Consider the following 56,419-nt stretch of genomic DNA (forward strand, 5'->3'; position numbering starts at 1 on the left):
GCTCAACGCCAGCGGCAAGACCATCGGCGTCATCAGCCACGTCGAGGCGATGAAGGAGCGGATCCCGGTGCAGATCAAGGTCAGGAAGATCAACGGCCTGGGCTACAGCAAGCTCGACGGCAAATTTGCTGTGTCGTGAATATGCCGGGTGGCGCTACGCTTACCCGGCCTACGAAACATGCACTCGTCTGGGAAATTACTCCTCCAGCGGCCAGAGCCACGCCGCGCCGCGCACGCCGCTGGAGTCGCCGTGCACCGCCTTGCGGATCGGCGTTTCACACTCGCCGCCAAACACCCAGTTCTTGATCAGCTGCGGCACGGTTTTATAGAGCCTGTCGACGTTGCTCATGCCGCCGCCGAGAACGATAACGTCTGGATCGAGGATATTCACCACGTGCGCCAGCGACTTTGCCAGCCGCAGTTCGTAACGGCTCAGCGCCAGCTCGGCAACGGCATCCTGCTCGTCCACCAGGCGAATAATTTCGTTGCCCTTCAGCGGCTGACCGCTCAGGCGGTGAAAATCTCTGGCAAAACCGGTCCCGGAGATAAAGGTCTCAATGCACCCCTGCTTGCCGCAGTAGCACGGCACCTCTTCCCGGTAGCGCAGCTCGTCTTCGTCCATCCACGGCAGCGGATTGTGTCCCCACTCTCCCGCCGTGCCGTTACCGCCGGAGTGAGCGTGACCATTAAAGGCGATACCCGCTCCGCAGCCGGTGCCGATAATTACCGCAAAAACGGTCTGCGCCCCGGCGGCCGCGCCGTCGATAGCCTCTGAAACCGCCAGGCAGTTGGCGTCGTTAGCCAGACGCACTTCCCGGCCCAGCCGGTTGCTCAGGTCTTTATCAAACGGCTGGCCGTTCAGCCAGGTAGAGTTGGCATTTTTCACTACCCCCGTGTAGGGGGAGAGAGAGCCAGGGATCCCCATTCCTACCGTGCCCCGCTGGCCGGTCTCTTTCTCTGCCATGTCGACCAGCGTGGCGATAGTCTCGATGGTCTGCTGATAGTCGTCGCGCGGGGTAGGCAGACGGTGGCGGAATAGCTGTTCCCCGCTGTCGCCGAGCGCAATAACTTCTGTTTTCGTGCCGCCCAAATCAATACCTATACGCACAGCGATCTCCTTATTTTTAGCAATATCAAGAGAGTAGAACCCCACCGGGGGATTAGCAATGCAAGCGGCAAGACAATTCGCTATCATGCCCGCTGATTTAACGACAAGGCTGTGGAAAATATCATGCTGTGGTTCAAAAATTTAATGGTTTACCGTCTCAGCCGCGATATTGCGCTGCGTGCAGAGGAGATGGAAAAACAGTTATCCGCGCTCTCATTTACCCCTTGCGGTAGCCAGGATATGGCAAAAACCGGTTGGGTTCCGCCGATGGGTTCACACAGTGATGCTTTGACCCACACCAACAACGGCCAAATCATCATTTGCGCCCGTAAAGAAGAGAAGATCCTGCCATCATCGGTCGTCAAACAGACGCTGGAAGCCAAAATTGCCAAGCTGGAGGCCGATCAGGGCCGCAAGCTGAAGAAGACCGAAAAAGATTCCCTGAAGGATGAGGTGCTCCACTCTCTGCTGCCGCGCGCTTTTAGCCGCTTCAGCCAGACCATGATGTGGATCGATACCGTTAATGGCCTGATCATGGTCGACTGCGCCAGCGCCAAAAAAGCGGAAGATACATTAGCCCTGCTGCGTAAGAGCCTCGGTTCGCTGCCGGTCGTGCCGCTCACGCTGGAGAATCCTATCGAACTGACCCTGACCGAGTGGGTGCGCAGCGGCAGCGCGGCGCAGGGCTTCCAGATCCAGGACGAGGCGGAGCTGAAAGCGATCCTCGAAGATGGCGGCGTGATCCGCTGTAAAAAGCAGGATCTGGTGAGCGATGAGATTGCGGTGCACATTGAAGCAGGCAAGCTTGTGACCAAGCTGGCGCTCGACTGGCAGCAGCGTATTCAGTTTGTGATGTGCGACGACGGCTCGATCAAGCGGCTGAAGTTTGCCGACGAGCTGCGCGACCAGAATGAAGATATCGACCGGGATGATTTCGCCCAGCGTTTTGACGCGGACTTTATCCTGATGACCGGCGAGCTGGCAGCGCTGGTGCAGAGTCTGGTAGAAGGCCTTGGTGGCGAAGCGCAGCGCTAAGACGGCACGCACTGTCCCCTCAGTGTAGGGGACAGATGCAGGGGACAGGCAGAACGCGTTACAGGTAGCGGCAGAGGTAGGCGCTGGCTTCGGCCACCTGCAGATGAAATTCGCTGTGGCCCGGCACATTGAACACCTCGCCGGCGGAGTACGTTTTCCACTCGGTATCGCCGGGTAGCAGGACGTTCAGCGCCCCACTCACCACGGTCATCTCTTCCGGCTGGGCCGTACCAAACGTGTACTCACCCTCGGCCATCACGCCTACGCTGGCGCGGCCAGTGCTGCTGCTGGTAAAACCAATGGATTTCACTTTACCTGAAAAGTATTCATTACTTTGAAGCATGGGTGGCCCTTATAAATAAGTGTATGGAAAATCACTATAGGGGCCAGCCTTTGTCTCTGTCACGCAAAATTTCCGTCACGAAAAATGGCTATAGCAGCAGCTCAGACGCCAGACGGGCCACCAGCACGTTAGAGAGTAGCACCGGCACATCCAGCGCTTTTTGCAGCAGGTCACGGTGTTTCTGGTGATAGCCGAGGCAGTCCAGCATCAGTACGTCAGCGCCTTTTGCCAGTAGGGCTTTTCCGGCGGCAATCAGCTCGTTCTCGTGGCCGTGCAGGGGGCTAGCAACCTCGTAGTAGGGAGCCTTTTCTAACAGCTGCCACTTCTCCATCTGGCCTTCGATAAGTCCGGCCAAAGGCACAATAACGCCGACCTGGTGCCCATCGACAATAGAGGAGACCAGCGGGGGGATGATCCTGTCAGGCTCCAGCAAAATAGCGTGACGGGCTGAAAGGGAGAGCGTGGTAAAGCGCTCGGTGCTCATGAGTAAAATGACGTCGTAGTTTTGTTTATCAATCACGCCGATGACGGCCTGCAAATCACGCTCTACCTTCTTGCGCGAAACCTGCGCCACTTCACCATTGTTTAGCAGCGCATGAACTGGCCTCTCCCCCGGCTCGATGGCGTAATCCTCATACACATCCTGAGGATCCATCTTCCCCAGCAAACTAATTTGGGTAATCTGCTGCGCGTCGATGTGCTCGGTCAGGAGCGGCATCACGGCATCGACAGGCACCACACCCACGGTGAGGATAGCCAGGGTTGCACTCATCTTTGTTCCGCCTTTCTTAACATCGTTTTCAGTTCTTATAATTGTGCTGCTGATTTATGCTCTCATAACAATTCTGTAACGTTCAACCTCCCGCCTCTTCAGTGCTGTCTGAATTTTTGAAGCGGGAGAGAATAAACTACGTTTTATCAGGATCCTCATAGCGCCGTTTAGCATCCAGCGCCTCCTGCTCGGTCTCGTGCTCGCTAATCAGCGAATCGGGTTCGGGATGATCAGCACGCAGTTGATACCAGGTTACCGTCTCCTGCTGGCCTCCTTTCTCAACGGTAACAATACGGGCTTCACGCGGGTAAGGCGGTCTTGTAGGCATAGCGCTTCCTTTTTTATTGGTAAAGCTATGAGTATAGCCAAAGGCCGCAATCTGCAATTAGCTCGCTCGCGCTAGCAGCAGCGCCGCCTGAATATCGGCCACGACCTTCTCCGGCGACTGCGCGGCATTCACAATATGGTGCGCCGCCTCGCGATAGAGCGCATCGCGCTGGGCCAGCACCTCGCTAACCTCCTCGCTGATTGGCTTGCCGGTAAGCGTCGGGCGCTGCGCCTCTTCAGGGAATGCTTCCAGCCGCTCTGCCAGTACCGCTACCGGAGCGCAGAGATAGATAACGACACCCGTCTCGCGCATAAAGCGGCGGTTAACCTCGCTGAGAATAATCCCGCCACCGGTAGCGATCACCGTCGCAGGTGCCGAGACGGCCTGCAACGTCGCTGTTTCACGGGCGCGAAAACCGGGCCAGCCCTCTTTTTCAACGATCGCCGCGATGGTCATCTGCGCCTGCTCCTGCAGCGCATGGTCGGTGTCGATAAGCTGACAGTCTCGCACGCGAGCTAGCTCAACACCGATGGTGGATTTTCCACAACCGCGAGCGCCAATTAAAAAGATGGGTAACGTCATGACCTGGTGTTCTCCCTTGAACCGCGATCGGCGGAACACGAATAGTTGAAGCGCCATACTATTACACTAGTACGAAAAAGTCGTAAATAAAACGTTACGAATTTATGATGACACTGCGATGAATGGCCTGTTTCAGAGTGTAAAGATAAAATGGCATCTGTCGCGCCACCTTACTTTAAAGGGCGTCCCGTTGACAAGTCCTGCCGTGCCCGCGCCAGCAGCCATTTGTCCAGCTCGGCAGCAAAATGCTGACGGTCACGCTGGGAGAGGCTGTCCGGCCCACCGGTCTGCACCCCGCTGGCGCGCATCGTATCCATAAAATCGCGCATCGTCAGCTTTTCGCGAATGGTGGCTTCGCTATAGCGCTCTCCGCGTGGGTTAAGCGCCGCCGCCCCCTTCCCTAATACTTCTGCCGCGAGCGGAATATCGGCGGTGATCACCAGATCGCCGGGACTACAGAGGCGCACAATTTCATTATCCGCCACGTCAAAGCCCGCCGGCACCCGCAGGGAGCGGATGAATTTTGAAGGGGGTACGCGCAGAGTCTGGTTCGCCACCAGCGTCAGCGGCGTCTGCGTACGCTCAGCCGCACGAAACAGGATCTCTTTAATTACATTTGGACACGCATCCGCATCCACCCAAATTGCCATAGCTGCTCCTGAATAGTTTATGGTCACTATGATAAGCTATAACTCCCCCATTAATCACACATTCAGGGAAAAGACGATGGAGAAGAAGATCGGGTTTATCGGCTGCGGCAATATGGGTAAGGCCATTCTGGGCGGGATGATTGCCAGCGGCCAGGTGCAGCCAGAGCAGGTTTGGGTCTATACCCCGACGCCGGAGAAGGTCGCTGCCCTTAGCAACCAGTATGGCATCAACCCGGCGCAGAGCGCGCAGGAGGTGGCACAGATCGCCGATATCGTCTTCGGTGCGGTAAAGCCCAACGTGATGATTAAGACCCTAAGCGAGATCACCTCCAGCCTGAATAAAGAGACCCTGGTGGTGTCGATTGCCGCGGGCGTTACCCTCGATCAGCTGGCGCGCGCCCTCGGCCACGATCGTAAAATCGTACGCACTATGCCTAATACCCCGGCGCTAGTGAATGCAGGCATGACCTCCGTCACCGCGAACGCGCTGGTAACCCCGGAAGACGTGGCCGACGTGCTGGCCATTTTCCGCAGCTTTGGCGAAGCGGAAGTGGTGGCCGAATCGATGATCCACCCGGTAGTGGGCGTCAGCGGCTCCGCCCCGGCCTATGTGTTCATGTTTATCGAGGCGATGGCCGACGCTGCCGTGCTGGGCGGGATGCCGCGCGCGCAGGCCTACAAGTTTGCCGCTCAGGCGGTGATGGGATCGGCAAAGATGGTGCTGGAGACCGGCAAGCATCCTGGCGAGCTGAAGGATATGGTCTGCTCACCGGGCGGCACCACTATTGAAGCGGTGCGGGTGCTGGAAGAGCGCGGATTCCGCGCCGCGGTGATTGAGGCCATGACCAAGTGCATGGAGAAATCCGAGGCGTTAAGCAAGCTTTGACGGGTGCGGTTGTAGGCCCGGTAAGCGTAGCGCCACCGGGTATGGCTCTGCTGACGCTGCAACGCCGGGCGGCACTGCGTTTGCCCGGCCTACGTTAGGCACGGTGCGGTTTGAAGGCGTCGCCCTCAGGCCGCCACCTCCGTGCGGCCACGGCCGCCTTTTTTCGCTTTATAGAGCGCCATATCGGCGGCCTTGAGCCAGGCGCGATAGTTCTCCATGCCGGGAGTGAGCGGCGCAAGGCCGATGCTGATCTGCAGCGTCAGGTGCGGAGCGCAGGGTAGCCGGATCTCCGCCAGGGTATCGTGGACCCGGCTCATCGCCGCAAGCGCGCTGTCGACTGGCGTACCGCTCATGATCACCGCAAACTCGTCACCGCCGAAGCGCCCGATGATATCGCTTCCGCGCAGGGTGAGCTGTAGATGGCGGCTAATGGCGATAATCGCCTCATCGCCCACGTCATGGCCGTAGGTATCGTTGATGGTCTTAAAGTAGTCGACATCGATTAGCAGCAGCGTCGCCATCCGCTGGTTGCGACGGCAGCTCTCAAACTCGTTACGTAACAAAATCTCCCAGTGCCGCCGATTATAGACGCCGGTCATGCCGTCGCGGGTACTCATGATCCGCAGGCGCTGCTTCTGTCTGGCGAGCCGGGTGAACGTACGAAAGCTCACCCAGGCAAACAGCGGCGGATAGAGCAGGATAAACGGCAGGCAGAGCCACCACTCCAGCGGCGCGCTGGTAAATGTTATCGCCGTGCCGGTAAGCTGAAGCATCACCAGGCTAGCGCCCAGCAGCAGGACGATGCCGATGCCGAACAGCCGCGGCCCGCCCATGCCCATCAGCATCAGGCTGACCATCATCACCAGCACCGCCGACGGCATGATGTTCATTCCTATCACGCCGATCCAGATCCCCGCCAGGATCGCATCAACCTTGAGATTATTGATTTCGGCGGCGTGGGGATCGCTTGAGCGGCTCGCCAGCTGCCAGGCAAGATGCGGCCAGACAAAAGACCAGCTTAAGAGGAATAGCCACCAGCCTCCGGCTACGGGCTGAGTGGTCATTGCACCACCTAAGGGAAAAAAGAGGCAGCCAAGGCCAAAAATACGCGGCAATCGGAGTCGCCGGGCAAAAAGCTGGCCAGACAGGAAGTGCTCGTCCTGACTGGGGGTCTCGACCCATTCCTTGTTAACAGCGGTTTTAGAATAAAGATTGTTATCATTCATCATTATTGGGAATATTCTGAAACATTTCCCAAAATTATAGAGAGGCGCGGCGGGGAGAAAGTATGATATTTCGGGTGAGAGGAAGATCACACTCACCCGATAGGGCTAAGCTTACCGGGAGCGAGGATGGTGCAGGAGCTTATTAAGGTACTGCTGCAACAGCTCGGTGTCCTGACGCGGTACCTGCGAGTCCGGACCAGCCGCCTCCAGCGCACCTTCGATACTTTGAATCAATGCCAGCTGCTCCGGCTGGGCCATATGACGCAGCAGAGCGGTAACCACAATCTCCAGCGCTTCAACCTGCGCCACAAGCTCTTTAGACTCTTCTTCCTTTTCCGCCAGCTTAACCAGCAGCTCTGCAATCAGGTTTTTCATCGCGTACCATCCTCATACACAACTCTTTAAGATTTTCAGCCAAATTTAGCATGGCACATTACACAAAAGTAACATTTTAACTACTATTTTTGCGTTGCGCCTACGGCAGTGCGGCGAGTCTGCCTGAGTACGATGGCCAGCTGCCAGATATTGATCAGCACGACTACGGCAGTAGCAATAAATACCCAGCGGAAGCCAGCCATTGCAGAGATGCTCGCCCCCATCAACGGCCCGGCGACGTTGCCCATATACATAAACGACTGGTTATAGCCAAAGATGCGGCCGGTGACCTGATCGCTGGAGTATTTCAGCAGCAGCGTCTGCACCGCAGGCAGCATCGCCCCGTCAGCAAAGCCTAACAGGAAGCGTAAGATACCGAGCTGGAGCGGCGTGGTCACGAACGACATGGCAAAAAAGAGCGCTACCGCGCAGCTTAGCGTCGCCATCAGGATCCGCGCCGTGCCGATCCGATCGCCGAGCTTGCCGAGGCGCGGGGCCGATATCAGCGCCGAGACGCCCGGCACGGCGGCGATCATGCCGCTGAGAAAGGCAATATTGCTACTGTCAGGAGACAGCGACTGGACAAACAGCGCCAGAATCGGCCCTACCGAGCCGTTACAGAGCTGGATCACCATCGTGGTCACAAACAGGCTTAAAATGAGTTTGGGATAGGGCAGGCTGGCAAATACTGCTTTGCCGGTCAGGCGCTGCGCCTTGCTGACTTTAGGCCGCACGCCCTCTTTAATCAGAAACAGGGTCACCAGAAAGCTTACCATCAGCAGGGTGGCAGTGATAAAAAACACCGCCCGCAAGCCGACGTGATCGGCGAGAAAGCCCCCCAGCAGCGGGCCGCCGATGACGCCGCTGATCTGCGCCGTAGAGAGCGTGCTCAGCGCCCAGCCGCTGCGCTCGCGCGGAACCTGAGAAGCCACCAGCGCCATTGCGTTGGGAATATAGCCGGAGGTTAACCCCATGATGGCCCGCAGAAACAGCAGCTGCCAGACGTTAGTGGCAAAGGCCTGCAGGAGAATGGCGATCGCCATCCCCAGCGAGGCGCGGAGCAGCATCAGCTTGCGCCCCTTGCGGTCGGCAAGGCTTCCCCACATCGGCGAGACGATGGCCGATACTAGAAATGTCACGCTAAAGGTTAGCCCGGACCAGATCGACAGCGCCTCGTGCGAGGTCACGCCCATCTCGGCAATATAGAGCGGCAAGAACGGCAAAATCTGGCTGATCGCAAGACCGGTAAAGAAGCAGCCAAACCATACCGAAATAAGATTAACCTTCCAGGATTCCATAAGCATCTGCAATTATTCAGGTTTTAACAGCAGGTTCCAGCATAGCATAACTGTACATTATGCTTAGCGGCACTTAACGGCATAATCCATACCCACGCATTCCGAGGTGAAAGTGGTTGGCGTGAGCGGCGTTATACTCCGGGCCTAAGCCGTTGCCATAGTAGCCGCAGCTGGCGCTGAGCATCGCCCGTAGCCAGGGTTGGGTTTTGTCATGCTTCCAGCCGCGCATAACCGTCACCTGCTGCCCATTCGCCAGGCGGAAGCCGCTGATATCCAGCGCGTCGGCAGTGGCGTGCTCGCTCAGCCGGGCGTTGGCGCGATGGTAAATGTTGCGGCAGGCGTAGCTGCCAAGGTGATCGATACGCACCAGCTCGCTGGACATATAGCGTTCGGCCAGCGGCCGGGCCTGCTGCTGCACGAATAGCGCTGAGCTGAGCGCCAGCGGACAGGAGGCGAGAAAGCTGCTGCTGAGCTTAACCGGGCCGAAATCCCGTACCCGGACGGTATGGGTCAGCGGACAGCTACCTGTACTGTCGGCGACGGGCTGAGAAGCAATGAGCTTCTTTTGATTAGCCTCCACCAGCAGGGCGTCACACTGCTCAGGGGTAAGCCGCTTAAGCTTAAACTGGGTAATGCGGCCCGGCGGATCGTCGAGGCGCAGCGGTACAAACGGATTATAGTACGAGGGCAAATGACGATAGCCCACCACCCCAGCCCCCACGATAAGCATAAAAACGATGGCTCCAGTGCCTCTCACGCGCTCCCCCTTTTATCACCTAAAAACATTATGGCAGAAGCGCGCGAATCAGGCGTTTTGCCGTGGTAAGGTATCTTTTTTCCGGATAATAAGAGTGGATGTGGTGATGGCAAAAATGCGGGTAGGGATCGTTTTTGGTGGCAAATCAGCGGAGCATGAAGTCTCGCTTCAGTCGGCAAAAAATATCGTCGACGCAATTGATAAGAGCCGTTTCGAGGTAGTGCTGCTGGGGATTGATAAGCAGGGTCAATGGCACGTCAACGACGAGGCTAACTATTTACAGAACGCCAGCGATCCGGCCCGTATCGCGCTGAATCCCTCCGCTATCAGCGTGGCGCATATTCCGGGCAGAGAGACGGCGCAGCTTATCAATGCCGAAAGCGGCGCGGCCCTGCCAGCGGTGGACGTGATCTTCCCTATCGTTCACGGCACGCTGGGTGAAGATGGCTCCCTGCAGGGAATGCTGCGGATGGCGAATCTGCCGTTTGTGGGATCCGGCGTGCTCGGCTCGGCGGCCTGCATGGATAAAGACGTCACCAAGCGCCTGCTGCGCGATGCCGGGCTGAAGATTGCCCCCTTTATCACCCTCACCCGCGCTAACCGTCAGCGATACGCTTTTGCCGACGTGCAGGCACAGCTGGGGCTGCCGCTGTTTGTCAAGCCGGCTAACCAGGGCTCGTCGGTGGGCGTTAGCAAAGTCACCAGCGAGGCGCAGTACCATGCCGCCGTCGACCTCGCTTTTACGTTCGACCATAAGGTTGTGGTGGAGACCGGCATTAAGGGGCGGGAGATCGAGTGTGCCGTGCTGGGGAACGATAATCCCCAGGCCAGCACCTGCGGTGAGATCGTGCTTAACAGCGAGTTCTACGCCTACGACACCAAGTATATTGATGACAACGGCGCCAGGGTGGTGATCCCGGCGGCGATCGATCCGGCGGTGAATGAGGCCATTCGCCAGACCGCCATCGCTGCCTACGAGACGCTGGGGTGTGCCGGCATGGCGCGGGTTGATGTCTTCCTGACCGAGGATAACGATATTATTATCAATGAGATCAACACGCTGCCCGGCTTTACCAATATCAGCATGTATCCCAAGCTGTGGCAGGCCAGCGGCCTGGGCTATACCGATCTGATCAGCCGCCTGATCGATCTGGCATTAGCGCGCCATCAGGCCGATAGCGCCCTGAAAAGTACGATGGCTTAATCCTGCGACTCCGCCGCTGTCTCCTCCTCGGGACGGCGGCGAATAATCAACCCTGCCAGCCAGAAACCGATCGCCCAGGTGACCAGGCCGACCGCGTAGCTTTGCCAGCCCTTCGCCTCAAACCCCAGCAGCCCAACCACGCCGTTAAGAATAAAGATCAGCCCGATAGCAAAGGCGTAGTAGTGCCAGTCACGGCGAATTTTGGCAGGCAGTTTCATAGCAGCTCCGGTAGAGAAAAACAGCATCGGTGCATATTACCGATGGCAAGCCCATGACGCATGCGGAAAATCCGAAATCGTTAATAAAACGCAACAAAAGTCATGATTTTGTGACTGAAGATGTAAAACCATAAACCGGGCAAATAATAATGCGTAAATTGTCACCAATCTGATATTGACAATGCTTCTGACCTGTCAAAATCAACCTGAATTACTGGTGCATTGCCAGCTCAATAACGCGTATCGGAGGTCACTATGGCAGAATTTATGATGTCGAAGCCCTTTGCCAACGAGAAGAGACGAGACGCCTCCACGCCGGGCAATATCGCCTATGCGGTCTTCGTACTGCTCTGCTTCTGGGCAGGTGCGCAGCTGCTGAACGCGCTGATCCACGCCCCGGGTGTGTTTGAGAATCTGATGCAGATGCAGGAGAGCAATCGACCCCGCATCGATATGGGACTCGGCGTGGGTACGATTTTTGGTCTGGTTCCGTTTCTTGTTGGCAGCGCCGTGCTCGGCGTAATCGCCCTGCTGCTGCGCTGGCGTCACTACTAGCGTGACGCCGTACTAATTTGTTGCCATACAGCGCGCCCGACGGTCATCCACGCGCTTCGCAAACCAGGCGGTTGTCAGGTTGCGGGTGATCTTCGGGCTCTCAAGCTGAATCCCCGGCAACAGCGCTCTCGGTAGCGTCTTCCCGCTCTTCTTCTCCGCCAGACGATAGACCCCTTTGTAGAGTTCGGTCTGCTCAAATTGCTGGCGATCCCCCTGCTCCAGCTGGTCACGGATCTCGGCGTCGCTGAGGCCCAGCTTCGATCCCAGCTTGCGCACTGCCCGTTCGGTACTGCCCGCTTCACGGCTGCCGTAGAGGATCACATCCCCGTCCAGCGCCAGCTTCACGCCGCTTGCCTTGCTAACCGCGCTCTGGAAAGCGGCATTGCGGCTGGCGTACCAGCCGGCGTTAAAGTCGGCGAAGCGGTAGAGCGGCTCGCTATAGCTGGCCGGGTAGTTAAGCAGGTGATACGTCCCGAACCAGAGACCGCCGCGCCGGGAGAAGACCTCCTGACGCACGGTTCCCGCCATCTTCCACGGATAGCCCCGGGTATGCTGCTCGGCAAAGGCGATGCTGACCTGCATCGGCCCGCCGGTGTGCACCGGATTAAGTGAGCCAAATAGCGTCTGCCCCAACGGAACGATATTAATCAGGTCGTCGAAGATCGCGCTAAGCTGCTTCTCGGTCTTTACGCTATCGAGCCGTTCGGCGTAGCTTTTGCCGTTGGGCGAAGGCACCTTCAGCGCGGTGCGCACGACAAAAGCGGGAATATGCAGCCGCCCGGCGCGCTTTTCGATCTCTTGCCAGGCGATTTTGTTTAACCCCGGTACGGCAGGATCGGCCTGATAGTTCGACTCCTGCTGCGCTACCGCCAGCACCGAGCAGACGTTCTCCCGCGTCGGCGCGAGGGACTGACTCTTAAAGGTCGTGGCAAGATCCTCTGCCCAGGCGTCACGATCCTTTACGCTGGCGGGGATCTTTTGCCGCACCAGCTTCGCCACGTCTACCGCCTTCTCGCCCTCTTTGAGCGGCGGCGGTTGCGAGGTGCTACAGCCGACAAGGATCGCTCCCGCCAGCAGGGTTAAACTGCGTGATGCTTGCATAGCCGCTCCGGTCATTAGCTGAGTGAGGTTGATGCCTGTACCACATCCTCACCGTCAAGTTCACGCTCAAAAGTACGTAAACGCTTATAGATAGACATCAGTTCCACCAGCGTGGTCCAGGAGTTGATCAGGTACTGGAACGAGCCGCGCACCTGGTCGAAAACGTTGGTGATCTGGGTCATCAGGCCGAGCGTAATCGTACCGGCAACCATCGATGGAAACAGCAGGAACAGGCCGAAAACGTTGTCGATTTGCAGATAGAAAATGCGCGCAATATTGAAGTACATGTAGTGGAAGTAGAGGCGGAAGTAGTTCCGCCGCACCGCGCTAAACAGCTCGCGCACGGTAGGCGGCGAGGCGCGCTCAGGATCGTCCTCGCCATACACCAGCTCTTTACGGTAGGCCGCCTCCACGCGCTGGTTTTTAAATTCCAGCCCCGGCAGCTTGATCCCCACCACCGCCAGCAGGCCGGTACCCACCAACGACCAGAGGATAGCGGCGATCACCAGTCCATAGGGAACGTGGCCGACAATCGGCAGCTCCGGCACGTGCGGCGACAGGGCCACGAGGATCGGCAGAAACGCGATCAGCTTCATTATCGCGTTAAGCAGGCTGACGCCCATATCCTCCAGCGTTGAGGAGAAACGCATGGTGTCCTCCTGCACACGCTGAGCTGCGCCCTCAATATGACGCAGGCGGTGCCAGTTGGCCATGTAGTATTCGTTCATCGCCGTACGCCAGCGGAAAACGTAGTGGCTGACAAAGAAGTTATTCAGCACCGCCACCAGCACCGCGATCATCGCAATGCCAAGGAACACGCCTGTTTCGCGGTAGAACTGGCCGATAGTTACCTTATGCGGCGCGCTGAGGGCCTGCTGGATGAGATCGTAAAACGGTGCATACCAGGCGTTGATCGCCACGCTCACCTCAACCATAAACCAGGTGACAAAGATAATCAGCGCGGTGCCGAGAATCGACCAGCGCTGCCAGCGGTGCGGTGCCCAGGTAAACCAGAACAGAGCAAAGGCGCCAACGCACAGGGCGTAGTAAGCGTAAAAGATCAGGTAGCTGCCGGACCAGAAGCGCGATGCGCCTATCGGGATCGCTTTAGAGGCCCCTGAGATACGCGTTAACCAATCCCCACCGCCCGCCTGCCAGAAGATGACGGCTAACAGCGACCACAGGATCGCCGAGAGTAAAAACGGCCCCGGCTTGGGAAAAAAAGATTTAAACATGAAACTCTCCTGCGACGGCTCACTCTTATTGTGTTGTTAATTTGCTATGCGTATGAAAATACCGAAGCCAGTGAGATTACCACAAGCGCTCAGTGTCAAAAGAAGACATTGTGTTGCAAGAAAAAAGTGTCTGTTTACCCAGCGTTACGCTTGACTGCAAAATAAAGCGCTTTTTCGGGCTTTGCATCGCGCCGGTAAGTAGTATAAATACGCAATATCTCTTTAACTCTTTTGATGGATGCTGTCGTTGAAACGTTGCCTGCTTTTGTCCACTCTGTTGTGCGCCCTGACCTTTTCATCAGCGAATGCGGCACAGACCTCCCCCGATCCTGAATTTGCGTCCGATATTGTCGATCGCTACGCCAACCATATCTTCTATGGCAGCGGCGCGACCGGCATGGCGATGGTGGCGATCGACGGCAATCAGCGCGTGTTTCGCAGCTTCGGTGAAACGCGTCCGGGCAACAACGTGCGCCCGCAGCTCGACTCGCTGATCCGCATTGCCTCCATCTCTAAGCTGATGACCAGCGAGATGCTGGTGAAGCTGCTCGACCAGGGCGTGGTCAAGCTCAACGATCCGCTCAGCAAGTATGCCCCTCCCGGCGCACGGGTGCCGAGCTGGCAAGGGACGCCAATTACCCTGGTAAACCTGGCAACCCATACCAGCGCCCTGCCTCGCGAGCAGCCCGGCGGCGCGGCGCACCGCTCGGTCTTTACCTGGCCAACCCGCGAACAGCGCTGGAACTGGCTCTCTACCGCGACGCTGAAAACGGCCCCCGGCTCGCAGGCCTCCTATTCAAATCTCGCTTTCGACCTGCTGGCCGATGCGTTAGCCAACGCCGCCGGTAAGCCCTACCCGCAGCTGTTTGACGAGCAGATCGCGCGTCCGCTGGGGATGAAGGACACTACCTTTACCCCCTCGCCGGATCAGTGCCGACGCCTGATGGTGGCGGAGAAAGGGGCCAGCCCCTGCGATAACACCCTGGCGGCAGTTGGCAGCGGCGGCGTCTACTCCACGCCGGGAGATATGATGCGCTGGATGCAGCAGTTCCTCTCCTCGGACTTCTACGCCCGCAGCAACCAGGCCGACCGGATGCAGACCCTTATCTACCAGCGCAGCCAGCTGACACGCGTGGTAGGCATGGACGTGCCGGGTAAAGCCGACGCGCTGGGGCTAGGCTGGGTCTATATGTCGCCGAAAGAGGGCCGGCCGGGGATCATTCAAAAAACCGGCGGCGGCGGCGGATTTATTACCTATATGGCGATGATCCCGAAGAGCAACGTCGGCGTTTTCGTGGTGGTGACCCGCTCTCCTCTGACCCGCTTTAAAAATATGAGCGATGGGGTTAACGACCTCGTCAGCGAGCTGAGCGGCAACCAACCGCAGATCGTCCCGGCCTCCTGATCCTCTCCCTGCTCCGGGGTGATTAACGCCTGTTTTGGCGAAACACCCCGGAGTTGATTGGGTTATAATACTCCTCTGATTCACCAACCTCAGGCATACCATGACCGATTTAATTACCCGCCCGCGCCGCCTGCGCAAGTCTCCCGCACTGCGCGCCATGTTTGAAGAGACAACGCTGAGCCTCAATGACTTTGTGTTGCCTATCTTTGTTGAAGAAGAGCTGGACGACTATAAAGCCATCGAGGCCATGCCAGGCGTGGTGCGCATTCCGGAGAAGTATCTCGCTCGCGAGATTGAGCGCTTCGCCAACGCGGGCATTCGCTCGGTCATGACGTTTGGTATTTCGCACCACACCGACGCCACCGGCAGCGATGCCTGGAAAGAGGATGGCCTGGTAGCGCGCATGTCGCGGATCTGTAAAGACGCGGTGCCGGAGATGGTGGTCATGTCCGACACCTGTTTCTGCGAGTACACCTCTCACGGCCACTGCGGCGTGCTGTGCGATCACGGTGTCGATAACGATGCAACCCTGCTCAATCTGGGCAAGCAGGCAGTGGTTGCCGCTGCCGCCGGGGCCGATTTCATCGCTCCGTCCGCCGCAATGGACGGCCAGGTGCAGGCGATCCGCCAGGCGCTGGACGCTGCGGGCTTTACCGACACGGCGATCATGTCCTACTCCACCAAGTTCGCCTCCTCCTTCTACGGCCCGTTCCGTGAAGCGGCCGGGACGGCGCTGAAGGGCGATCGTAAAACCTACCAGATGAACCCGATGAACCGCCGGGAAGCGATCCGCGAGTCGCTGCTCGACGAAGCGCAGGGCGCAGACTGCCTGATGGTTAAACCCGCTGGCGCGTACCTCGACATCCTGCGTGATATCCGCGAGCGTACCGAGCTGCCTCTCGGCGCGTATCAGGTCAGCGGTGAGTATGCGATGATCAAGTTTGCTGCTCAGGCCGGGGCTATCGACGAGGACAAAGTGATCCTCGAAAGCCTGGGTGCGATCAAACGCGCCGGTGCGGATCTGATCTTCAGCTACTTCGCGCTGGATCTGGCCGAACGGAAAATCCTGCGTTAAACCGCCGTGCCCGGTGGCGCTCTGCGTGCCGGGCATGTAAAATATTTATACCTCGCAATCAAATATTAAAGGGCGCTACGAGGCAGTTTTCCTTTCGGTCCATGCGTCAGTATATTGAACATTCCCGTCTACATATTTCCATGTGATTTTGTCATATAATATAGAGACTGCTTCCATATGGTTTAATTGTGAGTTCCCCGATAACTTGGTATTTGGTACGCCCGGATTTACGCCCGTGATTTTGACTCCTTCCATTAAAATCATAAAATAACAGACTTCTTGACCGGCATCATTAATATGATAAAAGCGTATTTCAGCACTTTTTAATGTCTGTCCAGTGGAAACTGCTCTATATAAATATGGACTAGAACTATCAAATTCCTTTTCAAACATTATTGGTGAATGTGAACGTGTACCAGTAACTCTGCCATTAGCATTATCCACCGGAAGATTAATACCGTGACTGAATCCAATTAGCTCTATACTGCCCTCACGGTCTTTCACATCAACGGATCCTTTTATGTCTGCACCACCATCATCCTTAAGCCATAGATACGGGGGGATTGGCATTTAATAACTCCTTATAAACTTGATCAAGTTGATAACTAAAATATAAATTATGCCGGTAATAAAAATAACAGTTATGAATGATATATAAAAATAGACGTCATATATTGTTTCTGCATTCACGTCTGCATAAATGTAACTTGAAATTTTCTCAGCAAAATCATAGTTAATCCAAATCTCCGGATTACCTAAAGAGCGGGCAACAGCGATTGAAAGTAATATAAAAAAAACCGTTTTCAATAACCTTCGCATCCAGATTTTAAGTTTAAGAGCAACCGTTGCTGATTCCATCTGCCAGCACCTTAATAAATCCACGAGCTTTCAGCATCTTCATACAGGGAACTTGAATAGGCTGAGTTCGTATTAATGCATTTCTTATTAAAGCGTAATCAGAGTTATGAGCAATAGTTATACAACCCTCTGAAAGATGCCCGGGATGGAGTCTAAAAAGGCCACGATGGACATTGTTTATCCATGTGCCATCATCAATACCCCAGTCGTCTTTATAGAGTGCAAACCACTCATCGCGCCCAAACGTCGCACCGTACCAGGCCCGGTTCCATGTATCTTGCACATCTGCTTTTAATCCTGAAAAAAAACCGCCGGAACCACGCTCCACGATCCAGTATTTGCCAGTAGGTAATGGGCCATTCTTGAGGACGCTACTACAAGCACCTCTATTACGATAAATTCCATTCCCTGAAAAAGCTAAAAATGTACCGACACCGTAGAGAGTAAAAGGTGCATAATCGGCATTGGTTAACACTAACTTTCCGTAAAGCGCCATAGTATCCTTATTATATGCAATGTTATCTTTAGCTATCCTATAATCAAATGGCGGTTAAAAAAGGGACAATAAGTGCTAATCCATAAGAAAAGTTAACCGTTTTAAAAAGCGCTGCCTCTCTAAAGTTCACCTCTCTGTCACATAAACGCCATCTCGTCCTTCTACTGTCTGCCTAAGACGGATGGAGGAGCCACCATGTTTAGTCTCGACAGCGTTCTTGATGACCTCTGGCCACAGGCCAAACCCGCCCCCTGGCAACGCAATCTGCTTAAGCGTCTGCTCTACGAAGAGGAATTTCAGCAGTTCGCCGCCCGCCATCGCCACCTGAAGGGGCTGGATATGGTCGAGCAGATCCTTGAGCATCTTCACATCCGCAGCACCCTCTCTGCCCACGACCTTGAGCAGATCCCCGAGCATGGCCCCCTCATCATTGTCGCCAACCATCCTACCGGTACCCTTGATGGCCTCGCCCTGCTTCATGCCGTTTCCCGTGTGCGGCGAGATGTCAAAGTCGTCACCAACCGGATGCTGAGCCATCTTGAGCCGCTCAGCTCGCTGTTTATTCCCGTGGATAACCTGGGCGGACGCACGCGCAAATCCTCGCTGCTGCAGATGGAAACGCAGCTGCAGCAGGGCGGCGTGCTGATCTTCTTTCCCGCGGGCGAGGTGTCGCGTCTGACCTACCACGGCGTTCGCGACAGCGCATGGCATAGCGGCTTTGTGAAGCTGGCAGCGAAGTTTCGTACCCCGTTGCTGCCGGTATTTATCCGCGCCCATAATAGTCCGCTCTTCTACGTCAGCACGCTGATCTCTTCTACCCTGCCGATGCTGCTCCTGATGCAGCAGATGTTTCGCCGCCAGGACAGCAGCCTGCCCATCACCCTCGGCCAGCGTATCCCCTGGGAGAGCCTGCATAACCCACACGCCAACGTTCGCGACACGGCGGAACGGTGTCGCCAGCACGTAATCCGTCTGGGAAAAGGTCTGCCGGGACTGTTTAAAACCGAGTGCGCCATCGCCCGACCGGAGCCGCGGCTACTCCTGAAACGCGCCCTGGCGCAGGCGGAGTGTCTGGGCCAGACATCAGACGGTAAAACTATCTACCTCTGGCAGCGCAACGGCCAGGAGGATGTCCCGGTGCTGCGCGAGCTAGGCCGCCTGCGAGAGATCGCCTTTCGCGCCGTGGGCGAAGGTAGCGGCCAGCGGCGTGATATCGACCGCTATGATGATGACTATCTACACCTGATCCTGTGGGATGAGGCCGATCTGGAGATTGTCGGCGCGTATCGCTTTATGCCCACGGCACAGCAGAAAGTGGGCGGGCTGTATAGCTACAGCCTGTTCCACTATGGCGATAAAATGGATGATATTTTGCAGCAGGGTATCGAGCTGGGGCGCAGCTTTATTCAGCCGCGCTACTGGGGACGTCGCGGACTGGACTATCTCTGGCTAGGGATTGGGGCCTACCTGGCACGCTATCCTCAGTATCGCTATCTCTTCGGCCCGGTGTCGATCTCCGGCGGCCTGCCCCCGACGGCGCGGGATCTGCTGGTGGCCTTCTACCGCCTCTGGTTCCCGCCGGTGCATCCGCTGGCGACCTCTCGCCGCCCCTGGCCTGCCTCGCTCCCGGAGGTGCTGGCCCAGTTTACCGGCGAGGATTACACGGAGGACCTGACCCGCCTGAAGTCGCTGCTCGGCAACCTGGGCTGCGGTATTCCCCCGCTCTACAAGCAGTATTCGGAACTGTGTACGCCGGGCGGCGTCCAGTTTATCGACTTTGGTAGCGATCCGGACTTCAACCACTGCGTGGACGGCCTGGTGCTGGTGGATCTTACCCATCTGAAAAGCCAGCGCTATGCGCGCTACATCGGCACGCATCTGACAGGTGTTTAATGCCCGGCGGCGCTACGCTTGCACGGGCCTACAACCCGCACCGTACTCAACGTAGCCGTTTTTTTCACCACGCCGGGGCAGGCTGCACCACTGCCCCGCGCATAGCGGTGCACTGTTTCTAACGCGCTTTTTTCATACCATTGAAATAGCTGGGGTTAATTTTCTGGCATTGCCTTTGCAGGCTCCCGTTTAACTGTGTAACGGCGAGGCAGCAAATGATGACGACACCTACAACCACACTGAAAAGAACGCTCGGCAGCTTCCGTCTCTGGGGGATTGCCGTTGGGCTGGTGATCTCCGGCGAGTATTTTGGCTGGAGCTACGGCTGGTCGCAGGCGGGAACGATGGGCTTTCTCGTCGTTGCCCTGGCCATTGCGGCAATGTACTGCGCGTTTATCTTTAGCTTTACTGAACTAACGACCGCCATTCCTCACGCGGGCGGCCCCTTTGCCTATGCCTATCGCGCCTTCGGGCCGACCGGCGGGTTTATTGCCGGGTTTGCCACCCTGATCGAGTTTGTCTTTGCCCCACCAGCGATTGCGATGGCCATCGGGGCCTACCTGAACGTGCAGTTTCCGGCGCTGGATGCTAAATGGATCGCCTGCGCCGCGTACGTCATCTTTATGACCCTGAACATACTCGGCGTTGGCATTGCGGCTACCTTCGAGCTGATCGTCACCCTGCTGGCAATCTTCGAACTGCTGGTATTTATGGGCGTCGTCGCGCCGGGCTTCTCCTGGAGCAACTTCACCGCCCACGGCTGGGCAGGGGCAGAGAGCTTTAGCGGCCTCGCCCTCTCCGGCATGTTTGCCGCCATTCCCTTCGCTATCTGGTTTTTCCTTGCCATTGAAGGGGCCTCTATGGCGGCAGAGGAGGCAAAGGATCCCCAGCGCACCATTCCACGCGCGCTGGGCGGCGGCATTGTGACCCTTACCGTGCTGGCGGTTGGGGTAATGATCTTTGCCGGCGGCGTTGGCGACTGGCGTAACCTCGCCAATATCAACGATCCGCTGCCGCAGGCGATGAAGGTTATCGTCGGTAACAACAGCGGCTGGCTGCATATGCTGGTCTGGCTGGGGCTGTTTGGCCTGGTGGCCTCGTTCCACGGTATCATTATGGGCTACTCACGGCAGATCTACTCTTTGGCGCGGGCGGGCTATCTGCCAGCCAGCCTGGCGACGTTGAACCGTAAAACCCGGACGCCGCACCTGGCGATTCTGGCAGGGGGCGTGGTGGGCATTGCGGCTATCTTCTCGGACTCGGTAATTACCATCAGCGGTATGCCGCTCACCGCCTGCATCGTGACGATGTCGGTGTTCGGCGCTATTGTTATGTATATCACCTCGATGGCCGCGCTGTTCAAGCTGCGTCGCAGCGAGCCGAACCTTATTCGCCCCTTTAAAGCGCCGCTGTTCCCCTATGCGCCGGCGTTTGCGCTGGGTATGGCGGTGCTCTGTCTGGTGGCGATGGTTTGGTTTAACCCGCTACTGGCGCTGATCTTCGCGGCGATGATGCTTGGCGGCTACCTGTGGTTCCGCAGCACCGCCACCGCCCGCGAGCGTGCAGGGCTGGATCCGCAGCTGCGCGCCCTCTCCTGAGGAGGCGACATGTATAAAACCGTTCTGGCGCACCGAACCTACCACTTCGCCAGCCTGAAAACGCTGCTGGCAAAAGCCTCCCCGGCCCGCTCCGGGGATGTGCTGGCGGGCATCTGCGCCGACTCTGCCGAAGAGCGTATGGCGGCCAAAATGGCGCTGGCCGAGGTGCCGCTGCGCGAGATCCTGGCGAACCCGCTTATCCCTTACGAAGCGGATGAGGTGACGCGGCTAATTATCGATACCCATGACCGCGACGCGTTCTCCACCATCAGCCACCTGACGGTGGGGGATTTTCGCGACTGGCTGCTGGATGATACCACCGATCCCCTTACCCTGCGCCGCGTCGCCCGTGCCATTACCCCCGAGATGGCCGCTGCGGTTAGCAAGCTGATGCGCAATCAGGATCTGATCCTCGCCGCCAGCCGGTGCCGGGTCGTTACCCATTTTCGCAATACGATTGGCCTGCCGGGCCACCTAAGCGTGCGCCTGCAGCCCAACCACCCCACTGACGATCTGAAAGGCATCGCGGCCAGCATGCTCGACGGTCTACTCTACGGCGCGGGCGACGCGGTGGTCGGTATTAACCCCGCCAGCGACAGCCTGCCGGTGTTGGAGCGGCTGAACCATATGATGGATGACATCATCAGCCGCTTTGCTATCCCTACCCAGTCCTGCGTACTGACGCACGTCACCAACACCCTTGCGCTGATAGAGCGCGGCGCCCCCGTCGATCTGGTGTTCCAGTCGGTGGCGGGTACCGAGGCAGCAAACAGCGGCTTCGGTATTAATCTGGCGTTGCTTGCAGAGGCGCGGGAGGCCGCCCTGAGCCTGGGCCGCGGCACGCTGGGCAATAACGTGATGTACTTTGAGACCGGCCAGGGCAGCTGCCTCTCTGCCAACGCCCATCACGGCGTCGACCAGCAAACCTGTGAGGCGCGGGCCTACGCCGTCGCTCGTCACTTCGATCCGCTGTTGATCAATACGGTGGTGGGATTTATCGGTCCGGAGTATCTCTATGACGGCAAACAGATTATCCGCGCCGGGCTGGAGGATCACTTCTGCGGCAAGTTGATGGGGCTACCGATTGGCTGCGACGTCTGCTACACCAATCATGCGGAGGCGGATCAGGATGATATGGATACGCTGCTGACGCTGCTGTGTAACGCCGGGCTGACCTTTCTGATTGGCGTTCCGGGCGCGGATGACATCATGCTTAACTACCAGAGCACCTCATTTCACGATGCGCTTTATGCCCGGCGTCTGTTAGGGCTGAAGCATGCCCCGGAGTTTGGCGAGTGGCTGACGAAAATGCAGATTATTGATAGCGCAGGCCAGCTGCGGCTCACGGGGGCTAACCATCCGCTGCTGAGCGTGCTGCCGCCAGAGAGGGTAAACGTATGAATCATCCTGACGCCTGGTCTTTGCTACGCGAGTTTACCGACGCCCGTATCGCCCTCGGGCGTAGCGGCGCAAGCCTACCAACCCGAGAGGTGCTCAGCTTCGGTCTGGCCCACGCCCAGGCTCGCGATGCGGTCCACCAGCCCTTTGACAGCGAGCCGCTGGTGCAGCAGCTTACGGCTCTGGGCCTGGATACCCTAAACGCTCACAGCGCCGCGGCGGATCGTCATATCTATCTCAACCGCCCGGATCTTGGGCGCAGGCTGAGCGACGAGAGCCGCGCCGCGCTTCAGGCCAGCCGGGTACCTGCTCACGATCTGCTGCTGGTGATTGGCGACGGACTCTCTTCCCATGCGGTGCATCGTCAGGCGGTGGCGCTGATTACCGCCCTGCTGCCCTATCTGCAGACGCTGGGGCTGACCACCGGGCCGGTGGTGCTGGCGCACCAGTCGCGGGTGGCGCTGGGGGATGAAATTGGCGAGACGTTGAAGAGTAAGGCGGTAGCGATGCTAATCGGTGAGCGTCCAGGACTGTCGTCACCGGACAGCCTCGGGGTCTATCTGACCTGGCAGCCGACACGCACCCGGCTGGACTCGGAGCGCAACTGCATCTCCAATATCCGCCCGGAGGGGCTGAGCCACGAGGCCGCCGCGTTTAAGCTCGCGTGGCTGCTGGAGCAGGCTTTTTTACGCCGCCTGACCGGTGTCAAACTGAAAGATGAGAGCGATAACCCGGCGCTGCACGAGCGGGTGAGGCCTCGCCTCGCCGGGTAAATGCCCTTGTTGACGCTATACTTTTTCCTGCTTTACCGGCCAGCAGACCGGCGCGACGCCGTTAAGAGCCGGTTTGGCAAACAGATAGCCCTGGAAATGCTTGATGCCCGCCGCCTCCAGCCAGCACCACTCCTCTACCTTCTCAACCCCTTCGGCCACGACGCTGATCTCCAGCTCGGCGCAGCACTTGACGATAGCGTTAACGATCGCCTGTTTAGGGCCGTGCAGATGGATATCGGTCACGATGCTACGGTCGATCTTTAGCTCTCCCGGCTGGAACTTGGTAAGCAGCGACAGCCCGGCAAAGCCTGCGCCAAAGTCATCGATTGCCAGCCCGATGCCCGCCGAGCGCAGCTGCATAATCGCCGTCGTAAATTCGTCATAGCCGGAGATCACCTCGTCTTCCGTCACTTCGACAATCACCTGCTCGGGCACCAGCCCGTGACGAGTGATCTGCGCCAGCAGGATATCCACCGCGCCGGGAATGTTAACCAGCGACATTGGCAGCAGGTTAATGGAGAGCTTGTGGCTGCCAATGCCGATCTGTTTCGCCAGCGCAAACGCCCACTCCTTGGACAGGAGATCGGCCTCGTGAATTTTATCCGGCGGGATGGAGGCAAAGTAGTCCTGAGGTGAACCACCGTTTGGGCTACGGATGAGCGCTTCAAAGGAGCTGATCTGCCCGCGCAACGGCTCGACGATAGGCTGAATAGCGAACTGGCAGGGCTGATCGGGGAACAGGAACGGCAGGGTTTGCGCTAGTGGGGGTTCAACGGGCACAAATGCCCAGCGGTCGGGCTCGCTTCGCCCGGGATACTGCTCCCGCCAGCTGCCGCGTAGAAATGATTTGATAAATTTATAGACCCGCCCGTCGCAGGCAAGATTGAACTTCAGTGCGCCAGCAATAATGACCGAACGCAGCACCGATCGTGGACTGTCATAACGGAGATCAAACAGCGACATGCCAAGATCTTCAAAATGCCGCTTTGGGGCGTAGTCACGCATCAGCTCAACTACGCTATCGTGCCGCGGGTCGCGATTGATTGTGGCATACAGGTTGTTCACATGCGCTAACGGACCTTCAAGCACCTGAAGAAAATGGGTTCCGTCGAAAAGTAAAATACCGGAGATTTGCAGCTCTGCGTTGCGGCTCTGCGCTATGCACACCAGCTCGCCTAACTTTGACGCATCAAAGTCGGGGCTCAGGCGGCTCCGGTAAATCAGGGTTGAAATCATATGTTCAGATCCTTTACGACAGGTGACGTAATCAGTATACCTTGCGGTGAAGGCTTTACGCCTTTCTCTGTGCCCGCTGACAGCACGCTTCTCTTAGAAAAATCAGCATTCTTCACGCCAGGCGTCCAGCCTGACATTTTGCTGCAATACTTAAGAAGATTTGTTCCATTCATGATGCACAGAAGGAATAGCCAACAATGACAACAGAGCAACAATTTTGCCAGCAATTCATGGAAAAACCGTTGGATTTTCTGGCAAATGAACTGGGTGATCTCTTAACGAGCAAAAAATTACGCCTGACCACGGCGGAGTCATGCACCGGGGGCCTACTCGGCTCCACCCTGTGCGCAGCAAAAGACACTCCTTCTTTTTTCGGCAGCGGATTTATAACCTTTACGGATGAAGCGAAGATGACGCTGTTAAATGTGAACCCGGAGACACTTGCTAAACATACCGCAGTCAGTAAAGCCACGGTGGAGGAGATGGTAGCGGGCGCGGTCAGAGTATCAGGTGAGGATGTTGGCATCGCCGTTAGCGGCTACGGCGGCCCGGACGGCGGCGAAGACGGCACGCCAGCCGGTTCCGTCTGGTTCGGCTGGGCGCTGCCGGGGAATAAGGTTGATTCAGCACTTCAGCATTTTGAGGGCGACTGCACCGAAGTTCTGGCGCAGGCGGTAAAATATGCCATTGTCGCGCTGCTCTTCAAGCTGGGCTACTCGTCCGATGGCCGCGCTGAACAGTAAACATCGGCACGTTTTTTACGCCCGTTGCACCGCCGCTGCCGCCACGACGCCGTTACGCCCTCGTCGTTTGGCAGCATAGAGTGCGGTATCGGCCTGGTTGATCACGCCGCTGGCGATAATATGCAGCGGTCGGTCTTCGGTGACCATGCTGCACTCGCTCAGCGTCGCTATCCCGATGCTGATGGTGAGATAGCCGGTTGGGCTGGCAGCAAGAGGGATGCGCAGCGCGTTGATGCTCTGACGCATCCTCTCCGCCATTGCCAATGCCCCTGCGCTATCGGTGCGCGGCAGGATCACTAAAAACTCCTCGCCCCCGTAGCGGCTGACGTTATCTTCTGACTGACGGCGGGCCCCCACCAGCGCCTCGGCCACCCTACGCAGACACTGATCTCCGGCCTGGTGACCATAGGTATCGTTATAGCGCTTGAAATAGTCGATATCGGCCAGGCACACCGAGAGCGGAAACTGCTCGTCCAGCGCGTTGGTGATTGCATTCGAGAGGCATTCATCCATATAGCGGCGGTTAAACAGGCCAGTGAGATGGTCATGTTGGGCATGCTGCTGCAGGATCGCATTGGCGCTGGCGAGCTTCTGCTCTGCACGGCGGCGCTCGGTGATATCTACCCAGGTGACTGACAGTCCCACGACGTTACCGGACGCGTCATGCACCGGCACGGAGTGGGTATCGTAGCAGCGTTTTCGCCAGACGATCTCCCGACTGGGGATAGCCGCTCCGGTGTCGGCAAGGGCAAAAGCGGCCAGGACCTGATGCCAGCAGCCGGGCATCAGGTCGGCAATGTGGCTTTCAGGGGCATCTGAAAGGGTATCATCCATCAGCTGCGCCATCGCCTTGTTGGACATCACCAGCCGCCCCTGCCGGTCAATCATGCAGAGCGCGACGGGTGTGGTGTCATAGATGGTTTCCAACTGCATGACGCGCTCACCCAACGTTGAGATATTGCGATCGATGCCCCGGTAGCCGCGCAGTTCGCCCTCATCATCAAACAGCGGAACGCCGCTGGTTTCGAGCACCACAATTCGCCCATCAGCGCGGCGGTTACGGTTAACTAATCCAGAGAAGGGAATACGCTTAGCCACGATTTCGGAAAAAGCGCGGCCAACGCGCTCGGCTTCGGCGGGTGGCATAAAGTCAAAGGGGGTGCAACCAATCACCTCTTCCGGCGAAACACCCAGCAGGCTGGTCACCACTTTAGAGGACCAGGTATAGCGCCCCTGGGCATCAACTTCTCACACCCAGTCAGAATTATTATCAAGGAGATCAATTAGATGCTGCGTATCGACACTGCTGGAATCAGATGGCTTTTTATCATCATTCATGATTAATACTAACGTTGCCCCCGCTAAAAGGGATCGGGTTACTTAACATTGGGCCTGCCTTTAGCCGAGGACGGTCATTTTCAGCAATGACAATAATGCTAATGAATGAAATACTCAATTTCTGCGCGTTATTATAAGCCACGTCCCACAATATATTCACGTGACAAATACATGGCGATAAAAGAAGCGCTGCCGGGTATGGCCTGAGCCACTCAGCAAGAGAGAAACAGAAGGGAAAGAAGAAGAGCGGGCAGGAACAGCATCGCCAGCATTACGCTGGCGACTCATTTACTGAATGTATCTTGATGGATCAGGGCTGGGGCATTAAGCCGCTGCCGCGCCTTTTGGCTGTGTGGCGATATGTCCGGCCCACAGGCTCGCCACCCACTTCACCCCTTTAGCGGTAAAACGCGCCTGGGAGAAGGTGTGCTGGTTTTCACCCACGCCGGAGCGCATGGTGAAGTAGCCCGCCTGCTGGTGATGCAGCTGCGGGGTCAGCGTGCCGTTAACGCGGTACATGATGTTGCGCTCCAGCAGGAACTGACGGAACTCCGGCTCTTTCACCTTCAGCATCTTGCAGAGCTGACGAAAACCCAGCGAGTCCTGTACCTCAACGAAGCGGTCAAAAAACTCAGCCTTTGGGACAGAGAGGGCCAGCTGCTGTTCAGCTCTCTGGCGCTGCTCATACTGTTCGGCCCATGCGCGGGCCGCCGCTGCCGGGTTGGTAAAATCGGGCAGCGCAGTTTTGTTTTCGCGCTCCTGCCAGCGATCGAGTACGGCAGCGGTAAAGCCAGGCGACAGACGCGCCACGGCCAGCAGAGAGTCACGCTTATTCAGCAGAAACTCTTGATAGCTCTCACCATCCCGCTCAAACATTGCCACCCTTACCGGCTCAGATAAACGCTGCGCCGTTTCGAGGCTTTTAACAATACGTTTTACTTCACCGTGGGTTATGCCTGTCAACGCAGCGATTTCACGGCTACTCATCGTTGCCGATTGATCCAGAGAATTAAGGCTTTCAAATGGAATCATCATAGGCTTCACCACTCACTTACTGTAGCACCCGACTGGGTTGTGTAATTATTATACTAATCCCTGTTCAAATATCCAGTAGTTTTTTTGAGCGATTTTAGTTAAGTTTCATTTTCCCGCGAGCGAAGATGTTTCACGAAGGTAACCCATCCGCAACTACCAGATTAGGGGGTGTGTTTCGCTTACGTTATCAAGGCTTTAAGATTATTCCCCCTTTCATCCCCTGTTAAAAAAACCAACAATTTTGCCACCTTAATGGATGGCAAATGGAACAGAAAAGTGAAAAAAATAATTCTGGGGATGGTAATCGCAGCTAGTATGATCAGCGGCGCAGCAATGGCAGAGAGCAACACGCTCTCCCTCGGCTACGCGCAGAGCGACGTGGAAGGCTTTAAGGATATTCGTGGCGTTAACCTGCAATACCGTTATGAGCTGGACTCTCCTCTCAGCGTGCTCGGCTCTTTCACTTACATGAGCGGTGATGACGATCAGGATTACTACGTGGCCTCCGATGCGGTGCATAACAGCATTGACGTGAAATATTACTCCCTGATGGTCGGCCCGGCATACCGCATTAACGAGTATGTTTCCCTCTACGCGCTGGGCGGCGTTGCCCATACCAAAGCCGACGGTGATACCACCTGGGTAAACGCAGGCGATTACTACGTCGGGCATGACAGCATCTCTGAGAAATCGACCGATTTTGCCTGGGGCGCAGGCGTGCAGTTTAACCCGACCGAGCAGCTGGCGATTAACGTTGGCTATGAAGGCACTAACGTCGATATCGCTGGCAGCCGCTCTATCAACGGCTTTAACGTCGGCGTCGGTTACCGCTTCTAATCCCGCATCCGCCGGGTGTGCTTCACCTACCCGGCGTCACGTTCATAACCCGTGGTCTACACTAAATTTATTGCCCCCGACCGACATACGGACAGGCGGTATAAAAATAATAACGGGTGAACAAAAATGAAAAAGATTGCAATCATCGGCGCAGGGCCGACGGGTATCTATACCTTTTTTTCCCTGCTTAAAAACAGCAAACCGCTTTCCATTTCTATCTATGAGCAGTCCAGCGAGGCTGGCGTAGGGATGCCCTACAGCAGCGAAGAGAACTCCAGAATGATGCTGGCCAATATTGCCAGCATTGAGATCCCGCCCATCTTTTTGACCTATATAGACTGGCTGCGCAACCAGAGCGAAGCGCATCTGGCCCGCTACGGCGTGCAGGCATCGTCCCTGCATGTCCGCCAGTTTCTACCGCGTATTCTGCTCGGGGAATACTTCCGCGCTCAGTTTCTGGCGCTGGTGGTGCAGGCGAAACAGTTGGGCTTTGAGATAGAAGTGCATGAGTCCTGTCAGGTAACCGATATTGAGGCCACGCCGGAGGGCGTCCGGCTGTGGACGAAGGATACACTGGCTGCGGAGCAGTTTGATCTTGCCGTCGTTGCCACCGGGCACGTTTGGCCAGAGGAGAGCAGTGCGACCCGCACCTATTTCCCTAGCCCCTGGTCAGGGCTGATGGAGGCTCACATCCCAGCGTGTAGAGTAGGGATTATGGGCACCTCCCTGAGCGGCATCGACGCGGCGATGGCCGTGGCTATTCAACATGGCACCTTCTTTGAGACCGAGGATAAACGCCTGCACTTCAACCTTGAAGAGGACAGCAACGCATTACAGATGGTGCTTATGTCCCGCTCGGGTATTCTCCCCGAAGCGGACTTCTACTGCCCTATCCCCTACGAGCCACTAACCGTGGTAACGGAGCGCGCGATTGAGAGTGAGATCGCTGCCGGGCCGCAGGGCCTGCTCGATCGCGTTTTCGCGCTAATGGTCAAAGAGCTAACGCTGGCAGATCCGCGCTGGAGCGAGCAGATTGCTCTCAGCACGCTGGATGCCGACAGCTTTTTTGCGGCCTGGTTTGCCGATCGCAAGAAACAGGATCCCTTCCGCTGGGCGGAAGCTAATCTGAATGAGGTGGAACGCAACAAGCGCGACAGGCGTACGGTGCCGTGGCGCTATACTATCCTGCGCCTGCATGAAGCTATTCAGCCTATCGTTCCCTGGCTTGATGAGCAGGACAGCGCGCGGTTCGAGGCCGGACTCGCCCGGATCTTTATTGATAACTATGCGGCCGTGCCCTCGCAGTCGATTCGCCGGCTGCTGGCTCTGCGCGAGGCGGGCATCCTCAGCGTGCTCGCCCTTGGCCCGAACTATGAAATGGAGATCGGCGAGAAGCAGACGACAATTTTCGCCGAGGGCGAGCGGTACCGGTACGATGTCTTTATCGATGCACGCGGACAAAAGCCGCTGAAGACGGAAGATCTGCCTTTTCCGACGCTGCGCAAGCAGCTTGCCGCCAGCGGGGAAAAGATACCTACGGTTGGGGATGACTACACGCTTCAGGAACCCGCCAGCATTCGTGGACGTATTGCCTTTGGCGCACTGCCCTATCTGATGCATGACCAGCCCTTTGTCCAGGGCATTACCGCCTGCGCGGAGATTGGCGCGGCCATCGCCAGGGCGGTAGCACAGCCAGCAACACGGACGCGGGGTCGGCTGCGAATGCTGGACATGTAGCTATTGATTCATATCGATAAATATAAAAGATATAAAAGAGCAGAGGGATCCTCCCCTCTGCTCCCTTTTACACTATTTACTGACCCGCACTCTCTTCTACTGGCGCTCTCTTTTTGGCTGTAAAGTTATAGATCACCATCAGCGCAAAGATGCCAGTGATAGTCAGGGTAATGGTTCCCTTATCCATAAACTGCGCCATATTGCCGAGAACGATCCCTACTACGCCGAAATCGGTATCGGAGAAGGTGGTATTGGTGAGGCCAATCGCACCCAGCACCGGTAGCAGCGCAACAGGCAGGAAGGTAATTAAGATCCCGTGGGCAAAGGCCCCGCAGATGGCCCCCCGTTTACCGCCGGTCGCATTACCAAACACGCCCGCAGTCGCACCGCAGAAGAAGTGCGGCACCACGCCTGGCAGGATCAGGACCCAGTGAAGCTGGCCCAGGATGAACAACCCTACTAATCCACCGATAAAGCTAGAGATAAACCCAACCAGCACCGCGTTTGGCGCGTAAGGGAATACAATCGGACAGTCGAGAGCAGGTACGGCGTTCGGTACCAGCTTCTCAGAGAAGCCGGTAAAGGCCGGAACAATCTCTGCAAGGATCAAGCGCACGCCCTGCAGGATAATAAATACGCCTGCTGCAAAGGTAATCGCCTGGATAAAGGAGTAGACCAGATAGTTTTGCCCACCGCTGAAGTTAGCCTCAACGTACTCTTTACCCGCCGATACTGACAGGATGAGGTAGATAACCATCATCGTCAGCGAGATAGAGATGGTGCTGTCGCGCAAAAAACTGAGGTTTTTCGGCATGTTCATCTCTTCGGTGGATTTAGAGCCTTTACCCACCAGGGTACCAATCCAGCCCGAGAGAACGTAGCCGATGGTGCCCGTATGCGCTAAAGCGACCTGGTCACCGCCGACGATCTTGCGCATATAGGGCTGAGCCAGCGCAGGGAATGCGGCCATCAGCATACCCAGCGCTAACGACCCGGTATAGATAAGCTGAACACCTTCGAAACCGGCTACCGAGAGAATAATGGCTACCATGCAGGCCATGTAGAACGTGACGTGCCCTGACAGATAGATATATTTCAGTCGGGTAAACCTGGCGACGACAATATTTGCCACCATACCGAATGCCATAATCAGCGTGGTCGGTGCACCGTACTTGGCGAGAGCAATGGAGACCATCGCTTCGTTGTTAGGGATGATCCCCTGAACGTCAAACGCCTGCTTAAAAATATCGCCCAGCGGTGTAAGGGAGCTGACCAGAACAGAAGCCCCGCCAGCCAGAACTAAAAAGCCGAGAATGGTTTTTACGGTTCCCTTAATCACATCCGGGAAAGGCTTTTTTTGTGCCACAAGCCCGAACAGCGCCACCAGTCCAACAAGGATGGAGGGCACCTTCAGCACGTCGACGACAAACTGCAAAAGGTGTTGAATAAACATATTAACCTCTACGGAAAGATGTTCATCTCGGTTTACGCGTTATTTTTCTCAAAATACTCGCGTATTTTTTGCTCGATCTCTTTCAGATCGATGATGTTATTGATGATAATAATTTTGTTCTCAGGCAGGTTGGCGCTATAGGCGATGTCTTTCGCCATGACAAACACGTCAGCCACGTCGGGCGTAACTGAACCCAGATCGGAGTGTTCGACATCCGCCACAATATTAAGATTTTTCAGCACTTTTTTGATGTTCATTTCCATCATGAAGCTGCTGCCCAGACCTGAACCACACACCGCCATCATTTTCATAACTCACCTCATTAATCGTTGATTACTGTTCGTCTACTGAGCGATACCGCTATCGGTCAGTAAAATTGCATTCAGTTCTTCTTTGCTACGCACGTTGAAGAGCTTTTCCATTTCGTCTTCATCAGAAAGCAGTTCAGCCAGCTGCGAGATCATCTCTATATGGCTATTACTGTCCGGGGCAGAGAACATAAATAGGGTGTCTACCGGGTCGTTCTCATCCGCATCAAAAACCACGGCTTCGGCCAGCTTTACCACCGATAAGCCCAGCGCCTTTGCCCCCTCTTCCGGACGTGCATGCGGCATGGCAATTCGCGGCGCGATGACGAAGTAAGGCCCAATCTCCTCTTTCTGCCGGATAATGGCCTCGATATAGCGTTGTGAAATGGCCCCTTCATTGAGCAGCGGAAGCCCGGCAATTTGAATGGCCTCTTTCCAGTCCGTAACTTTGTCAACGTACTGAACTTTTTCGTTATTTAACCACTTTGCCAGCTGCGACATGTTTATCTCCCTGATTAAAAAAACGCATTTATCTGTTTCAGGCTACTGTCTACGTATAGACATCTTTAAGATGTATAGTCATCTAGATAGTGGACCGGGATCTGGACAGATACAATATGCGATGGTCAATTTGCGCTGAACACGCTGAATTTGGATGCAAATTCGTTAAGCCGATCACATCTCTATATCGCTCAAGTGGTGCTTAGCGAAGAATATCAGGCATACATGTATAGACAGGCTCAGGGGAGCGACTCTTTCACTCGTATCAGGAAGAAAATCGATGGTCGATGGCATTACAGAGAAGCAGAGAGAGGTAGTCGATTACATCCTAAAGAAAATTAAGGATGACGGCCTGCTGCCCGGCGATAAGCTGGATACTGAAATTGCTATTGCCAAAAATATCGGCATTACCCGCGCCACCGTTCGCGAAGCCACGCGTATTTTAATAGAACAGCAAAGAATTTACCGGGTTAAAGGCTCTGGTCTTTTTGTGGGGTCAATTGGCGTAAGCAATCACTCCGGACGGTTTCACGCCCTCTCCCCCTTTGATTATCAGGCACAGAAGCACGGTTATAAGGGCGTACGGAAAGTTATCTCCGCCAGCATTATTCGCGTCCCCTCTCATGATATGGCCCAGGCACTACGTATCAAGAATAGCGACAAAGTATATAAAATCTTGCGCCTGATGTGCTTCGATGATATTCCCGTGGCGCTGGAGCATAGCCATCTGCCTGTGAGCCTGTTTAACAGCATGGAGTTCAGCAAGCTGGAGATCTCGAAATTCTCCTATATCGAGCAGATCACCGGTAAGAAAATCCAGCGCAGGGATCAGAACCTGGCGGCGATTAATTTGACCGACGCGGATATACTGGCGTTGCTGAAACTAAAGGAAAATGATGCGGTTATTGAGCTTACGGAGACAGTATTTCTCGATGATGGGGTGCCCTGCGAGGTGAATATCGCGATAATTAATACAAGGATATTTCCGCTTAGGCAGGATTCACGGCGGCCTTAAGGGGTGCTGCGGAATTTTTAGGCGAGTCATTAACAAGGCACCCTCTGAAGCGATCTAGTCTTTATTATTTAAGCAAGGACACTTTCGTATCTCCAGCAGCGTAGTGATTTTTAACGCCGCTGACTTCAGCTCGCTCAGATCTGTTGCACAAACTTTAAAATAGTCGCCGCCTGTAAAAGGCTCCGGATGTAAACTAGTCGTTGTTTTATTAATATATGTGCATTGAGCGCTATGTAGGCAGGTCTTCTGCTCTGCGCTGGCGTTATTTTTTCCTTCACTGGACTTGAGAAGGTTCAGTACAAAACCATCGGGATGGGCATTCAGCCAACGGTGGTAGCGACGTTCGCTGTCGGGATCTTCTGCGCTATGAAATCGCTCAACGGTCATCGCGTCGCCGTCGAGATAACGCATCACCGCCAGCAAATAGGAGGCATTAAAGGTTATGTCCTGATAATCTCGCGCCGCCTGGCTGCCAGTCTCTTCAAAATGCTCAATGAATGCCGCCACGCTTTTTCTGTCGAGCCGGCGGATATTGCCGCCGGTATTTTTGATATACAGCGTCTCCTGCTCAGCATAAATGGAGAAGGGCTGCTTGCGGCTAAGGGTAAATAACTCAACCGGTGAGGTAAACTGTTCCAGCATCAACTGATAGAAATCTTTATACACCGTAAACGCTCCTTTGCTGAGTGGTAAAGACGCTGATTGCTTCCTGCCACGTTCCTCCTACCAACGCTCCCGTTTCCAAATCGAAGGGTACACACCACAACCTGAGGCGCTTATCAAACTCGAAAAGCGGAAGCGGTGCGGAAAATAGCGGGTGCGCGGGGTAGATCAACATCATATCACCCCTTCCCTGCAGGTACTTCTGACCGTACGCGAACATTTGATACAGGTCAGCCTGGCTGATGCCATACTTCTTTGCACGATTGCCCTGCAGGCTATCCAGCAGCTTCCACTTTGCATCCAGAACGTAGCTTTCGTCGCTGTTTTGCACAACAAAATCAGGCTTGAGCGCAAACCAGGCTTCCGGAAGCGCTGACTCGTCCAGCGCGTGTGAGAGCAAATGATGCCGTCTGGCCTGCGCAGTGAAAGCGTATCCTGTTGCCAGCGCGCGCTTCAAAGAGTAACCGACCCAGGACTCGAAAAGCTTCTCCATCGGGAAAAGTAGCGTAATGCCCTGGTGCCCCCCTTTTTGAAAATCAGGGTTATGCTTCTCCAGTATCAGCTGACACCAGGGCTTAATCGCCCGGTAGGCCAGCAGATACTTGCCATCGCTCCAGCGGGAAAGCTGCGATAATGCATCGCTGATAGGCTCAATATCAGCCATCTGATGTTTTAAAGTAGTGGCCGTGCGCCAGGTCTGGTTCTCTTTCGTTGAGCTCAGTACGATCTCCAGCACCGTACGTAGAATACGATTCTCAATACGCTGCGGAGTAAACTCTGCATATCGCACGTGAAAACGCGCGCCTTTGCCGGGTGCCTGGCGGATCTGACGATTAATATCAAGCTGCCCGCGAATAAACGCGCTGTCGTCATCTTCCGTCAGATGGTAATCGGAACGCAGACCGCGACGCACCAGCTCCAGCAAATGCCTTAAAAACTCGCTGTAAATCCATTCATGTAGAGGTAGCTTGCTGCGGTAAAGTGATGCCGTCTCCCCTTCCCGTGGCGTGATGCCCGCCGCCGCCTGGAGCATTCGACGCAACACGCGCCGCTGGCGGATTGGATCCTCATCCTCCCCGAGCCGGGTCTTCGGCAAAATTTCGATCGCCTCGCCGGTAGGTGATTCCAGATAGCCAACATAGCTGCCCAGCCTGAGAAATCGCTTTCCCTGTCGGCTCACGATTTGCGCACTGCCCTCCCACTGCTGATGCAGCGACTCCAGCCAGGAGAAGGTTTGCTTCGACACGATGCCTAAATCCAGCCCCGACTTTTGTGACGTATCGCTGGTGATAAGCGCATATTCACATACCTGAATTGTCATTGCACAATGCCCTGGTACGCCGCCGCCAGGGTAAACGCCTGCGCGTTGATACGGTAGCGCCTGTCGGACAGACCCTCTGCAATCTCCGCTGGAAATAGCGTTGTTAGCGCAGGCAGATGTTCAGAAGTTTGCTGCGAGATAAAGCGGTCGCTTTCTGCTTTTGCTGGATCGTTTAACACCCAGCCAATGCGCTCATAGTCATCAAAGAAATACTCTTTTAACAGTGGGATGATCTTCTCTTTAAAGATAACGCCCAGCTGAGCTTCGCGCTCCCCCTGGCTCTCAATTGCCTTCAATGGCATAAAGTAAGCATGGCCAATTGTGTGCTCAGCGTCGATCAAGGCCTCGATACGCTGATTAATGCGCTGAATTAGCAGAGAGAGATCTACGCCGAACGCGGTAACGCCAGCGAGCAACGCTGGCTGCGGCAGCATTTCAACGAAGCTGAATCGACGGCGCAGTGCCAAATCCATCTGGATCAGTGATTTGTCGGCGGTGTTCATCGTTCCGATCAGAAATACATTCTTCGGGACGGTAAATTTCTGTTTTGAGTAGGGTAGCGTCAGCGTACGCGCATCTTCCGCACCCAGACGTTTATCCGGTTCAAGCAAGGTGATCAGCTCGCCAAAGATGCGCGAAATATTTCCCCGGTTAATTTCGTCGATAATCAGCACATGCGGTAAGGCGCGTTGCTCTTTCTCATTGCCCGGCGCCAGGAGCTGGGCCAGCTTCTCTCTGTCGATAGTGGTATCTTTCAGTTCGTAGAGCGTCATCTGGGACAGGGTTTTGTGGAAGAGATGCTCTTTAGGCAGGCTCGGCTCATACTTTCGCAGCCACTTCACCGAACGCATCTGGTGAAAGCCGACGCGCTCGCCTTCCGGAAAATATTGATAATCACCGGTGACTTGAGCAATGGCACGAAACTTATGGTTACCGTCAGAGACAACAATCAGATCGCCCGGACGAATAACGTTTTTAAAGGTATTTACCGCAACCGACATGTACTCGCTCTGATCGGCCGATGATCCTTTATTGACGATACGCTCTTTTACCTCGTCAAGCGTTGCGCAGCCGGTGAAATCAATATTATCGCCCCACCCCAGCAGAATGTAGTTATTCCCAAGGCACTCATCGTAGATATACTCCTCACCACCCAGCGTATTTCCCAGCGACATTTTCCAGATGCGCCTTCCGATCAGCGAGACGGATTGAGAAGCATCGCCCTGCACTTTTACCTCCGCGTTCTGGCAGAGCTGTTTGAAAATCCCATCAACTACGTCATAGCGCAGCGCGCCCGTACTTTCATCAGTAGTAGCGCGGATCCCTTCAATAAAGTCTTCGTAGGAGAAGCTCTGATGAAAGGTGGTAAACATGATCTGTTGTTTTTCGATCAGCGTTTGATAGCGAGCTTTGACCTCATCGCGCAGGCTTTGCCCGCGGTGCGTCTGGCTAACCTGCTGATACCACTCCCCATCCGCAATTTTAACCGCCAGCTCGGTCGTGGAATAAGTTTTGCCGGTACCGGGTGGGCCAAAAAGGATCTGGTTCAATGGAAACATGGCAGGCGGTTCCTTACGAAGAGTAACGGGAGAAGAGATCGGGTTTGGCTTAGTGCCGGTCAAGAGTTCCAGAAGCATATGTAGCGCTTCAACTGAGGCGATATCGGCATCGAAACCGTACTGGGAAGAGTCACCATCGCGGGGGAAGCGGCGGTAGCTGGTGCTTTTCGTTTTTTCCCAGACACAAGAAATGCCTTCAATAGCGTCGATCTTATCGCGCAGCGCCAGTGTGTCAGGATGCAGTACCAGGGGGCTTTTATTGATGATTCTGTCAGCCTTGCGCTTCACGTAAAGGTAACGGCCATCGCCGAGAGCATGCTCCGAAGCATAGCTGGGTTCGTACTTATTCGGCTCAAGCGTGTAGCCCAGGTTTTTTAGTACGGTGTAAATTTCGAAAGAGTTAAGCACGGTGAAAGAACTCCTGACCGGCAGAGTGTTGGGTGGCGAGTGATAGGGTTGACGTATCCTCTCCCGTTTCAGTCACAGAAGACTGTTTTTACAGCCCGCTTTAAAACTTGAGCAAACTTTTTACAACGGAAATATTTTTATCATCATTATTAGCAACCATTATTCGTGACGCTTCAGTTTCTTGACGATGAATAAATTTCTGCGCCGCCATAAAAGCCAGTTCGGGCTGCGGTGTATTACCAATAACGACTTTACGAATAAGCTTCCAAAAATCTTTTCTAAGCATTATACGGTAAAAAGGGATAAGCATGAACGGTCCCTGTTTAAAACTGAGGCGTTCAATGGAAACGTCTTCCTCAGATATAATTCGCCACTCTTTCTCCTCCGCGAAGGGAGAGTGTTTAATCAAAGGAATAATACGCGACAAGTTATTTACAAAATAAGCTGACGACTCAGATTGATACTCAAACCACCCTTTCTCAGGCTCGTTATAGCTGTGAAAAGCAATCAATGCATCTGTAATGGCCTGAGTAATAAGCGCACGTTGCTCTTCAGCATCGTAGAGACAGGCTTTGAGGACATAGCCTTGTAGTTTGAGTAACTCTTGAAGAATATTACGGTCAAAACCTATTGAATACCCGCCCTGAGGTGGCGAGTAACTCTGCCACTGACTTAGATGATCGCCCTCTTCTGACAGCGAACAGATACAGGTATTGATTCTCTTAATATTGTTAATATTTGCTCTAAACCGCTGGATCCGGAATTGCACATCTGAGTTTTCTTCTCTAATAAGCATTTCCGATAAAATATCTCTTACAATGTCCAGAGTAAGATAATAATCCCGGGTATCTTCGAGGTACTGAATCGACGTGGCCGTGATTTCAGTGTCCCTGATAATGCTCATGAAGCCATTCTGGTCCGTATAATGATAGAGTATCATCAAATCTCCCTGATTTTTATGCTTTATGGATGCCAATTGGCAGGACGTATCTATAAGAAATGGCGGTTTGAAAACATTTTATTGGGTTAGGTGGTGCCGATAATAGGAGTCGAACCTACGACCTTCGCATTACGAATGCGCTGCTCTACCAACTGAGCTATATCGGCTTATCCGGGCGCGTCACGAGCGTGACTACGGTATGCAAGGTTAAGAAAAAGCGTCCGCCTCGTCAACTCCCCTTGCGTTTAGTTGTTGTTTTTTACAGCACAACCCCGCTAATTCAGCACAAAAAGCATGGTCATCACCGTATCCCCCTCCTCTGCTGGTTGTGTCTCCCCTCACATCAAGCAACATTTTTTTAACATTAGACTATCCCGTCTACTTTTTCTTTCAAAATCAGCTATCTTGATTGTTACCCGACCGCACTCAAGCCCCGCCAAAACAGGCCGATGATAAGATAGACCAGATACCAGATGGACTGGATAGAGTGGATAAACTAATGCAAAAATTCGCAGTCACCGATGACCTGTCCAGCCCTGACCTGGAGCACAAAAGTACCACAACCTTTATCAAACGCGCTCTGCTGCTGATGGTCTCGCTCCTGACCGCGCTGTTTGTTATCGCCATTGTCGCGTTGCTGATCATCGTGCGGAATATTAATCAGAATGCCGACAGGCAGAGCGCGATGCTGCTGGATAAGGCGATCCATAACCGGGTAGAGACGCTTACCACGCATATCAAAGACTATGCCTGGTGGGGTGAGGCCTACAGCCATCTTCACCCTAACGTAGATACCGACTGGGCCTATACCCGCCAGAATATGGGCGCGACGCTCTGGCGTGATTTTACCTACGAAGGGGTGTTTGTGCTGGATGGTAGCGGCCAGACCCGGTATAGCGTCATCAATGGCCAACTGGTTACCCGATCGCTCACTGAATGGCTGGGAGAGAACCCGATCCCAAAACTGCTTCAGGCGATCGATAAACCGGACGCGATGCCGGTAGCCAATACGGTAGTGATGCAGGCCGGGCATCCGGCGCTGGTAGCGGCCGCACGCATCACCACCGGCGACGACTCACGGATCGCCTCCCTCCCCGGCCCGGCCTCTACTCTGGTGTTTGTCGACGTGCTGGATGACAAAAAGCTGGTCACGCTGGGTGAAGAGTACGGCATTACGCAGGCGCGCGTGCAGCGAAAGGATGCCCCGACGCTGGCAGGACGCCGCGGGATAGCGACGCTGCCCATTGATGGCCATCAGATAACCTTCGAGTGGAAAAGTGAAGATCCGGGGCGGGAGCTCATGCACTACATCCTGCCGCTGCTGATCCTGCTGGCGCTTTCTACCGGCGCTCTCAGCGTGGTTCTGAGTCGCAACGTGCTCAAAAAAGCGCGTATGTATGATGAAAATACCTTTCTGCTGGCCCAGAGTCGCCACGCCCTTACCGCCAGCGAGCGCCGCTTTCGCGACGTGGCTGAAGCCACCACGGACTGGATCTGGGAGACGGATACTGACCTGCATTTTACCTGGCTCTCCGATCGTTTTCCGGGCATTACCGGGCACAGTATCTCGGCCTGGCTGGGACGTCCAGTAACGGCATTTATGGAGGCGGATAATCAGTCGCTGGCGGAGTGGATCACGCTGCCCGGCCAGACAGGCCATCGTCGACTGCTGCACTGCCGCTACCTTTCGGCGATGGGCCACCAGCGTTACTGCCATATCGCCATTAAACCCGTCGTTACGCCGGAAGGGATCGTCGGCTACCGGGGCACCGCGACGGATGTCACTCTCGAGGTAGAGGCGCAGGCGCGGGTAGAGTATCTCTCCCGGCACGATGAGCTGACCGGGCTGCCTAACCGGGTCCGCATGCGCGAGTTCCTTGAGGGCAAGCTGCGGGCGCAGCCTACGCCGGCGCATCCGCTGGCGATGATGAGCCTCGATCTGGATAAGTTTAAGCCGGTAAATGACCTGTTTGGCCACGGCGCAGGCGATGCCGTTCTGCACGAGGTGTCGACAAGGCTGCGGAGCTGCGTACGTGACTACGATCTGGTGGCGCGCCAGGGTGGGGATGAATTTATCCTGATCATCTCTGACATCCAGGACCGCAGTGATATCGAACTTCTCTGCAATCGGATCATCAGCGAGCTGGCACGTCCCTTTATGATCGGCGGCAATGAGATATTTATCGGTGCCAGCATCGGTATCGCGATGGCTCCGCAGGATGCGGTAGATGCAGGAGAGCTGCTGCGCTTCTCAGATATCGCGCTCTACAAGGCCAAAAACGCCGGGCGCAACAGATGGATGTTTTATACCCCTGAGATGGCCGAGCAGGTGGTGCAGCGGCGCGAAATGGAAAATAGCCTGCGCGACGCCCTTAAAAAGCAGCAGTTCCGCCTGGTTTATCAACCGCGCTACGGCCACAACTCCTCGCGTATTATCGCCGTAGAGGCGCTGATCCGCTGGGATCATCCGGAGCTCGGCCTGCTGATGCCGGATCAGTTTATCTCCCTGGCAGAGGAGACCGGTCTGATTTTCCCCCTCAGCGACTGGGTACTGAAAACGGCCTGTCACGACGCGCAGCAATCCCTGCACGGCCTCTCCGTCTCGGTGAATATCTCTGCCGTGGAGTTCCAGTCATGGGGTCTGATCGATCGCGTCAGGGATGCGCTCCAGGCATCGCAGCTCGACCCGGCCAGGCTGGAGATCGAAATTACCGAAAATGCCACGCTGTGGAACCCTGAAAATAGCCTTGAACTGATGCTGGCGCTGAAAAAGCTGGGGGTGAAGCTGCTGATGGACGACTTTGGTACGGGCTACTCGTCTCTAAGCTATCTGCGCAACTTCCCGTTTGATGGTATTAAGCTCGATAAATCCTTTATCTCTGATATGCCAGAGAGCGACAGCGCCAATACCATCGTTAAAAATATTATCGGCCTGGGGAAAGCCTTCTCGTTAAGCATTACGGCAGAGGGGGTTGAAACCGAGGGGCAGCTGCAGAAGCTGATGATGATGGAGTGCGATGAAACCCAGGGCTACCTGATCGGCAAGCCGCTCAGCCTGACGGCGCTCCGGGAGCAGATGGCCGCGCTGGACTCGGCGGCGCAGGAGCGAACAGGCCAGCAGAGCCAGGGATAGCGCGGGCGACGGCGTGCGTCGCCCGCAGACAATCAGGCACGACAATCAGGCACGAATGGTATCGTCGCCGAAGCCAACCCACTTGTAGGTGGTCAGGGCTTCAAGGCCCATCGGGCCGCGAGCGTGCAGTTTTTGCGTACTCACGGCGACTTCTGCACCCAGGCCAAACTGTGCGCCGTCGGTGAAGCGCGTGGAGGCGTTCACGTAGACCGCAGACGAATCCACCTCGTTCACAAAGCGGTTGGCGTTGCTGAGGGTACGAGTAAGGATCGCATCCGAGTGCTGGGTGCCGTGCTCGCGAATATGCTCGATGGCCTCATCGAGCGAGGCGACCAGCTTGACGTTAAGATCGAGAGATAAAAACTCATCGTCGTACTGCTCCGGCTTCACCGCTTCGACGTGCGCCGGGCCACCTTGCAGCGTTTTCAGTGCCGCCGCGTCGGCGTGCAGCGTAACGCCACTCTGCGCCATCTGGGTGCTCAGCGCAGGCAGGAAACGTTCAGCAATCTGCTGGTTCACCAGCAGCGTCTCTACGGTGTTGCAGGTGCTCGGGCGCTGGGTCTTGGCGTTGACGATAATCTTCAACGCGGGTTCAATCTCGGCGGTGTCATCCACGTAGATATGGCATACACCGATCCCGCCGGTGATCACCGGAATGGTCGACTGCTCGCGGCACAGCTTGTGCAGCCCTGCTCCACCGCGTGGGATCAGCATGTCGATGTACTTATCCATGCGCAGCATCTCGTTGACCAGCGCCCGATCCGGGCTCTCAATCGCCTGGATAGCACCTGCCGGCAGGCCGCACTCCTCCAGCGCCTGCTGGATCACCTTCACCGTGGCGGCGTTGGTGCGCCACGTCTCTTTGCCGCCGCGCAGGATCGCCGCGTTGCCGGTCTTCAGGCAGAGGGAGGCGACGTCAACGGTGACGTTAGGCCGCGCTTCGTAGATCACGCCGATCACGCCGAGAGGAACCCGGCGGCGTTCGATGCGCAGGCCGCTGTCGAGCAGCCCGCCGTCGATAATCTGGCCGACCGGATCCGCCAGCTTGCAGACCTGACGCACGTCGTCGGCGATGCTCTTCAGGCGCTCCGGGTTGAGCGCCAGGCGATCAAGCATCGCTTCGCTCAGGCCGTTACGCCGGGCTTCAAGCACATCCTGATCGTTGGCCTGAATAATGTCATGCGCCTGGGCTTCCAGGTAGTCGGCGATCTTCTCCAGAACGCGGTTTTTTTCTCGGCTGGAGAGCTGCGCCAGCTTATACGAAGCTGCTTTCGCAGCGATGCCCATCTGTTCAAGCATACGTCTGCTCCTTAACGGGTGATCATGTCGTCGCGATGGACGGCAACCGGGCCATACTCGTAGCCGAGAATGGTGTCGATCTGTTGTGAGTGCTGTCCAGCGATGCGTCGCAGCGCGTCGCTGTTGTAGCGGGAGACGCCGTGAGCGATGTCCCGTCCTTCCAGGTTACGGATACGGATCACTTCACCACGGGAGAAGTTGCCTGTCACGCTTTTGATCCCTTTTGGCAGCAGCGAGCTGCCTTTTTCGAGGATCGCCATCGTTGCCCCTTCATCCACGGTCAGCTCGCCCGCAGGCGGTGCACCGAAGATCCAGCGCTTGCGGCTCTCCAGCGGCGAGGTCTGGGCGTGGAAGCGCGTCCCTACCGGCACGCCGTTCAGCGCGTCGCCGATGACCCCTGGCCTGCTGCCTGCGGCGATAATGGTCTCGATACCCGCCCGGCAGGCGACATCAGCGGCCTGTAGTTTCGTGCCCATGCCGCCGGTACCGAGGCCGGATACGCTGTCGCCGGCGATGGCACGCAGCGCATCATCAATGCCGTGAACATCGGCGATCAGCTCGGCATCCGGGTTATTGCGCGGATCGGCGGTGTAGAGGCCCTGCTGGTCGGTGAGCAGCAGCAGCTTATCCGCTCCGCCGAGGATGGCGGCCAGCGCAGAGAGGTTATCGTTATCGCCGACTTTGATCTCGGCGGTAGCGACGGCGTCGTTCTCGTTGATCACCGGCACGATGCTGTTATCCAGCAGCGCGCGCAGAGTATCGCGGGCGTTGAGGAAGCGCTCTCGATCTTCCATATCGGCACGCGTTAACAGCATCTGGCCGACGTGGATGCCGTAGATGGAGAAGAGCTGCTCCCAGAGCTGGATCAGTCGACTCTGTCCTACCGCCGCCAGCAGCTGCTTGGAGGCGATAGTGGCGGGCAGCTCAGGGTAGCCCAAATGCTCGCGTCCGGCGGCAATCGCTCCGGAGGTGACAATAACAATACGATGCCCTGCGGCATGGAGCTGCGCGCACTGGCGTACCAGTTCCACAATATGGGCGCGGTTCAGGCGGCGCGATCCGCCCGTTAACACGCTGGTGCCGAGTTTTACCACCAGCGTCTGGGTGTCACTCATGATTCTCTGCCGTTTTACGAATAAGGAAATGTGATGTCAGTCTGACGTTGTAACAGGAGTGAAGCCGCTTGCCAATAACCTCGGTCAAAAGGGTGAGAGATCGCTGCGCGGATCGGCAATCCTGGCAGCAGATTTTTACAGTTTTATTGCAGAAATAAATAAACACGGATTTTTAAAATTATTCCGAGATTGTCATAAATCTTTCATTTCCGAACGTTAAAACCCTCTCTGTTTTCAGCAGGTATAAGCCTGGCGAATATTAGAGCGTCTTTTGTTTAAATCGGGAATCAAAATGAAAAAGAGTACTCTGGCATTAGTGGTAATGGGTCTGGCTGCTTCCGCATCGGTACAGTCCGCAGAAGTTTTTAATAAAAATGGCAACAAGCTGGACGTTTACGGCAAAGTGAAAGCCATGCACTACTTCAGCGATGACAACAGCAACGACGGCGATAAAACATACGTTCGTTTCGGCTTTAAAGGCGAAACACAAATTAACGATCAGATTACGGGCTTCGGTCGCTGGGAAGCGGAGTTTGCCGGTAACAACGATGAAAGCACCTCCGGGCAGAAAACCCGTCTGGCCTTTGCCGGGGTGAAAATTAAAGATTTTGGTTCACTGGACTACGGTCGTAACCTGGGCGTGCTGTATGACGTGGCCGCCTACACCGATATGTTCCCTGAGTTCGGCGGCGACGGCCTGGCCCGTACCGACAACTTTATGACCAAACGCACCAGCGGCGTGGCGACCTACCGTAATACCGACTTCTTCGGCGTGGTAGACGGTCTGGATCTGACCCTGCAGTACCAGGGCAAAAATGAAAACGGCCGCAGCAGCGTGGTGAAACAGAACGGTGACGGCTTCGGTACCTCTCTGGCCTATGACTTTGGCGGCAGTGACTTCTCTATCGTTGGCGCCTACGCTAACTCTGACCGCACCGATGCGCAGAACCGGATGGCTCTGGGTCGTGGCGCGAATGCGGAAGCCTGGGCTGCTGGCGCGAAATATGACGCCAACAACGTCTACGCTGCCGCGTTCTACGGCGTCTCTTATAATATGACCCCGATTTCGTCCTCGGCTGGCTTTGCTAACAAGGCGGATAACTTCGAAGCCGTGCTCCAGTACCAGTTCGACTTCGGTCTGCGTCCATCCGTGGGCTACGTCCTGACCAAAGGCAAAGATATTGAGGGCTTCGGCGATGAAGATCTGGTCAACTATATCGACGTAGGCGCAACCTACTATTTCAACAAAAACATGTCCGCCTTTGTTGATTATAAAATCAACCAGATTGACGACGATAACCGCCTGGTTACCACCAACGACGATGTGGTTGCCCTTGGCGTAACCTACCAGTTCTAATTCTGCCTAATAAAAAGGCCCTTCATGTCGGTGAAGGGCCTTTTTTATTTATGGCGTCCGATTAATCAGGCGCTGAGTTTGACCGGCTCATTTTTAAAGTCGTCGGCAGGCTCCAGCTTTAATTCCAGCGACGCCAGCAGCTCGCGTGCGCGCTCGTGGAAAGTCCGCAGCGTCTGCTCAAGACGATCGGTGACTTCCGCATCTTTAATAGCAACCGGCTCCCAGTGGCCCTCTTTATTAAACAGGCCAAACTGGTAGGTATAGGTGAAGCGTTGCTCCTGGGCTTCCATTATCATCCACCAACCCCAAAACTCACGCTTCTCAGGGGCAGGTTTTACGTTGACGCATACGGCAAGGCAGTCAAAAAAGAAACGGTTCCCTTCACACTGCTCCTCGCGGATGTAAGGGCCAAGCGCCATAAACTTCTTGATCAGTCTGCTTTTCGGGTGTCCACTCGGTAACGTCATTGCGATCTCCTTTTGTGATGCAACTGTTTTACCAAATCAATGGAATTAAGTAACGCATTAACGCAATCTATACTTCATCCAGGCAGTAATTTCCTGCAGTGACTTATCAAAATTGCGGTAAACCGGCTTAAAGGGGATCTCCAGCAGCTTGCCGTCAGCAGAAGAGGAGGCAATGAGCCGGGACTCCTCTTCCGGGCTAAAGGGATCGTTTTTCCAGAAGCCGGAGAGCATCGGCGTTGGACAGCGGCGTCCCAGCAGCCCCTGCGTTTTTAACGAATAGCGGTTCAGCTCCACGCGCAGCGCCTCGTCCGAGGCGTCATGCATCCCAAGACAGCTGGCCAGCACGTCGAGATACATCTCCGGCACGCCGCTTAGGCGCTGAGAGTCGGTTAACAACGAGTGCACCACCGGCCCGAGGCAGGCCACCGCTTTCAGGCGCGGTGATTCAAGGTACGCCAGCCGTACGGCAACGTTCGCCCCAAAGCGGAAACCAAAGGCAGCTACCCGGGTGTGATCGATCCACGGAATGTCCGGCAGCGCTTTCAGCACGTGCTGGTGCAGCATGCTGGAGTCCTGGGTTAGCTTCCACTTCGACGAGAATCCAATCGACGGCATATCAAGGGTCAACATCGCGATGCCGTTCGGCGCAAAGTAGCGCTCAAACAGGTTGTAGTAGTCGCTCTGAAGACTATCAAGACCGCCGCACACCAGCACCGTCGGGAAGGGGCCGTCGCCTTTCGGCATGTGTAAAAAGCCCACCAGCGGCGAACCACCGGGAATAGCGAACTCCAGCTCGCGCAGCTTGCCGGGCAGACGACGAGCGGCCTCTTCATAGGCACGATTGGCCAGGGCCTGCGCCTGCTCGGCCAGGTCGTCGCCTTTTAAATGCGGATAAGCCGCAATGCTGTAGAGGTTAGAGGCGTGAAGCCACTGGCGGCCGCTGAGGGCATCATCCTGGGTCTGGCTGGCCTTCTGCTGCCACTTCATCGCCTGGGTAGCCCACTCGTAGATCCAGTTGCCGCCGCGATAGCCCACCACCGTGTCATAGAGATCGCTGTCGGTACGTTCGGCCTGGCTCATAACGATGCGCGCCTGCACGTCGAGAATTTCACGCGGATCGACCCCGCGCCAGACCCATAGCAGACGGTTGATCAAGCGGTACCAGTGCGGAACGCTGGCTCCGTCCAGCGCCGAGTCCATAGCCGGAGGGTTGCCCCGCTGAAAACGGCGCACCAGCGTCGAGGTTTCTGGATGTTTGAATCGGGGTTTGAACAGGGTTTCGCTGAGGTTAGCCTGGGACATTGCGCGCAGCCTCCATGATTACGTCACTTCATCTATTGTAACCTGCCGGGCGCTAAATAACAGAACGCCCGGCATAACCGGGCGTAAAGTTTAGAAAAAAGCAGCTTAGCGGCCAGAGATTGGCGGTACGAAGACCACACCCATATCCCACGGCTGCTCAATCCAGGTATCCTGCGGGATATCGATCACGTAGTCATCAACCAGCGGGCGGCCAGCCGGCTTGGCGAAAACGGTCACGAAGTGGGCTTTTGGGTACATCTCACGGATAGCGACTGCGGTACCGCCGGTATCGACCAGATCGTCGATGACGATAAAGCCTTCACCGTCGCCTTCGGCACGTTTCAGCACTTTCAGCTCGCGCTGGTTGTCGTGGTCATAGCTGGAGATGCAAACGGTATCTACATGGCGAATACCCAGCTCACGGGCCAGCAGGGCTGCAGGAACTAAACCACCACGGCTAACGGCAATGATGCCTTTCCACTGTTCTGACGGCAGCAGGCGCGCGGCCAGCTTGCGGGCGTGAATTTGCAACATGTCCCAGGTGACGACGTATTTTTCGCTCATGTGAAGTGTCCCAGCCTATTGTAAAGCGGCTTAAATGTGTTCAGGGGAAAATGGGTTGCGCGAGATTATAGAGATCTGACGCACTAAAAACCAGTGTTACGCGGCCCGCCCTGCGCTTTTTACATGTGTCACACTCAGACAGGCAATAAAGTGGTATTCTCCCTCTATCTCACCCGCAACGCGCGTGATGCTCTGTTATCGCTAATCCTGTGCCCTGCCCCTCTGTCTTGCAGGCCATTGACATGGAGAATCATTATGTCTGAACTGTCTCAACTATCCCCCCAGCCGCTGTGGGATATTTTTGCTAAGATCTGCTCTATTCCGCACCCCTCCTACCATGAAGAACAGCTTGCTGAACACGTTATGGGCTGGGCGAAAGAGAAAGGCTTTCACGCCGAGCGCGACCAGGTCGGCAACATCCTGATCCGTAAGCCTGCCACCGCCGGTATGGAAAACCGCAAGCCGGTGGTGCTACAGGCGCACCTGGATATGGTGCCGCAGAAAAACCACGACACCGTGCACGACTTCACCGTCGACCCGATTCAGCCCTACGTTGACGGCGAGTGGGTAAAAGCCCGTGGCACGACCCTGGGCGCGGATAACGGTATCGGCATGGCCTCTGCGCTGGCAGTGCTGGCAGACGACACCGTGGCCCACGGCCCGCTGGAAGTGCTGCTGACCATGACCGAAGAGGCCGGTATGGACGGCGCGTTTGGTCTGCAGGCTGGCTGGTTACAGGCGGATATCCTGATCAACACCGACTCTGAAGAAGAGGGTGAGATCTACATGGGCTGCGCCGGTGGCATCGACTTTATCTCTACCCTGGCCCTCTCTCGCGAAGCGGTTCCCGCTGGCTTTGAGACGTTCCGCGTGACGCTGAAGGGCCTGAAAGGTGGCCACTCCGGCGGTGATATCCATCTCGGTCTTGGCAACGCCAACAAGCTGCTGGCACGTTTCCTCGCCGACCATGCTGCCGAGCTGGATCTGCGCCTGCTGGACTTCAACGGCGGCACGCTGCGTAACGCCATTCCGCGTGAAGCTTTCGCCACCGTGGCCGTTGCCGCAGATAAAGCTGAACAGCTGAAGGCGCTGGCGGATGCGTACCAGGCTATCCTGACCAACGAGCTGGCAATTAAAGAGAAGAACCTGACCGTACAGCTGGAGAGCGTTGCCTCTGATAAAGCTGCGCTGACCACCGCTTCCCGTGATGCGTTCGTTCAGCTACTGAACGCCACGCCGAACGGCGTGATCCGCAACTCTGACGTGGCGAAAGGCGTAGTGGAAACCTCCCTGAACGTGGGCGTAGTGACCATGCAGGATGACAGCGCAGAGATCATCTGCCTGATCCGCTCCCTGATCGACAGCGGTAAAGAGTATGTGGTTAGCATGCTGGAGTCGTTAGGCAAGCTGGCAGGCGCGCAGACCTCGGCAAAAGGCAGCTATCCAGGCTGGCAGCCGGATGCGAAATCCCCGGTAATGCAGCTGGTACGTGAAACCTATCAGCGTCTGTTCGACAAAACGCCGAACATCCAGGTGATCCACGCCGGTCTCGAGTGCGGCCTGTTTAAAAAGCCGTACCCGGATATGGATATGGTCTCTATCGGGCCAACCATCACCGGTCCGCACTCCCCGGATGAGCAGGTACACATCGAAAGCGTGGGCCAGTACTGGACCCTGCTGACCGAACTGCTGAAGGCGATCCCCGCGAAGTAACGAGCAAACGCCGGGTGGCGCTACGCTTACCCGGCCTACGGTTCAACAATGTAGGCCCGGTAAGGCGACGCCGCCACCGGGCTTTTTTACAGGCCTAAAACCAGCTGCCGCTCAAGCTGCGGATCGAGCAGCGTCACATGCAGCCCCACCAGCCGCACCCCGCGCTCTCCCCGCCGCTCTTCCCACACGTTGCGCGCAGTGGCGATCAGATCCTCTTTATTCAGCTGCGGCCAGACATGTTCCTGGGTGGTTTGCTGAAAATCGTTAAACTTAAGCTTCACTCCCTGGCGGGCGATCAGCAGATCCGGCTTAACGGCGGTCAGCCGCCGCTCCAGCTCCGGATAGAGGCGCTCGATGATCGCCACACACGCTTCCCACTCGTGGATGTCCTCTGCCAGCGTACGCTCTACGCCCACCGACTTGCGCAGCCGCTCGCCGGTGATCTCCCGCTCGTCGATCCCCTGACTGCGCTCCCAGAGCACGCGGCCAAACTTACCGAAGCGCTTGAGGAGCATGGCGAGGTCGCTCTTCTGCACGTCCTCGCAGGTGCGCAGGCCGAGCGTCTCCAGCTTTGCGGCCGAGACTTTACCGACGCCCGGAATTTTTGACAGCGGTAGCGTCTTCAAAAAGGCAGGCACCTCATCCGGGGTAATGACGTACTGCCCGTTGGGCTTGTTCAGGTCGGAGGCGATCTTGGCCAGAAACTTGACCGGCGCAACGCCCGCCGAGGCGGTGAGCTGCAGCTCGTTAAAGATGCTCTGGCGGATCTCCTGGGCCATCAGGGTAGCCGAGCCGTGGCAGTGCACGCTGTCGGTCACATCGAGAAAGGCTTCATCCAGCGAGAGCGGTTCAATGCGCGACGTGTAGCGGGAGAAGATCGCCTGAATATGGCGCGAGGCCTCTTTATAGGCGTCAAAGCGCCCCGGCAGCAGAGTGAGGTGCGGGCAGAGCTTGAGCGCCATTCCGGTAGGCATGGCGCTGCGTACGCCAAACTTGCGCGCCGGGTAGTTGGCGGTGCTGATGACGCCCCGGCGCTCGCGGCTTCCGCCGATGGCGATAGGGATATCTCGCAGGGCGGGATTGTCGCGCATCTCAACCGCTGCGAAAAAGCAGTCCATATCAACATGTATTATTTTTCGCATCTGCTTATTTTGCCTGGGAAGTCTCTGCCCTCACTGGATAAGTATACAGCTTTTGCAGATAAAATGAGAAGCACCGCGTATGCACAAGCTTAGCCAACGGTCTTGAATAGCGGTATGATGGGGTCTGAGCAAAACAATTTGTAAACTCCGCCTGGCGGGCTTGCGAAAAAATACGGGGGTGATAATGTGAGCGCTCCTAATACAGATTAGTCTGATTTCGGATCTCTTTTGCCGTCCTGGCAATGTGGTAACCGCTTTATCAAGGAACAAGTAGTATGCGCATAATCGCATTATTCATTGCGATGCTTACAATACCGTGCGTCTCGTTTGCCGGCCTGCTCAGCAGCAACAGCTCAACAACGCCCGTTAGTAAAGAATATAAGCAGCAGTTAATGGGTTCCCCGGTCTATATCCAGATCTTCAAGGAAGAGCGCACGCTTGAGCTGTACGTCAAGATGGGCGAGCAGTACCAGCTGATGGATAGCTATAAGATCTGTAACTACTCCGGTGGCCTCGGTCCGAAACAGCGCCAGGGCGATTTCAAAAGCCCGGAAGGGTTCTATAGCATTCAGCGCAGCCAGCTTAAGCCTGACAGCCGGTTCTATAAGGCGATCAACATCGGTTTTCCTAATGCCTACGATCGCTCGCACGGCTATGAAGGAAAATACCTGATGATCCACGGGGCGTGCGTCTCAGTGGGCTGCTACGCCATGACCGACTCCGGTATTGATGAGATCTTCCAGTTCGTCACAGGTGCCCTGGTCTTTGGTCAACCGAGCGTGCAGGTAAGCATCTATCCGTTCCGTATGACCGATGCCAATATGGCGCGCCATAAGTATTCGCTCTACGCGGACTTCTGGAAGCAGCTGAAGCCGGGCTATGACTACTTCAATACCCTCCACCAGCCGCCGGTCGTTTCGGTGGTGGACGGTCGTTACGTAGTGAGCAAGCCGCTTAACAGCAGCGGCGCGATCCAGCCTCAGCTGGCGTCAAACTACACGCTCTCCGAGACAAAATAGCACCCACTCCCCTGGCATAATTTTATGCCAGGTTTCATTGCCGGTTAGCGGCTGGGTAGCAATTACAGAGACCACGTCATTCGGCGTGGTCTCTTTTTGGAAATCGATCTCCACATCCTGATCCAGCAGCTTGGCCACGCCAAACGGCGCTCGGCGGGTGATCCAAAACAGATTGGTCGAGCAGAACGCCATGACGTAGCGTCCGTCTGACAGCAGCATATTGAATACGCCCTTCTCACGCAGCTCCCCTGCCAGCGTCGCAATGTACTTAAATACCGCCGCCATATTACCCGGCGTGCGCGGATAGCGCGCGGTGAGCTTATGCAGCAGCCAGCAAAACGCTTTCTCGCTGTCGGTTTCACCCACCGGACGGAAGTTACCGGTCTCCAGCGACTTATAGCCCGTCAGCTGGCCGTTATGGGCGTAGGTCCAGTTGCGACCCCATAGCTCGCGAGTAAAGGGGTGGGTATTCTCCAGCGACACCTCTCCCCGGTTGGCCTGCCGAATATGGGCCACCACCGAACACGATTTGATCGGGTAGTCCTGAACCAGTTTCGCTATCGGAGAGTTGTAGCTGGGCTGCGGATCTTTGAACGTGCGACAGCCTTTGCCTTCATAAAAGGTGATGCCCCAGCCATCTTTGTGCGGCCCGGTTCCCCCACCGCGCTGAACCAGCCCGGTAAAACTAAAGCAAATATCGGTAGGCACATTGGCGCTCATCCCGAGCAGTTCGCACATACAACACCTCCACAGCTCATCGGGGGCCGGGCCCCCGTACGACGTCTTAAGCCTTCACCATCTCTTTTTCAATCAGTTGAATCAAGATGTGGATCACTTTGATATGAATTTCCTGAATGCGGTCGGCGTAGCCAAAGTGCGGAACGCGGATCTCAATGTCGGCGCTGCCGGCCATTTTGCCGCCGTCTTTGCCGGTCAGGGTAATCACCTTCATGCCTTTGGCGCGCGCAGCGTCGATCGCTTTGATCACGTTGCCAGAGTTACCAGAGGTAGAGATGCCCAGCAGCACGTCACCCTCGCGGCCTACTGCTTCTACATAGCGGGAGAAGATGTAGTCGTAGCCAAAATCGTTACCGACGCAGGAGATGTGGCTGACGTCAGAGATAGCGATAGCCGGGTAGCCCGGACGATTCTCGCGGTAGCGACCGGTCAGCTCTTCCGCAAAGTGCATCGCATCACAGTGTGAACCGCCGTTGCCGCAGGAGAGCACTTTACCACCGGCTTTGAAGCTGTCGGCCAGCAGCACCGCGGCGCGCTGGATAGCGTGAATATTGGCGTCATCCTGCAGAAAGTTAGCCAGCGTCTCCGCCGCTTCATTCAGTTCGTTACGAATCAGATCCTGGTACATAAGATGTCCTTCAGAATAGATAAATTTTACCTGCGCAGTTTACCGGATAGCACCACACGCGAGAAGCTAAAGCCATACTTATCACCGGGCGTTTTAGGTATCCGTGCCCTCATCACCTTCAACAATGTGAACCAGGTTGTAATTACTTTGTAAACACATTGCTAAATATAGTGGCATCCACTACAACAATATCATCTAAAGTGGTCAGACCTCCTACAAGCCAGGGAGCAATTGTTTATGATGATTTTGAGTCTTATCGCAACAGTCGTACTGATTGGCGCGCTGTTCTACCACCGCGTCAGCCTGTTTTTAAGTAGCCTGATTTTACTGGCCTGGACCGCCGCGCTTGGCGTTTCCGGCCTGTGGTCCATCTGGGTGCTGGTGCCGCTCGCTATTATCCTGGTGCCGTTCAATTTGCCCGCGATGCGTAAATCTATGATCTCCGCCCCGGTGTTTCGCGGTTTCCGCAAGGTGATGCCGCCGATGTCGCGCACCGAGAAAGAGGCCATTGACGCCGGGACGACCTGGTGGGAAGGCGATCTGTTTCGCGGCAATCCAGACTGGAAAAAGCTGCATAACTATCCGCAGCCGCGCCTGACTGCCGAAGAGCAGGCGTTTATTGACGGGCCGGTGGAAGAGGCCTGCCGCATGGCGAATGATTTTCAGATCACCCATGAGATGGCCGACCTGCCTCCTGAACTGTGGGCGTACCTGAAAGAGCACCGCTTCTTTGCGATGATCATCAAAAAAGAGTACGGCGGCCTTGAGTTCTCCGCCTATGCCCAGTCCCGCGTACTGCAGAAGCTCTCCGGCGTCTCCGGTATTCTGGCTATCACCGTCGGGGTGCCTAACTCCTTAGGCCCGGGCGAACTGCTGCAACACTACGGTACCGAAGAGCAGAAAAATCACTATCTGCCGCGTCTTGCCCGTGGGGACGAGATCCCCTGCTTTGCCCTGACCAGCCCGGAAGCGGGTTCCGATGCCGGTGCTATCCCGGACACCGGCGTGGTGTGCATGGGCGAGTGGCAGGGCGAGCAGGTGCTCGGTATGCGCCTGACCTGGAACAAACGCTATATTACGCTGGCGCCCATCGCTACCGTGCTGGGCCTCGCGTTTAAACTCTCCGACCCGGAAAAACTGCTGGGCGGCGACGAAGAGCTGGGCATTACCTGTGCATTGATCCCCACCAGCACCCCCGGCGTGGAGATTGGCCGTCGCCACTTCCCGCTTAACGTTCCATTCCAGAACGGACCGACCCGCGGTCAGGATATCTTTGTGCCGATTGACTACATCATCGGTGGACCAAAAATGGCCGGTCAGGGCTGGCGGATGCTGGTGGAGTGCCTGTCGGTAGGCCGCGGCATTACCCTGCCATCCAACTCTACCGGTGGCCTGAAGTCTGCGGCGATGGGTATCGGCGCCTACGCGCACATTCGTCGCCAGTTCCGCATCGCCATCGGCAAGATGGAGGGGATCGAAGAGCCGCTGGCGCGCATTGCCGGTAACGCCTACGTGATGGATGCCGCTGCGTCGCTGATCACCTACGCTATTGTGCTCGGTGAAAAACCGGCGGTGCTCTCCGCTATCGTCAAATATCACTGCACCCACCGCGGGCAGCAGTCGATTATTGATGCTATGGATATCGCCGGCGGCAAAGGCATTATGCTCGGCGAGAGCAACTTCCTTGCTCGCGTCTACCAGGGCGCGCCAATCGCGATTACCGTGGAAGGGGCCAACATCCTTACCCGCAGTATGATGATCTTCGGCCAGGGGGCAATCCGCTGCCATCCTTATGTACTGGATGAGATGGCGGCTGCCCAGAGCAACGATCTTAACGCCTTCGATAAGCTGCTGTTTAAGCACATCGGCCACGTGGGCAGCAACACGGTGCGCAGCTTCTGGCTTGGCCTGACTCGCGGCCTGACCAGCAGCACGCCAACCGGGGATGCGACCCGCCGCTACTATCAGCACCTTAACCGTCTGAGCGCTAACCTGGCGATGCTGTCGGATGTCTCAATGGCGGTGCTGGGCGGTAGCCTGAAACGTCGCGAGCGTATCTCGGCGCGTCTGGGGGATATTCTGAGCCAGATCTTCCTCGCCAGCGCGACGCTGAAACGCTACGACGATGAAGGCCGCCATGAAGCCGATCTGCCGCTGGTTCACTGGGGCGTGCAGGATGCGATCTATAAAGCAGAGCAGGCGATGGACGACCTGCTGGCGAACTTCCCGAACCGTGGCGTTGCCGCCCTGCTCCGCGCGACCATCTTCCCTACCGGGCGTCACTATCTTGCCCCGTCGGACAAGCTGGACCATGCTGTGGCGAAGATCCTGCAAACGCCGTGTGCCACCCGCTCCCGCATTGGCCGCGGTCAGTACCTGACGGCCAGCGAGCATAACCCGGTCGGCCTGCTGGAAGACGCCCTGCTGGACGTGATGGCTGCAGATCCAATCCACCAGCGCATCTGTAAAGAGCTCGGTAAGAACCTGCCGTTCACCCGTCTCGACGCGTTGGCCAGCGACGCGCTGGCTAAGGGGATTATCGACTATGACGAAGCGCGGATCCTGACCAAAGCTGAAGAGAGCCGCCTGCGCAGTATCAACGTGGATGATTTCGAGGCAGACGCGCTGGCTACTCAGCCGGTTAAGCCCCTGCTTCCCCTGCTGCCGGAAAAAGTGCGTAAAATCGAAGCCGCGTAACGTTATCTGTGCCGCAACCGACCCTGCCCTCGGGCAGGGTTTTTTATTGCCACACAACCGCGTTTTGCCGTGGTAGAGTGTTCGGACGCTACAAAAATGGGGAGACTCATCGTGCCTGGTTTTAAAATTACGCTGTTGCAACAGCCGCTGGTGTGGATGGATGGTCCCGCTAACCTGCGGCACTTCGATCGCCAACTGGAAACAATTATCGGGCGCGACGTTATCGTTCTGCCGGAGATGTTCACGACGGGTTTTGCTATGCAGGCCGCGCAGCAGTCGCTGCCGCAGAGTGAGGTGATTGCATGGATGCAGGCCAAAGCGCAGCAGACGAATGCCCTGGTTGCCGGTAGCGCAGCGCTACAGAGCGAACGCGGGCCGGTAAACCGCTTCCTGCTGGTTGAGCCGGAGGGCAAGGTGCATAGCTATGATAAGCGTCACCTGTTTCGCATGGCCGACGAACATCACCACTATGAGGCCGGTACCGAGCGCGTGGTCTTTGAGTGGCGCGGCTGGCGCATTCTCCCCCTGGTCTGCTATGACCTGCGCTTCCCGGTCTGGTCGCGCAACCGCAACGACTACGACCTGGCCCTGTACGTGGCTAACTGGCCTGCGCCGCGCTCGCTGCACTGGCAGGCCCTGCTGGTAGCGCGCGCCATTGAGAATCAGGCCTACGTTGCAGGCTGTAACCGTGTCGGTACCGACGGTAACGGACACCACTACCGCGGCGACAGTCGCATCGTTAGCCCGCAGGGTGAGATCCTCGCGACCGCCGAGCCGCATCAGGCCACACGCATTGATGCCGAGCTGTCGCTGGCCGCGCTGAAAGATTATCGTGAAAAGTTCCCGGCCTGGCAGGATGCTGATGCCTTTACGTTGGATTAGCCTTAATACATAACGGGGGCGCAGCTGCCCGTTTGAAGGGCAAAAACGACGAAGGCCTGAATCATTGCTGACTCAGGCCTTCTGAATAGTGGCGGAACGG

The 56,419-nt window shown here is 56.1% G+C and carries 54 protein-coding genes, 2 tRNA genes and 1 pseudogene (2 of these 57 cut by a window edge); 21 read left to right on the forward strand and 36 right to left on the reverse strand.

Features of this window, described 5'->3' with window-relative positions:
* Positions 1-139 carry the 3' end of an exonuclease subunit SbcC gene (sbcC, locus tag RTX96_RS12795; protein WP_312671263.1) on the forward strand. It extends 2,999 nt beyond the left edge of the window, so the window shows 139 of its 3,138 coding nt (coding positions 3,000-3,138); its start codon lies off the left edge, out of view; its stop codon occupies positions 137-139.
* 57 nt (positions 140-196) lie between these two features.
* Here the strand turns inward: sbcC and mak are convergent, their stop codons facing one another.
* Positions 197-1,108 (reverse strand): fructokinase, encoded by a 912-nt coding sequence (gene mak / locus RTX96_RS12800; RefSeq protein ID WP_181016668.1) that lies wholly within the window; start codon positions 1,106-1,108, stop codon positions 197-199.
* A gap of 123 nt (positions 1,109-1,231) precedes the next feature.
* On the opposite strand from mak, the gene rdgC reads away from it, so the two are divergent.
* Complete coding sequence (gene rdgC, locus RTX96_RS12805) at positions 1,232-2,143, forward strand: recombination-associated protein RdgC (RefSeq protein WP_042391945.1); 912 nt, start codon at positions 1,232-1,234, stop codon at positions 2,141-2,143.
* Positions 2,144-2,201: 58 nt separating this feature from the next.
* Here the strand turns inward: rdgC and ppnP are convergent, their stop codons facing one another.
* The 5 genes from ppnP to RTX96_RS12830 form a co-directional block, all read right to left on the reverse strand.
* Positions 2,202-2,486, reverse strand: a complete 285-nt coding sequence (ppnP, locus tag RTX96_RS12810; protein WP_042391556.1) for a pyrimidine/purine nucleoside phosphorylase — start codon at positions 2,484-2,486, stop codon at positions 2,202-2,204.
* Positions 2,487-2,574: 88 nt separating this feature from the next.
* Positions 2,575-3,258, reverse strand: a complete 684-nt coding sequence (locus RTX96_RS12815; protein WP_042391555.1) for an AroM family protein — start codon at positions 3,256-3,258, stop codon at positions 2,575-2,577.
* A gap of 136 nt (positions 3,259-3,394) precedes the next feature.
* Positions 3,395-3,586 (reverse strand): protein YaiA, encoded by a 192-nt coding sequence (gene yaiA, locus RTX96_RS12820; RefSeq protein ID WP_042391943.1) that lies wholly within the window; start codon positions 3,584-3,586, stop codon positions 3,395-3,397.
* A gap of 57 nt (positions 3,587-3,643) precedes the next feature.
* Positions 3,644-4,168 (reverse strand): shikimate kinase AroL, encoded by a 525-nt coding sequence (gene aroL, locus RTX96_RS12825; protein WP_103821609.1) that lies wholly within the window; start codon positions 4,166-4,168, stop codon positions 3,644-3,646.
* 170 nt (positions 4,169-4,338) lie between these two features.
* Positions 4,339-4,818 (reverse strand): YaiI/YqxD family protein, encoded by a 480-nt coding sequence (locus tag RTX96_RS12830; RefSeq protein WP_312671268.1) that lies wholly within the window; start codon positions 4,816-4,818, stop codon positions 4,339-4,341.
* A 76-nt stretch (positions 4,819-4,894) separates the two neighbouring features.
* Here RTX96_RS12830 and proC point away from each other — a divergent pair, with 76 nt between their 5' ends.
* Positions 4,895-5,704 (forward strand): pyrroline-5-carboxylate reductase, encoded by an 810-nt coding sequence (proC, locus tag RTX96_RS12835; protein WP_103821607.1) that lies wholly within the window; start codon positions 4,895-4,897, stop codon positions 5,702-5,704.
* Between the two features lie 125 nt (positions 5,705-5,829).
* On the opposite strand, the gene adrA is transcribed toward proC, so the two are convergent.
* The 4 genes from adrA to RTX96_RS12855 form a co-directional block, all read right to left on the reverse strand.
* Complete coding sequence (adrA, locus tag RTX96_RS12840) at positions 5,830-6,945, reverse strand: diguanylate cyclase AdrA (RefSeq protein WP_312671317.1); 1,116 nt, start codon at positions 6,943-6,945, stop codon at positions 5,830-5,832.
* A 96-nt stretch (positions 6,946-7,041) separates the two neighbouring features.
* Entirely contained in the window at positions 7,042-7,305 is a 264-nt protein-coding gene (gene iraP / locus RTX96_RS12845) for an anti-adapter protein IraP (protein ID WP_103821606.1), read from the reverse strand.
* A gap of 83 nt (positions 7,306-7,388) precedes the next feature.
* On the reverse strand, positions 7,389-8,603 hold the full coding sequence (locus tag RTX96_RS12850) for a multidrug efflux MFS transporter (protein ID WP_312671318.1): 1,215 nt from the start codon (positions 8,601-8,603) through the stop codon (positions 7,389-7,391).
* A gap of 73 nt (positions 8,604-8,676) precedes the next feature.
* On the reverse strand, positions 8,677-9,333 hold the full coding sequence (locus RTX96_RS12855; protein ID WP_312671270.1) for an extensin family protein: 657 nt from the start codon (positions 9,331-9,333) through the stop codon (positions 8,677-8,679).
* 133 nt (positions 9,334-9,466) lie between these two features.
* Between RTX96_RS12855 and ddlA the strand changes: the two genes are divergently transcribed.
* Positions 9,467-10,564, forward strand: a complete 1,098-nt coding sequence (gene ddlA, locus RTX96_RS12860) for a D-alanine--D-alanine ligase (RefSeq protein ID WP_103821604.1) — start codon at positions 9,467-9,469, stop codon at positions 10,562-10,564.
* On the opposite strand, the gene RTX96_RS12865 is transcribed toward ddlA, so the two are convergent.
* The gene (locus tag RTX96_RS12865; protein WP_103821603.1) at positions 10,561-10,782 is read right to left on the reverse strand and encodes a DUF2754 domain-containing protein; all 222 of its coding nucleotides are present in this window, start codon (positions 10,780-10,782) and stop codon (positions 10,561-10,563) included. The two genes, ddlA and RTX96_RS12865, sit on opposite strands and share 4 nt — an antisense overlap.
* A gap of 255 nt (positions 10,783-11,037) precedes the next feature.
* Between RTX96_RS12865 and RTX96_RS12870 the strand changes: the two genes are divergently transcribed.
* A complete protein-coding gene (locus RTX96_RS12870; RefSeq protein WP_103821602.1) occupies positions 11,038-11,337 on the forward strand; it encodes a DUF2755 family protein in 300 nt (99 codons plus the stop codon).
* Positions 11,338-11,349: 12 nt separating this feature from the next.
* On the opposite strand, the gene RTX96_RS12875 is transcribed toward RTX96_RS12870, so the two are convergent.
* A complete protein-coding gene (locus RTX96_RS12875; RefSeq protein ID WP_312671273.1) occupies positions 11,350-12,438 on the reverse strand; it encodes a DUF1615 domain-containing protein in 1,089 nt (362 codons plus the stop codon).
* A 14-nt stretch (positions 12,439-12,452) separates the two neighbouring features.
* Entirely contained in the window at positions 12,453-13,673 is a 1,221-nt protein-coding gene (sbmA, locus tag RTX96_RS12880; protein WP_103821601.1) for a peptide antibiotic transporter SbmA, read from the reverse strand.
* Between the two features lie 247 nt (positions 13,674-13,920).
* Here sbmA and ampH point away from each other — a divergent pair, with 247 nt between their 5' ends.
* Entirely contained in the window at positions 13,921-15,078 is a 1,158-nt protein-coding gene (gene ampH / locus RTX96_RS12885) for a D-alanyl-D-alanine-carboxypeptidase/endopeptidase AmpH (RefSeq protein ID WP_103821600.1), read from the forward strand.
* A 100-nt stretch (positions 15,079-15,178) separates the two neighbouring features.
* Positions 15,179-16,153 (forward strand): porphobilinogen synthase, encoded by a 975-nt coding sequence (hemB, locus tag RTX96_RS12890; protein WP_042391540.1) that lies wholly within the window; start codon positions 15,179-15,181, stop codon positions 16,151-16,153.
* A 75-nt stretch (positions 16,154-16,228) separates the two neighbouring features.
* Here hemB and RTX96_RS12895 read toward each other — a convergent pair whose 3' ends face one another.
* Together RTX96_RS12895 and RTX96_RS12900 are read right to left on the reverse strand one after the other, a co-directional pair.
* Positions 16,229-16,723 carry a type VI secretion system tube protein TssD gene (locus RTX96_RS12895; RefSeq protein WP_312671276.1) on the reverse strand — a complete coding sequence of 165 codons (495 nt, stop codon included), beginning with the start codon at positions 16,721-16,723 and terminating at the stop codon, positions 16,229-16,231.
* A gap of 262 nt (positions 16,724-16,985) precedes the next feature.
* On the reverse strand, positions 16,986-17,507 hold the full coding sequence (locus RTX96_RS12900; RefSeq protein WP_312671278.1) for a DUF2778 domain-containing protein: 522 nt from the start codon (positions 17,505-17,507) through the stop codon (positions 16,986-16,988).
* 195 nt (positions 17,508-17,702) lie between these two features.
* Here RTX96_RS12900 and RTX96_RS12905 point away from each other — a divergent pair, with 195 nt between their 5' ends.
* From RTX96_RS12905 to eutC, 4 genes are all read left to right on the forward strand, one after another.
* Positions 17,703-19,400, forward strand: a complete 1,698-nt coding sequence (locus tag RTX96_RS12905) for a GNAT family N-acyltransferase (RefSeq protein ID WP_312671280.1) — start codon at positions 17,703-17,705, stop codon at positions 19,398-19,400.
* Between the two features lie 218 nt (positions 19,401-19,618).
* The gene (gene eat, locus RTX96_RS12910; protein ID WP_103821595.1) at positions 19,619-20,998 is read left to right on the forward strand and encodes an ethanolamine permease; all 1,380 of its coding nucleotides are present in this window, start codon (positions 19,619-19,621) and stop codon (positions 20,996-20,998) included.
* Between the two features lie 9 nt (positions 20,999-21,007).
* A complete protein-coding gene (locus RTX96_RS12915; protein WP_312671282.1) occupies positions 21,008-22,399 on the forward strand; it encodes an ethanolamine ammonia-lyase subunit EutB in 1,392 nt (463 codons plus the stop codon).
* On the forward strand, positions 22,396-23,169 hold the full coding sequence (eutC, locus tag RTX96_RS12920; RefSeq protein WP_312671284.1) for an ethanolamine ammonia-lyase subunit EutC: 774 nt from the start codon (positions 22,396-22,398) through the stop codon (positions 23,167-23,169). The genes RTX96_RS12915 and eutC overlap by 4 nt, the downstream gene beginning before the upstream one ends.
* A gap of 15 nt (positions 23,170-23,184) precedes the next feature.
* Here eutC and RTX96_RS12925 read toward each other — a convergent pair whose 3' ends face one another.
* Positions 23,185-24,405 (reverse strand): diguanylate phosphodiesterase, encoded by a 1,221-nt coding sequence (locus RTX96_RS12925; RefSeq protein WP_103821592.1) that lies wholly within the window; start codon positions 24,403-24,405, stop codon positions 23,185-23,187.
* A gap of 197 nt (positions 24,406-24,602) precedes the next feature.
* Here RTX96_RS12925 and RTX96_RS12930 point away from each other — a divergent pair, with 197 nt between their 5' ends.
* Positions 24,603-25,148, forward strand: a complete 546-nt coding sequence (locus tag RTX96_RS12930) for a 2-oxo-tetronate isomerase (protein ID WP_103821591.1) — start codon at positions 24,603-24,605, stop codon at positions 25,146-25,148.
* Between the two features lie 15 nt (positions 25,149-25,163).
* Here the strand turns inward: RTX96_RS12930 and RTX96_RS12935 are convergent, their stop codons facing one another.
* From RTX96_RS12935 to RTX96_RS12945, 3 genes and pseudogenes are all read right to left on the reverse strand, one after another.
* Complete coding sequence (locus tag RTX96_RS12935; protein ID WP_312671319.1) at positions 25,164-26,081, reverse strand: diguanylate cyclase; 918 nt, start codon at positions 26,079-26,081, stop codon at positions 25,164-25,166.
* A gap of 27 nt (positions 26,082-26,108) precedes the next feature.
* Positions 26,109-26,381: pseudogene (locus RTX96_RS12940) on the reverse strand (PAS domain-containing protein); the annotation flags it as partial.
* A gap of 429 nt (positions 26,382-26,810) precedes the next feature.
* Positions 26,811-27,521, reverse strand: coding sequence for a phage antirepressor KilAC domain-containing protein (locus tag RTX96_RS12945; protein ID WP_268108947.1), 711 nt, complete (start codon positions 27,519-27,521; stop codon positions 26,811-26,813).
* Positions 27,522-27,797: 276 nt separating this feature from the next.
* On the opposite strand from RTX96_RS12945, the gene RTX96_RS12950 reads away from it, so the two are divergent.
* Both RTX96_RS12950 and RTX96_RS12955 read left to right on the forward strand, forming a co-directional pair.
* Complete coding sequence (locus RTX96_RS12950; protein WP_312671291.1) at positions 27,798-28,358, forward strand: Ail/Lom family outer membrane beta-barrel protein; 561 nt, start codon at positions 27,798-27,800, stop codon at positions 28,356-28,358.
* A gap of 126 nt (positions 28,359-28,484) precedes the next feature.
* Positions 28,485-30,095 (forward strand): FAD-NAD(P)-binding protein, encoded by a 1,611-nt coding sequence (locus RTX96_RS12955; protein WP_312671293.1) that lies wholly within the window; start codon positions 28,485-28,487, stop codon positions 30,093-30,095.
* Between the two features lie 76 nt (positions 30,096-30,171).
* On the opposite strand, the gene RTX96_RS12960 is transcribed toward RTX96_RS12955, so the two are convergent.
* From RTX96_RS12960 to RTX96_RS12970, 3 genes are read right to left on the reverse strand one after another with little or no spacing between them, the layout of a single operon-like run.
* Positions 30,172-31,548 (reverse strand): PTS ascorbate transporter subunit IIC, encoded by a 1,377-nt coding sequence (locus RTX96_RS12960; RefSeq protein WP_312671295.1) that lies wholly within the window; start codon positions 31,546-31,548, stop codon positions 30,172-30,174.
* Positions 31,549-31,580: 32 nt separating this feature from the next.
* Positions 31,581-31,859, reverse strand: coding sequence for a PTS sugar transporter subunit IIB (locus RTX96_RS12965; protein ID WP_103821585.1), 279 nt, complete (start codon positions 31,857-31,859; stop codon positions 31,581-31,583).
* Between the two features lie 33 nt (positions 31,860-31,892).
* Complete coding sequence (locus tag RTX96_RS12970) at positions 31,893-32,357, reverse strand: PTS sugar transporter subunit IIA (protein ID WP_312268699.1); 465 nt, start codon at positions 32,355-32,357, stop codon at positions 31,893-31,895.
* Positions 32,358-32,637: 280 nt separating this feature from the next.
* On the opposite strand from RTX96_RS12970, the gene RTX96_RS12975 reads away from it, so the two are divergent.
* Entirely contained in the window at positions 32,638-33,372 is a 735-nt protein-coding gene (locus RTX96_RS12975) for a GntR family transcriptional regulator (protein WP_312671297.1), read from the forward strand.
* A 54-nt stretch (positions 33,373-33,426) separates the two neighbouring features.
* Here the strand turns inward: RTX96_RS12975 and RTX96_RS12980 are convergent, their stop codons facing one another.
* From RTX96_RS12980 to RTX96_RS13000, 5 genes are all read right to left on the reverse strand, one after another.
* The gene (locus RTX96_RS12980; protein WP_312671299.1) at positions 33,427-34,038 is read right to left on the reverse strand and encodes a hypothetical protein; all 612 of its coding nucleotides are present in this window, start codon (positions 34,036-34,038) and stop codon (positions 33,427-33,429) included.
* A complete protein-coding gene (locus RTX96_RS12985) occupies positions 34,031-35,356 on the reverse strand; it encodes an McrC family protein (RefSeq protein ID WP_312671301.1) in 1,326 nt (441 codons plus the stop codon). Before RTX96_RS12985 ends, RTX96_RS12980 begins: the two co-directional genes overlap by 8 nt.
* Positions 35,353-37,323 (reverse strand): AAA family ATPase, encoded by a 1,971-nt coding sequence (locus RTX96_RS12990; RefSeq protein ID WP_312671303.1) that lies wholly within the window; start codon positions 37,321-37,323, stop codon positions 35,353-35,355. The genes RTX96_RS12985 and RTX96_RS12990 overlap by 4 nt, the downstream gene beginning before the upstream one ends.
* 100 nt (positions 37,324-37,423) lie before the next feature.
* Positions 37,424-38,227, reverse strand: coding sequence for a DUF2971 domain-containing protein (locus RTX96_RS12995; RefSeq protein ID WP_312671305.1), 804 nt, complete (start codon positions 38,225-38,227; stop codon positions 37,424-37,426).
* 127 nt (positions 38,228-38,354) lie between these two features.
* Positions 38,355-38,430 (reverse strand) — tRNA-Thr (locus RTX96_RS13000).
* A 332-nt stretch (positions 38,431-38,762) separates the two neighbouring features.
* On the opposite strand from RTX96_RS13000, the gene RTX96_RS13005 reads away from it, so the two are divergent.
* On the forward strand, positions 38,763-41,396 hold the full coding sequence (locus RTX96_RS13005) for an EAL domain-containing protein (protein WP_312671307.1): 2,634 nt from the start codon (positions 38,763-38,765) through the stop codon (positions 41,394-41,396).
* Between the two features lie 45 nt (positions 41,397-41,441).
* On the opposite strand, the gene proA is transcribed toward RTX96_RS13005, so the two are convergent.
* The gene (gene proA / locus RTX96_RS13010) at positions 41,442-42,695 is read right to left on the reverse strand and encodes a glutamate-5-semialdehyde dehydrogenase (RefSeq protein WP_312671309.1); all 1,254 of its coding nucleotides are present in this window, start codon (positions 42,693-42,695) and stop codon (positions 41,442-41,444) included.
* Positions 42,696-42,706: 11 nt separating this feature from the next.
* Positions 42,707-43,810, reverse strand: coding sequence for a glutamate 5-kinase (gene proB / locus RTX96_RS13015; protein WP_103821578.1), 1,104 nt, complete (start codon positions 43,808-43,810; stop codon positions 42,707-42,709).
* Positions 43,811-44,102: 292 nt separating this feature from the next.
* On the opposite strand from proB, the gene phoE reads away from it, so the two are divergent.
* Positions 44,103-45,167, forward strand: coding sequence for a phosphoporin PhoE (gene phoE, locus RTX96_RS13020; protein WP_103821577.1), 1,065 nt, complete (start codon positions 44,103-44,105; stop codon positions 45,165-45,167).
* Positions 45,168-45,232: 65 nt separating this feature from the next.
* Here phoE and crl read toward each other — a convergent pair whose 3' ends face one another.
* The 3 genes from crl to gpt form a co-directional block, all read right to left on the reverse strand.
* The gene (crl, locus tag RTX96_RS13025; protein ID WP_103821576.1) at positions 45,233-45,634 is read right to left on the reverse strand and encodes a sigma factor-binding protein Crl; all 402 of its coding nucleotides are present in this window, start codon (positions 45,632-45,634) and stop codon (positions 45,233-45,235) included.
* A 57-nt stretch (positions 45,635-45,691) separates the two neighbouring features.
* Positions 45,692-46,936, reverse strand: a complete 1,245-nt coding sequence (gene frsA, locus RTX96_RS13030; protein ID WP_103821575.1) for an esterase FrsA — start codon at positions 46,934-46,936, stop codon at positions 45,692-45,694.
* 105 nt (positions 46,937-47,041) lie between these two features.
* A complete protein-coding gene (gpt, locus tag RTX96_RS13035) occupies positions 47,042-47,500 on the reverse strand; it encodes a xanthine phosphoribosyltransferase (protein WP_103821574.1) in 459 nt (152 codons plus the stop codon).
* 255 nt (positions 47,501-47,755) lie between these two features.
* Between gpt and pepD the strand changes: the two genes are divergently transcribed.
* The gene (gene pepD, locus RTX96_RS13040; RefSeq protein WP_312671310.1) at positions 47,756-49,213 is read left to right on the forward strand and encodes a cytosol nonspecific dipeptidase; all 1,458 of its coding nucleotides are present in this window, start codon (positions 47,756-47,758) and stop codon (positions 49,211-49,213) included.
* Positions 49,214-49,299: 86 nt separating this feature from the next.
* Here pepD and dinB read toward each other — a convergent pair whose 3' ends face one another.
* Positions 49,300-50,355 (reverse strand): DNA polymerase IV, encoded by a 1,056-nt coding sequence (gene dinB, locus RTX96_RS13045; protein WP_103821572.1) that lies wholly within the window; start codon positions 50,353-50,355, stop codon positions 49,300-49,302.
* A gap of 275 nt (positions 50,356-50,630) precedes the next feature.
* Between dinB and dpaA the strand changes: the two genes are divergently transcribed.
* Positions 50,631-51,374 carry a peptidoglycan meso-diaminopimelic acid protein amidase gene (gene dpaA, locus RTX96_RS13050; RefSeq protein ID WP_103821571.1) on the forward strand — a complete coding sequence of 248 codons (744 nt, stop codon included), beginning with the start codon at positions 50,631-50,633 and terminating at the stop codon, positions 51,372-51,374.
* Here dpaA and RTX96_RS13055 read toward each other — a convergent pair.
* Both RTX96_RS13055 and lpcA read right to left on the reverse strand, forming a co-directional pair.
* The gene (locus RTX96_RS13055; protein ID WP_103821570.1) at positions 51,345-52,112 is read right to left on the reverse strand and encodes a class II glutamine amidotransferase; all 768 of its coding nucleotides are present in this window, start codon (positions 52,110-52,112) and stop codon (positions 51,345-51,347) included. The genes dpaA and RTX96_RS13055 overlap by 30 nt on opposite strands.
* 46 nt (positions 52,113-52,158) lie before the next feature.
* Positions 52,159-52,740 (reverse strand): D-sedoheptulose 7-phosphate isomerase, encoded by a 582-nt coding sequence (gene lpcA, locus RTX96_RS13060; RefSeq protein ID WP_042396145.1) that lies wholly within the window; start codon positions 52,738-52,740, stop codon positions 52,159-52,161.
* A gap of 237 nt (positions 52,741-52,977) precedes the next feature.
* Here lpcA and fadE point away from each other — a divergent pair, with 237 nt between their 5' ends.
* Positions 52,978-55,437 (forward strand): acyl-CoA dehydrogenase FadE, encoded by a 2,460-nt coding sequence (gene fadE / locus RTX96_RS13065; RefSeq protein WP_312671311.1) that lies wholly within the window; start codon positions 52,978-52,980, stop codon positions 55,435-55,437.
* Positions 55,438-55,548: 111 nt separating this feature from the next.
* Positions 55,549-56,319 (forward strand): amidohydrolase, encoded by a 771-nt coding sequence (locus RTX96_RS13070; RefSeq protein ID WP_103821568.1) that lies wholly within the window; start codon positions 55,549-55,551, stop codon positions 56,317-56,319.
* A gap of 89 nt (positions 56,320-56,408) precedes the next feature.
* Here the strand turns inward: RTX96_RS13070 and RTX96_RS13075 are convergent.
* Positions 56,409-56,419 (reverse strand) — tRNA-Asp (locus RTX96_RS13075) (it continues 66 nt past the right edge of the window).

The organism is Pseudescherichia sp. (assembly GCF_032052675.1).
Taxonomy (GTDB): Bacteria; Pseudomonadota; Gammaproteobacteria; order Enterobacterales; family Enterobacteriaceae; genus Pseudescherichia.

Bases quoted from the DNA above. Each gene is read 5' to 3' on its own strand.
- iraP (WP_103821606.1), bottom strand. From the start codon at position 7,305: ATGAAAAACCTGATTGCAGAGCTGCTGGTTAAGCTGGCGGAAAAGGAA.
- pepD (WP_312671310.1), top strand. From the start codon at position 47,756: ATGTCTGAACTGTCTCAACTATCCCCCCAGCCGCTGTGGGATATTTTT.
- RTX96_RS12915 (WP_312671282.1), top strand. From the start codon at position 21,008: ATGTATAAAACCGTTCTGGCGCACCGAACCTACCACTTCGCCAGCCTG.
- RTX96_RS12870 (WP_103821602.1), top strand. From the start codon at position 11,038: ATGGCAGAATTTATGATGTCGAAGCCCTTTGCCAACGAGAAGAGACGA.
- rdgC (WP_042391945.1), top strand. From the start codon at position 1,232: ATGCTGTGGTTCAAAAATTTAATGGTTTACCGTCTCAGCCGCGATATT.
- RTX96_RS12925 (WP_103821592.1), bottom strand. From the start codon at position 24,405: ATGATTTCAACCCTGATTTACCGGAGCCGCCTGAGCCCCGACTTTGAT.
- hemB (WP_042391540.1), top strand. From the start codon at position 15,179: ATGACCGATTTAATTACCCGCCCGCGCCGCCTGCGCAAGTCTCCCGCA.
- RTX96_RS12965 (WP_103821585.1), bottom strand. From the start codon at position 31,859: ATGAAAATGATGGCGGTGTGTGGTTCAGGTCTGGGCAGCAGCTTCATG.
- frsA (WP_103821575.1), bottom strand. From the start codon at position 46,936: ATGTCCCAGGCTAACCTCAGCGAAACCCTGTTCAAACCCCGATTCAAA.
- RTX96_RS12955 (WP_312671293.1), top strand. From the start codon at position 28,485: ATGAAAAAGATTGCAATCATCGGCGCAGGGCCGACGGGTATCTATACC.
- lpcA (WP_042396145.1), bottom strand. From the start codon at position 52,740: ATGTACCAGGATCTGATTCGTAACGAACTGAATGAAGCGGCGGAGACG.
- yaiA (WP_042391943.1), bottom strand. From the start codon at position 3,586: ATGCCTACAAGACCGCCTTACCCGCGTGAAGCCCGTATTGTTACCGTT.
- proC (WP_103821607.1), top strand. From the start codon at position 4,895: ATGGAGAAGAAGATCGGGTTTATCGGCTGCGGCAATATGGGTAAGGCC.
- sbmA (WP_103821601.1), bottom strand. From the start codon at position 13,673: ATGTTTAAATCTTTTTTTCCCAAGCCGGGGCCGTTTTTACTCTCGGCG.
- RTX96_RS12900 (WP_312671278.1), bottom strand. From the start codon at position 17,507: ATGGCGCTTTACGGAAAGTTAGTGTTAACCAATGCCGATTATGCACCT.
- crl (WP_103821576.1), bottom strand. From the start codon at position 45,634: ATGACGTTACCGAGTGGACACCCGAAAAGCAGACTGATCAAGAAGTTT.
- RTX96_RS13005 (WP_312671307.1), top strand. From the start codon at position 38,763: ATGCAAAAATTCGCAGTCACCGATGACCTGTCCAGCCCTGACCTGGAG.
- aroL (WP_103821609.1), bottom strand. From the start codon at position 4,168: ATGACGTTACCCATCTTTTTAATTGGCGCTCGCGGTTGTGGAAAATCC.
- RTX96_RS12970 (WP_312268699.1), bottom strand. From the start codon at position 32,357: ATGTCGCAGCTGGCAAAGTGGTTAAATAACGAAAAAGTTCAGTACGTT.
- dinB (WP_103821572.1), bottom strand. From the start codon at position 50,355: ATGCGAAAAATAATACATGTTGATATGGACTGCTTTTTCGCAGCGGTT.
- RTX96_RS12865 (WP_103821603.1), bottom strand. From the start codon at position 10,782: ATGAAACTGCCTGCCAAAATTCGCCGTGACTGGCACTACTACGCCTTT.
- dpaA (WP_103821571.1), top strand. From the start codon at position 50,631: ATGCGCATAATCGCATTATTCATTGCGATGCTTACAATACCGTGCGTC.
- RTX96_RS12830 (WP_312671268.1), bottom strand. From the start codon at position 4,818: ATGGCAATTTGGGTGGATGCGGATGCGTGTCCAAATGTAATTAAAGAG.
- eat (WP_103821595.1), top strand. From the start codon at position 19,619: ATGACGACACCTACAACCACACTGAAAAGAACGCTCGGCAGCTTCCGT.
- ppnP (WP_042391556.1), bottom strand. From the start codon at position 2,486: ATGCTTCAAAGTAATGAATACTTTTCAGGTAAAGTGAAATCCATTGGT.
- eutC (WP_312671284.1), top strand. From the start codon at position 22,396: ATGAATCATCCTGACGCCTGGTCTTTGCTACGCGAGTTTACCGACGCC.
- RTX96_RS12895 (WP_312671276.1), bottom strand. From the start codon at position 16,723: ATGCCAATCCCCCCGTATCTATGGCTTAAGGATGATGGTGGTGCAGAC.
- proA (WP_312671309.1), bottom strand. From the start codon at position 42,695: ATGCTTGAACAGATGGGCATCGCTGCGAAAGCAGCTTCGTATAAGCTG.
- gpt (WP_103821574.1), bottom strand. From the start codon at position 47,500: ATGAGCGAAAAATACGTCGTCACCTGGGACATGTTGCAAATTCACGCC.
- RTX96_RS12985 (WP_312671301.1), bottom strand. From the start codon at position 35,356: ATGACAATTCAGGTATGTGAATATGCGCTTATCACCAGCGATACGTCA.
- fadE (WP_312671311.1), top strand. From the start codon at position 52,978: ATGATGATTTTGAGTCTTATCGCAACAGTCGTACTGATTGGCGCGCTG.
- RTX96_RS12855 (WP_312671270.1), bottom strand. From the start codon at position 9,333: ATGCTTATCGTGGGGGCTGGGGTGGTGGGCTATCGTCATTTGCCCTCG.
- RTX96_RS12935 (WP_312671319.1), bottom strand. From the start codon at position 26,081: ATGCAGTTGGAAACCATCTATGACACCACACCCGTCGCGCTCTGCATG.
- RTX96_RS13055 (WP_103821570.1), bottom strand. From the start codon at position 52,112: ATGTGCGAACTGCTCGGGATGAGCGCCAATGTGCCTACCGATATTTGC.
- RTX96_RS12930 (WP_103821591.1), top strand. From the start codon at position 24,603: ATGACAACAGAGCAACAATTTTGCCAGCAATTCATGGAAAAACCGTTG.
- RTX96_RS12975 (WP_312671297.1), top strand. From the start codon at position 32,638: ATGGTCGATGGCATTACAGAGAAGCAGAGAGAGGTAGTCGATTACATC.
- RTX96_RS12850 (WP_312671318.1), bottom strand. From the start codon at position 8,603: ATGGAATCCTGGAAGGTTAATCTTATTTCGGTATGGTTTGGCTGCTTC.
- RTX96_RS12945 (WP_268108947.1), bottom strand. From the start codon at position 27,521: ATGATGATTCCATTTGAAAGCCTTAATTCTCTGGATCAATCGGCAACG.
- RTX96_RS12875 (WP_312671273.1), bottom strand. From the start codon at position 12,438: ATGCAAGCATCACGCAGTTTAACCCTGCTGGCGGGAGCGATCCTTGTC.
- RTX96_RS12905 (WP_312671280.1), top strand. From the start codon at position 17,703: ATGTTTAGTCTCGACAGCGTTCTTGATGACCTCTGGCCACAGGCCAAA.
- RTX96_RS12960 (WP_312671295.1), bottom strand. From the start codon at position 31,548: ATGTTTATTCAACACCTTTTGCAGTTTGTCGTCGACGTGCTGAAGGTG.
- RTX96_RS12815 (WP_042391555.1), bottom strand. From the start codon at position 3,258: ATGAGTGCAACCCTGGCTATCCTCACCGTGGGTGTGGTGCCTGTCGAT.
- proB (WP_103821578.1), bottom strand. From the start codon at position 43,810: ATGAGTGACACCCAGACGCTGGTGGTAAAACTCGGCACCAGCGTGTTA.
- phoE (WP_103821577.1), top strand. From the start codon at position 44,103: ATGAAAAAGAGTACTCTGGCATTAGTGGTAATGGGTCTGGCTGCTTCC.
- RTX96_RS12995 (WP_312671305.1), bottom strand. From the start codon at position 38,227: ATGAGCATTATCAGGGACACTGAAATCACGGCCACGTCGATTCAGTAC.
- ddlA (WP_103821604.1), top strand. From the start codon at position 9,467: ATGGCAAAAATGCGGGTAGGGATCGTTTTTGGTGGCAAATCAGCGGAG.